This is a genomic window from Stenotrophomonas sp. Steno-C15 (assembly GCF_056393265.1).
This window is the reverse complement of sequence record NZ_JBWJPF010000014.1, coordinates 55,613-110,667: the sequence shown is the minus strand read 5'-3', so window position 1 is coordinate 110,667 and position 55,055 is coordinate 55,613. Positions and strand designations below refer to the sequence as shown.

Genomic DNA, 55,055 nt, shown 5'->3' with positions numbered 1-55,055 from the left:
TCGGCCACCACCAGCCAGCTGTTGAACGGTGTGCGCCCGTGCAGCGGCCGTGGTGCGGCGACGCGCAATCCCGCTTCGCTCAGTGTCGCCAGCAGGGTCTTCGGCTGGGGATAGTGCCGCGGGCGGGTACCCATCCAGCCCACCAGCCAGGCAAGGCGGTCCGCGACCCGCGTGGTGCGGTCCCGGCCATCACCGGTCGCCAGCGGCGTGCGCAGCAGCAGCCGTCCTCCGGGGGACACCCGCGCGCTTGCGGCACGCAGCAGCGTCTGCTGCGGTCCGGCATCCAGGTACTGCACTACGTCCAGCAGCAGTACATGACCGACGTGCGACGGCAGCGCAGCCTGCACATCCAGGCATTCGAAGCGCACGGCCGGCAGGCCTTCACCGGCTTGCCGCGCCCGCTCGATCTTGGCGGCGTCCACGTCCACCCCGAGATAGGGCTGGCCGCGCCCGCGCTGGCGCAGCACATGCGCGAACAGGCCCAGTCCGCAACCCAGGTCCAGCACCGGCTGGCCATCCTCGGGCAGCTGTTGCAGCACGCCGTCGTACAACGGATCGCTGCCGAGCTTGCCGCGGGTGTAGTAATAGTCGCGGCGGCTGCCCCAGGCCTGTGCAGGTCGGAACGCCTCGGCGATCGCGCGGGCCTGCGGGGAGGTCAGCGGGGAGCAGGGCAGGGGCGTGCCATTCCGTGGCGTGCCGTCCATCGGGTCAGCCGGCGTCGCCGAGCCGGCGCAGGGCGACCGGCAAGGCGCGCTCGCTCCACAATGCATACATGCGCGCGGAGGGGTGCAGACCGTCTTCGGCGATCATCGCCGGGTCGTGACCGTGGACGCGGCTGATGTCGGTGATGTCGACGAAGTCGACGCCGAGGCCACTGCAGACCTGCTCCGCAGCCGCGTTGAACGCGTCGGTTTCGATGCCGATGCGGCCACGGTGTCGGCCGCTGCTGGCGCCGAACGGCGTCACGCCCCAATCGGGAAACGACAGCACCAGCACCCGATCGGTACGGCCGCCGGCAAAACCGATCGCGCGCTGCAGCAGGGCCTGGAACTGCGTGCGGTATTCGTCGAGCGGGCGGCCGCGGTACTGGTTGTTGACCCCGATCAGCAGGCTGACGAAGTCGAACGGCCCCTGCGGGGCGGCCTCGTCGATGCCGGCATCGAGCTCGTCCGTGGTCCAGCCGGTGGTGGCGATGGTCTGCGGATCGGCCAGCGCGACGCCCTGTGCGCGCATCGCGGCGGCCAGCTGATGGGGCCAGCGGCCTTCGACCGCGACGGCCTCACCGATGGTGTAGGAGTCGCCCAGCGCCAGATAGGACAAGCCCACGACTCAGGCCACCGAACGGCGTGGCTTGATCGGTACGACCTTGGTTGCATCCTCGGCGCGGCGGGCCAGCACGCGGTCGATGCGGGCGAACACATCGCGCATCACCGAGGCCTCCGGCAGCAGGGTTACGCGGAAGTGGTTGCGGTAGGGCACGTTGAAGCTGGAACCGGGCACCACCAGCACGCCCTCGTTGTCCATCAGCTCCAGGGCGAAGGTGTGATCGTCGAAGCCCTTGGCGGCAGCGCCGACCACCGCCGGGAAGGCATACAGCGCGCCGGCGGGGGCCACCAGCGACAGATGCTCGCTGGCCTCGCATGCTTCGATCACCGCGCGGCGGGTTTCGTACAGGCGCCCGCCCGGGGCACACAGTGCCGAAATGGTGTCGGGCCCGTTCACCGCAGCCTCGATGGCGTACTGGCCGGGCACATTGGCGCACAGGCGCAGCGCGCTGAGCAGGTCCATCGCCGCGCGGAAGTCGCCCAGGCGTGCGTCATCGCCGCTGAGGTGCGCCCAACCCACGCGCCAGCCGCAGGCGCGATGCACCTTGCTCAGCCCGCTGAAGGTCAGGCACGGATGGTCGCCCGCCAGCGGTGCGACCGGCTGGAACACCGCCTCGTCATACAGGATCTGATCGTAGATCTCGTCGACCAGCAGCAGCAGGTTGTGCCGGCGCGCGATGTCCACCACGCGTTCAAGCAGTTCGCGCGGGTAGCTGGCGCCACTGGGATTGTTCGGATTGATCAGCACGATCGCGCGGGTGCGCGAGGACACCAGGGTCTCGATCTCGCTCGGGTCCGGCTGGAAGCCGTTCTCGGCGGCGCAACGGTAGTACACCGGCCGGCCGTCGTTGAGGATGGTGGAGGCCGACCACAACGGGTAGTCCGGGGACGGCACCAGCACTTCATCGCCGGGGTTGAGCAGCGCACGCAGCGACAGGTCGATCAGTTCGCTGACGCCGTTGCCGACGAACACACGGTCCGGGTGCGCGTCGGGAGCGCCGCGACGGGTGTAATAGGCAGCGATCGCCTCGCGCGCCACCGGCAGGCCCTGCTGGTGGGTATAGGGATCGGTGCGACCCATGTCGTCGGCGATCGCGCGCTGCAGGTGTTCCGGGGCGCGGAAGCCGAAATTGCCGGGGTTGCCGATGTTGAGCTTGATCAGCTTGCGGCCCTGCGCCTCCAGCTCCCGGGCTCGCCGGGCCAGTTCTCCGCGGATTTCGTAGCGCACTTCGGAAAGGCGCTCGCGGGTGGCCAGGGGCTTGGGCGCGGAGGTTGACATGGTCGGTGAGCCGTCGGATGGCATGGAGGTTCCATGGTAGCGGAATTGCTGCACTGCATGGCAAGGCCCCCAGGGCCCGCCGCTGCTGGGCTGGAGCGGCGTTGGCACGGGTAGAATGGAGGCGATGACCCAGACCCCCGATTTCACCGCCCTGCAGACCATCGGCTGGCCCTGGCCGGGCCCGGCGCAGCAGGCCGACTGGCAGGCCATGATGGCCGAGCACCCGCAGGCCCGCCCGGCCCGGGTGATCGAGCAGCACCGTACGCACTATGTCGTGGCCGACGCCCCGGACGCTGCGATCAAGGCCGAATCGCTGCCGGAATGGCAGCGGCCACGCTTTCCCAGCCATGAGCGGCCGGCGGTCGGCGACTGGGTGCTGCTCGACGGCATCCGCATCGTGGCGCTGCTGCCACGTCGCACCGCGATCAAGCGCGGTGCCGCCGGCGAGCATTATCACCAGCAGGTGATCGCGGCCAACATCGATACGGTGTTCATCGTCTGCGGGCTGGATGCGGACTTCAATCCACGCCGTATCGAGCGCTACCTGCTGCTGGTGGGCGGCGGCGGTGCCGAACCGGTGGTGGTGCTGACCAAGGCCGACCAGACCGAATACAGCGAAGATGCGCTGGCGGTGCTGGAAGAACTGGAAATGCAGGGGATCGCCCTGCATGCCATCAATGGCCTGGATGCTGGCAGCGTGGCTGTGCTGCAGCCATGGTTGGGGCCGGGCCGCACCGTGGTGCTGGTGGGCTCCTCCGGCGCCGGCAAATCCACGCTGACCAACACGCTGCTTGGCGAGCAGCGGATGAAGACCAATGCGGTGCGCGCCAACGACTCACGCGGGCGTCATACCACCACCCATCGTGCGCTGATGCCGTTGCCGACCGGCGCCTGCCTGATCGACACGCCCGGCATGCGCGAGCTCAAGCCGACCGGCGAGGAGACGCTGGCCGAAGGGGGCTTCGCCGATATCGAAGCACTGGCCGAACAGTGCCGCTTCCGCGACTGCTCGCATCACCAGGAGCCCGGTTGTGCGGTACGGGCGGCCATCGACGCGGGTGAGATCGAGGAAAGCCGGCTGCTGAACTACTTCAAGTTGAAGGAAGAAGTGGCGGCCGCCGCCGCCAAGCTGGCCGTGCGCCAGGCCGAGACCGCGCAGGAACGTGGTGGCAGGAAAGGCAAGGGCCAGCAGTTCCGTCCGGCAGGAAAGCCGCGACGTCGTTGATGAGGCAGCCGGCCACGGGCGCGGCTGCATGGAGATTCATCCCGGGTTGCCGGGGTAACGCCCCCGCTGATGCCGGGGCCCGCGGTGGACAGCGCACGGCCTGGCAGGGCGCTATAGTCCGCGCATGGAAACGACCGCCGTGCTGGATCGCGAGGTGGCCCACCATGCGGCGCTCGACGCGCGGCTGGTCGAGGCCGTGGGTGGCATCCGCCTGCTGGGCCTGACCAGCTGGCCGGCGACGGTGCAGGCACCGTTCCTGGACAGCGTCGCGCGCGGGCAACCGCAGTTGCCGAAGGTGGACTACCCGAAGCTGGATTTCAGCGAGGAACGCCGCACCTTGGCAGCCATCGCCGCCGACTGCGACGCGGGGCATCCCTTGGGTCACTACGTGCAGCAGTCCGCGCACAGCTGGGACCTGGCCGCACGCCTGCTGGAGGGCCTGGGTACCACAGCGGTGGACACCTGTTCGGTGCAGCTGTTCGGCGCCCCCGAACAGCCTTTGCCGGGCAATGGCCCGAGCACGCGCGATGCAGCGCGCCATTTCATCCAGATCGCGGCCGAGCTGGACCATGAACTGCTGGCGCCGGAAGAACAGGTGCCGGTGTCTGCGATCGCGCTGCAACTGCAGCTGCAGAACGATCTGGATGCCTTCTTCGAATCGCGGATCATCCAGGTGCAGCTGGACCCGGAACTGGTGTCCAAGGCGGCCGCCGGACCGACGCGGATCCGCCTGCGTACCAGTGCGCGCTTCAGCGCCTACGATCGTGCACAGCTGTTCCATCACGAAGCGCTGGTGCATTCGCTGACCGCGTTGAATGGCCGGGAGCAACCGGTGCTGCCCAGCCTGGCCTTGTCCTCACCGCGGGTGACGGCTACCCAGGAAGGGTTGGCCACGTTTGCCGAGCAGATCACCGGCAGCATCGACATCGAGCGCCTGAAGCGGATCAGCCTGCGTACCGAAGCCATCGCGATGGCCCGCGAGGGCGCCGACTTCATCGAGGTGTTCCGCTACTTCTGCGATGCCGGGCAGAACCCGGAAGAGAGCTTCGCATCGGCCCAGCGCGTGTTCCGCGGGGTGCCCCCCGGCGGCGGGCTGGCCTTCACCAAGGACACCGTGTACCTGCGCGGGCTGGTATCGGTGCACACCTTCTTCCGCCACATGCTGGCCGAGGATCGCCTGCAGGTCTGCCGGTGGCTGTTCGCGGGCAAGATGAGCCTGCAGGACGCCATCGCGTTCGCGCCGTTGTTCCAGGCCGGGGTGTTGAAGCCACCACGCTGGCTGCCGCACTGGGTCAGCCGGGCCAATGGCCTGGCCGGCATGCTGGCGTTTTCCCTGTTTGCCAACCGGATACGGATGGACCAGCTGGCGCCGGAGTGACATGCGTTGGCGGATCCTGCATGGGCCTGCCTGCCCGCGCCATGCAGGAACACTCGATGCGCCGCAGCGCCCGCTTCTGACTTAGAACTCCGCCGCCACCGTCATGAACACCTGCCGCGGCGCGCTGGCGTGGATCGCGTAGCGCTTGCCTTCCGGATCGGTCGGCGCGAACGAGCTCAGCTGGCCGGCGTAGCGCTTGTTGGTCAGGTTGGTCGCGTTCAACGAGACCCGCACGTTGCGCAGTCCCAGCCCAGGGCCGAAGTCATAGCCGGCACCCGCATCGAAGGTGGTCACGCCCGGCACCGACTGATCGTTGGTGTAGGTGTAATAACGCTTGCCGGTGTACTTGGCACGCAGGCTGGCGAAGAAGCCATCGCGGTTCCAGCTGATTTCGCTGGCGGCCATGCGCTGCGGCGTGTCCACCGTGATCTTGCCGGCCACCGGCACCACCGCGCCGCCGGAGATGTAGTCATCTTCGTAGGTGGTCTTGTTCCAGGACAGCGCGTTGTACCACTGCAGGCCATCGACCGGCTTGAGGATGAAGGTCAGTTCCGCGCCGTGGCTCTTCACCGAGCCGACGTTGATGAAGCGTGTCACGCACTCCGGTCGGGTGCCCACTTCGATGCTGGAGCACGGGTTCAGTGACAGCAGGCGGTTGTCGAACGTGACGTTGTAGGCGGCGATCGAGGCCTGGTACTTCTCGCCGAACGTGCGGAAACCGGCCTCCAGGCTCTTCGACTTTTCCGGTTCCAGGTCGGCGCTGGCAGCGAACGATTCCGGTGCCACCTGTAACGGGCCGCCACTGCCACCACCGACGAAGGCGGCGATGTTCTCGGCGTACGAGGCGAACAGCTCGTTGTTGACGTTGAGCTTGAAGCCCACGCCCAGCTGCGGCAGCACCGACTCCTTGGCCGTCAGCGTGCCGGATGCCAGGCGGGTTTCCACGCCCGGGCGGGCCGTGGCACGCATGCGGGTGTTCGGACTCTTGATGCCGACATCAACGGTCAGGCGCTGGTCGAGGAAGCGCATGCGGTCCTGCACGTAGAACTGCTGCGTGCGGATGTCGTAGTCCTGGTTGAACAGCAGGCGGTCCGGATTCTTCAGGTACAGGTCGTCCAGGAACGGACCGCTGATGTAGTAGAAATTGCGCGACACGTTGTGGTCGTTCTGCTCGTACCACAGGCCGGCTTCCAGCTCGTGGATGCCAGCCGTCCATGACAGCGCTGCGGTCACGCCGTCGCGGTTGATCGTGTAGTTGGTGCTGCGGATGGAGATCGGCAGCATCCGGTCGGTGCCGGGGTAGGACGGCTGGCCCGGCGCCCACCAGTGACCCTGGCCGCGGTTGTCATGGTGGTAGGCCAGCAGTTTCAGGCGGCCCTGCTCGCCCAGGCGAAGGTCGGCATCGATCGAGTACAGGTTGTCATCGCGCAGCGCACGGCTCTGGTAGTACGCATCGTCGATGCTGGTCACGCCGCCGCTGTAGGCACATCGCGCCGGATCACGCGTAGCCGGCGCGCAGTAGGCGGCGGCCACCGCGCGGTCCCAGTCCGGCGCATAGATGTTCCAGTCCCAGCCCAGGCCCCGGGCCAGCATGTCCTTGGACAGGTAGGCGTAGTTGGCCTGGCTGGCACGCGAGGTCGCCACGAACGCACCAAAACGATGGTCGCCCACGTTCCACACGGCCTTGGCATTGAACTGGCGGGTGGTCTGGTTCTGATGCGGCGCGGCCCACATGTCCTGGTCCTGGTGAACGCCGGAGACATACGCAGAGAAGCCGTTGAGGTCGCCCGTATCCACGCGCAGGTAACCACGGCGCTGATTGTCGTCGCCGACGGTGACGCTGGCACGGCCGCCGAACTCGGTGGACGGATCGGCCGAGAAGTACTGGATGGTGCCGCCGAGGTTGCTGGTCGAGGCCACGCCGAGTGAACCGATGCCCTGCGACAGCTCGGCGCCGGCCAGGTTTTCGGCGATCAGCGCACGGGCGATGCTCAGGCCGTTGTAGTTGCCGTAGCTGTTGTCGCCCAGCGGAATGCCATCGAGGGTATAGCCCAGCCGGCTCTTGTCGAATCCGCGCAGGCTGATGGTCTGCGATTCCTCGTTGGCGCCGAACGCATCGTTGGACTGCACCGACACGCCCGGCAGCCGATCGAGGATCTTCTGGCCGCTGGTGCCTGGCGGAAGCACCTGCTTGTCGACGCTGGTAATGCGCTGCACCTGGCGGGTCTCGCCCTGGCCGATCACCGAGATGGTATCCAGCGTCTGCGCGCTGGGCGCGGCATCGGTGCCGGTATCGGCGGCAGATGCGGAAGCAGCGCTGGCAGCGGCGGAAAGCGCGATCGCTACGGCGATCGTCAGGTGTCGAGTCTGCATGGTGGTCCGTTGCATGGGGGATGGGCACCGGCGTGCGTGCGCGATGCCGCCCCACTATGCGAACGGAACATGAAAGCTTCTTTACGGAACACCCATGCGGGTACGCGCCGCCACGTTGGCGGCGCACCCAGGGCGGCTCATTAGCCCATGTACAGCCCACCATTGACCGGATAATCGGCGCCGGTCACATACGACGCCTCGTCCGAGGCCAGCCAGGCGCACAGGCCGGCGACTTCTTCCGGACGGCCCAGGCGCCGTACCGGCACCGATGCGGCCAGGCGGTCCAGGACATCCGGGGGGAAACTGCTGATGGCCTGGCTGGCGATGTAGCCCGGCGAGAGCGTGTTGACCGTCACTCCGCGTGACGCCACTTCGGCCGCAAGCGCCCGGCTGAAGCCATGCATGGCGGCCTTGGCGGTGGCGTAGTTCACCTGGCCGATCTGCCCCTTGTGGGCGCTGACCGAGCCGATGTTGATGATGCGTCCCCAGCCCCGCGTGGCCATGCCATCGACCACCTGCTTGGTCAGGTTGAAGAGCGCGTTGAGGTTGGAGGCGATCACCGCATTCCAGTCCTCCACCGTCATCTGCCGGAACAGCAGGTCGCGGCTGCCGCCGGAGTTGTTGACCAGCACGTCCACTTCACCCACTTCCGCGCGCACTTTGGCGAAGGCGGCGCTGGTCGAGGCCCAGTCGGTGGCATTGCCCTCGGAGGCGATGAAGTCAAAGCCCTGCTCGCGCTGCTCGCGCAGCCAGTTGGCCTTGCGCGGCGAATTCGGCGCACAGCCGGCAACAACGGTATGGCCGGCGCGGGCCAGGCTCTGGCAGATGGCAGTGCCGACACTGCCCATGCCGCTGGTGACGTAAGCGATGCGAAGAGTCATTGCGGAACGCTCCTTGGTAACGGGATCAGGCGGCGAGGGGATACAGGCCGAACAGCAGGCTGCCGACCATCAGCAGCAGCGAGATGGCGATGGCCCATTTCAGGGTGAATTTCTGGTGGTCGGCGAACTCGACCTTGGCCAGGCCCACCAGCAGGTAGGTGGAGGGCACCAGTGGGCTGAGCAGATGCACCGGCTGGCCGGCCAGCGAGGCGCGGGCCATTTCCACCGGCGTGATGCCGTAGTTGCCAGCGGCTTCGGACAGGATCGGCAACACGCCGAAGTAGAACGCGTCGTTGGACATGAAGAAGGTGAACGGCATCGAGGCCACGGCAGTGATCACCGCCAGATAGGGGCCCCACGAATCCGGAATCACCGCCAGGAAGCTGTGCGACATCGCCTCGACCATGCCGGTGTTGTTGAGGATGCCGGTGAAGATGCCCGCCGCGAAGATCAGCGACACCACCGACAGCACGTTGCCGGCGTGGTTGACCACGCGACGGCGCTGCTCGGCCAGGTTCGGGTAGTTGATCACCAGGGCAATGGCGAAGCCGACCATGAACAGCACCGGCATCGGCAGCACGCCGACGATCAGCGCGGTCATCAGGACCAGGGTCAGCACCAGGTTCACCCACAGCAGCTTGGGCCGCTTGATGTCCTCGGCATCCTCGACCGTCGGCAGCGCATTGCTGTCGTCGGACACGCTGCTGTCCATCCAGCTGCCGCCCTTGGGCAGCGTCACCACGCCCAGCCGGCGGCGTTCCTTCAGGCCCAGGTACCACGCCAGCAGCAGCACGCCCGCGCAGGCGATCACCATCGACGGGATCAGCGGCACGAACACATCAGCAGGATCAACGTGCAGTGCGGTGGCGGCGCGTGCGGTCGGGCCGCCCCACGGAGTCAGGTTCATCACGCCACCGGCGAGGATGGTCACGCAGGTCATGTTCAGCGCGTTCATGCCCAGCCGCTGATACAGCGGCAGCATTGCCGAGACCGTGATCATGTACGTGGTCGAGCCATCGCCATCGAGCGAGATCAGCATCGCCAGCACGGCGGTGCCGAGCACGATCTTCATCGGATCGCCCTTGACGAAGCGCAGGATCACCCGCACCAGCGGATCGAACAGTCCCGCGTCGATCATCACGCCGAAGTAGAGGATGGCGAACATCAGCATCACGCCGGTCGGCGCGATCTTCTTGATGCCTTCCAGCATCATTTCGTCGATGCCTGCGCCAAAGCCACCGATCAGCGCGAACAGGATCGGGATGGTGATCAGGGCCACCAGCGGTGACAGCCGCTTGCTCATGATCAAATACATGAATGTAATGACCATGCCAAAGCCGAGGATGCTCAGCATCATCTGCGGACTCCTTGAGAAAACAGGACGTGGGAAAGGGAGGGGCGGGTGCGGAGGGGCGCGCGGAACAGGCTCAGAAGTCGTACTGCAGGCGGCCGGTCACGGCGCGCGTGCGGTCCACCGTGATCCCGGCCAGGCGGTCATGGTTGCGGCTTTCGATGACGTTGAGCATGAATCGCAGGTTGTCGCGCAGGTACCAGTTGCCGCCGAGCGTCCAGGCTTCGGTACTGCCGCGGCGCAGGTCGGGAGCGCCGTCGAGGTGCTGCGCGCCCCACATCCGGTCGTAGCGCAGCGCCACTTCGAAGGCACCGGCCTTGTGGCGGATGTCCTTCACCCTGGCGAAGCGGCCGGTCTTGCGGTCGTAGGCGCGGCTCTCGCCGGTAACGAACCAGCTGAGCATGCCGTAGCCGGCCATGACGTCGCCGCGCTGGGCGCCGTCATCGAAGGTCGCGCCGCTGAACTCGCCCTGCCATGACAACGGGCCACGGACCTGGGCGTACTCCAGCGACCACTTGTTGACGTCGGTATCGCGGCCTGCGGAGAAATCGACCAGGGTCAGGCGGCTCTCATCGGACAGATGGCCGGCGGGGCGCGGGCGGATGCGCAGAGCCGGCACACCGTTGGCGCCAGGGTTGTCGTACGCCTCACGCGCCAGCGACAGGCCCAGGTGCAGTACATCGCCGTCGCTGGGCGAGGGCGCCCAGGTCACGCGGCCGCCGGCGGCGCGCCCCTTCACCTGCCAGGCATCGATGCTCTCCAGGCTGTAGACGCTGGCGGCCCAGGTGAAGTCACCCGGATTGGCCTGCCACGAGGCACCCAGCCGGTACAGCGGCGCCAGCGTGGTACCGGCATTGCCGCGCTCCAGGAAGCTGCCGTAGTTGGAGCTGGTGCGGTCATCCAGCGAGAAGTACTGCTTGAACTGGCCGACCGTCAGCTTGCCGGCCTTGCCGAAGCTGCGTGCCAGGTAGACGTCCTTGGCTTCTACACGGTCGCCGGAGAAGTCGGCTTCCATCTTGTAGTCAACCACGAAGAACCTGCCGGAGACATCCAGCCAGGCGCGGCGGATCTCGGTGTCATCCTTGTTCGGCGTACCGCGGTTGTCATTGTCGAACGTGGCGAAGTCCAGGTGCAGGCGACCGCCCAGCGTGGCGGTGACCGGCCGCTCGTCATCAGCGGCAAAGGCCGGCGCGGCCAACGCAGCCAGGGCCATCATGGCGGCGGAGCGCGGCCAGGCAAACGTGAATTCCACAAACCCTCCCAGGTGCGCGCCAGGCGCGCGGCAATCGTGGGCACCGGATGGTGCGCGGCCGCAGTCTGGGTCGCGCAAGCTGTCATCCGCCTGTCAGCGGTTTGTGCGTTGCAGCGTAAAAGCGGCCGCTGCGCTCGCCGGGCATGGCCCGGCGCTACCCCCGTGCAGGCTCCCCGATCGCGCCGGTCCATCCATCCCCCCCGCGACGCCCGGGTAGCGCCAGGCCATGCCCGGCGGGCAGGCCGGGCGGCATGCGGTAGCATTCGCTTCCCCTCCCACGCTTGTCCCCATGCGCCTGCTGCTGGTTGAAGACAACCCGGATCTGGCCGATGCGATCATCCGTCGCATGCGCCGCAGTGGGCACGCGGTGGATTGGCAGGCCGATGGCCTGGCCGCCGCAAGCGTGCTGCGCTACCAGAGTTTCGATCTGGTGGTGCTGGATATCGGCCTGCCCAAGCTTGATGGGCTACGCGTGCTGGCCGGCATGCGCGAGCGCGGCGACAGCACGCCGGTGCTGATGCTGACCGCGCGCGACGGCATCGAGGACCGCGTGCAGGCGCTGGACGTGGGTGCCGATGATTATCTCGGCAAGCCCTTCGACTTCCGCGAGTTCGAGGCGCGTTGCCGCGTGCTGCTGCGGCGGGCCCGCGGTCAGGCCAGTGAGGTGGTGCAGGTGGGCGGCTTCCAGTTCGACAATGCTGCGCATCGGGTCACCCTGGATGGCGAGCCCATCGAGCTGCCCAACCGCGAGTACCGTCTGCTGGAAATCCTGGTCGGCCGGTTGGGCCACGTGGTCGGCAAGGATGAGATCGGCAACGGCCTGTTCGGCTTCGATGACGAGGCTGGGCCGAACGCGATCGAGCTCTATGTCGGCCGCCTGCGCAGGAAGCTCGCCGACGCGCCGCTGCGCATCACGACCGTGCGCGGCGTCGGTTACCTGCTCGAGGCCCGCGACGAAGGCGTGGACAGCGATGGCTGACGCGCGCCCGGCAGCGGCCGCGCCGGGTTCGCTGCGGCGGACCCTGCTGCTGTATCTGGGTGCGCTGCTGGCGGTGTTCGCAGTCGCCCTGCTGTTTGCCGCACGCGACTACGGCCAGCGTGCGGCCAATCGCTCCTACGATCACCTGCTGGCGTCCTCTGCACTGTCCATCGCCGATTCGGTGGCGCTGGCCGATGGCCAATGGCAGGTCGACCTGCCGTACGCGGCGCTCGACCTGCTGGCGATGGCGCCGGAGGACCGGGTGTTCTACCGCGTCGCGGACAGTCGCGGCACGCTGATCACTGGCTACGGCGACCTGCCGGTGCCACCCCGGCGCCCGGGAAGCCAACCGCAGTTCTTCGATGCGCGCTACAGCGGTGAGACCGTGCGCTTCGTGGTGGTGGGCCGCAGCTTCGCTGCTGCGTCCGCGCAGGGCGAGGTGCTGGTGCAGGTCGGCCAGACCCGGCGCGCGCGCGAGGCGGTGGCGCAGGACATGGTCAACCGGTCGCTGCTGGCGATCGGTGTGCTGTCCGGTCTGCTGCTGGCGCTGGTCGCCTTCGGTGTACACCGTGCATTCCGGCCACTGGTGAGGGTGGAACGCGAACTCTCGCGCCGTGAACCGTCGGACCTGAAGCCGCTGGATGCACGTGTGCCCCGTGAGATGGACCAGATGGTGGCGGCGCTGAACCGCTTCATGGAGCGGCTGTCGAGCAGCAACGAGACCCTGCGCGCGTTCATGGCGGAAGCCGCGCACCAGATGCGTACCCCGCTGGCCGCCCTGCGCGCGCAGGCGCAGCTGGCGCTGGATGATGACGACCCGCAGGACATGCGGCGCAGCCTGCAGGCCATCGAGCGCAATGCCACGCACATGAGCCGGCTGCTCAACCAGCTGCTCAGCGATGCCAGCGTGATCCACCGTTCGCATCTGCAGCGGTTCGCGCCGGTGGATCTGGCAGAAACCGTGCACCAGGCATTGCACGATGCGTTGCCGCAGGCCGGTCCCGCGCCGCGCGTGCAGCTGGCCGTCACTTCCGAGCAGGTGCATGTGCACGGCGATGCGCTGCTGCTGCGCGAGGCGATCAAGAACCTGGTCGACAATGCGTTGAAGTATGGCGGCGATGGTCCGCTGCAGATCGCACTGACGGTCGAGGGCGGCCAGGCGGTGCTGACCATTGCCGACCACGGCCCGGGCATCGCCGCGGCCGACGCCGAACGGGTGTTCGAGCGATTCGCCCGTGGCGAAGGCGTGCCATCCGGTGGCGCCGGCCTGGGGCTGGCCATCGTCAAACGCGTGATCGACAGCCATGCAGGCCATATCGACCTCAGCAACCGCCCGCAGTGGGGGCTGATCGCCACCATCCGCCTGCCCCGGAGCAACCCATGATCCGCCTGTTTGCCGCCGTCATCGCGCTGCTGCTGGCTCTGCCTGCGCAGGCTGCACCCGGCGATGTGCGCCGTTTCCCCGCACGTGAGACCGCCACTGCCCAGCTGCGCATCCACGGCACCACCGACATCGAGGTGTTCGCCGTGGTGATCGCCGATTACCAGCGGCTGCATCCCGGCACGGAAGTGGTGTACGAGGACATCATCACCCAGGATCTGTACGCGCGTTACCTGCAGGACCGCACCAGCCCGGCGTCGCCGGATCTGCTGATCTCCAGCGGCATGGACCTGCAGACCAAGCTGGTCAATGACGGTCATGCCCTGCCACACCGCTCGGCGCAGACCGCGGCGCTGCCGGCCTGGGCACAGTGGCGGGGCGAGGCATTCGGAATCAGCTACGAGCCGGTGGTGATGGTCCACAACACGCGCACATTGCCCGCTGCCAAGGTGCCGCATACACGCCGGCAGCTGCTGGACCTGCTGCGCGCGGAAGGCGCGCCCCTGCGCGGACGGGTGGGCACCTACGACATCGAACGCAGCAGTGTGGGTTACCTGCTGGCCACGCAGGATGCGCAGCGTGGCAGCATTGCCGGTGCGCTGCTCGGGGCGCTCGGCGACAACGAGGTGGTTCGCGAGGAGCGCACCGGGGTACTGCTGGACAAGGTCGCCAGCGGCCAGCTGTCGCTGGTCTACAATGTGCTCGGCTCGTACGCGCAGGCGCGCATCGATGCCGGCGCGCCACTGGCCATCATCGAGCCGGAGGACTACACGCTGGTGGTGCTGCGCACGGCCGTGATCCCGCGCACCGGTCCGCATCCGGAGGAGGCGCGGCGTTTCCTCGATTACCTGCTGTCGCCGCGCGGCCAGCAGGTGCTGTCGCGCGAGGCGCGGCTGATGCCGATCGTGCGCAGCGATGCCCGGCGCGATGATGCGCCCGGTCGCAGCCGGCGCCCGATCCAGCTCGGGCCGGGACTGCTGGTCTACCTGGACGCGCTCAAGCGGCGCCAGTTCCTCGATGCCTGGCGCAGCAGCGTGGAGCCGGCGGGGCGCTGATGCCCTGGTAGCGCCGGGCCATGCCCGGCGGATGCAGTGCGCTGCCCGTACAATGGCCGCATGAGCGAATACACCATCCTGATCGCCGATGACCACCCGTTGCTGCGTTCGGCGGTGGTGCAGTCATTGCGGCAGAGCCTGCCGCTTGCCCAGGTGCGCGAGGTGGCCAGTGCCGAAGCGCTCGCCGAGGCGCTGGATGCGCATCCTGACGTGGACCTGGTGCTGCTCGACCTGACCATGCCCGGTGCCCACGGTTTCTCCGCGCTGCTGCACGTGCGCGGCTCGCATCCGGACATTCCGGTGGTGATCCTGTCGTCCAACGATCATCCACGGGTGATCCGGCGCGCGCAGCAGTTCGGCGCAGCTGGTTTCATCCCGAAGTCGGCGCCCGCCGAGACCATTGGCGAGGCGGTGACGGCGGTGCTGGAGGGTGGCTTGTGGTTCCCGGCGATGGCGGCCGAGCGTTCTGAGGCCGATGCACTGCTGGCCAGCCGCCTGGCGCAGCTGACACCGCAGCAGTTCCGGGTGCTGCTGTGCCTGGCCGATGGCCTGCTCAACAAGCAGATTGCCTACACGCTGGGGTTGGCCGAAAACACGGTGAAGGTGCATGTCACCGCGATCCTGAAGAAGCTCGAATGCCACAGCCGCACGCAGGCCGCGGTGCTGGTGAAGGCGCTTGAGCCGGAAGGTGATGCGGGAGCGCCGTGAATCCGTCCCTGGAGGCTTGGCTGCCGCATCCATGCGGCGGACGCCCCCGCGAACCCAACCCGGCCGATCTCTGACAGATTTCGGTGGCCTGCCACCCACGGAAAAGGGAAAAGATCAAAAGCAAAAGCAGCCTGTCCGGCCGCCTTCTGTGGAGCCGAGCATGGGCTCGGCTCTACACGGGCAAGCGCGGCGTCGCGACCCGCTTTTGATCTTCTTTTTCTTCGCCGTGAGCGGACGAACAAGGAGCGTGTCCGACCTCAACCATGAACTGCGTTACATGTCACCCGCGATGGCGGATCAGCAACTGGCTCATCAGCGCCCGCAGCGCCGGCGGCTTCACCGGCTTGGCCATCATGCCCCAGCCTCGTTCGGCCGCCATTTCGCGCAGTCCTGCGTCGCGCTCGGCGGTCACCAGCACCACCGGCGGCCGTGCTTGCCAGTGCTCGGCCAGCACTTCGTACAGCACCGGCCCGTGATGGTCGCCCATGCGAACGTCCAGCAGCACCAGTTCCGGCACGGATTCCACGCTGGCCAGCTGCAGCGCGGCCTGGGGGCCATCGGCCAGGACCACCTCGCATCCCCAGCGCTCCAGCAGGGCACGGCTGGCTGCGCAGACATGCGGATCATCATCGATCACCCACACGCGGCGGCCGCGCAGCGGATTGTCTGCCGCCGGTTCCTGTGCCTGCGCCGGTGCCTGCGCAACAGCGGGAATCGCGTTGGCATCGCCAAGAGGTACGCCCACTGCGAACACGCTGCCTCGCCCCAGTTGCGAGCGCAGGCGGATCGGATGGCCGAGCAGGCGGCCGATACGGTCGACGATTGCCAGGCCCAGGCCGGCGCCGCGCTGGTGACCATCGTGCAGACGGCGGAATTCCTCGAAGATTTCACCCTGCAGCGCATCAGGAATGCCGGGGCCCTGGTCATGCACTTCAATCCACAACTGGTCTCCGCGCCGGCGGCAGCCGAGCAGCACCCGGCCACGCTCGCTGTAGCGCAGTGCGTTGGACAGGAAATTCTGCAGGATGCGGCGCAGCAGTGCTTCGTCGCTGACCACCACCGCGCGGGTATCCACCCAGTCCACGACCAGCCCGCGTGTCTGCGCGGCGATGCCGAACTCGCGTGCCAGCGTCTGCAGCAGCGGGCCCAGCCGGAACGCATGCACGCGCGTGGGCAGGCTGCCTGACTCCAGTCGCGCGATGTCGAGCAGGCTGTTGAGGATGGCATCCTGCGCGGCCAGTGCGGCATCGATGTGGTCGGTGGTCTGCTGTTGCGCCGGGTCGGTCAGCTTGCCGCGCAGGACGGAGACGAACATGCGCGCGGCGTTCAAAGGCTGCAGCAGGTCGTGCACCGCTGATGCGACGAAACGGGTCTTGTAGCGGTTGGCCTGTTCGGCTTCGCGGCGGGCCTCGTCGAGGTCATGGGTGCGCTCGGCCACGCGGTGTTCCAGCGCATCGGCCAGTGACCGCAGTTCGCGTGCAGCGTTCTTGTAGCTGGTGATGTCGGCGTAGCTGGTGACGAAGCCGCCATCAGGCAGCGGATTGCCACGGATCTCCAGAACGGTGCCATCGTCCTTTTCGCTCTCGCGCATGTGCGGGCGGCCACTGCGCAGGTGATTCAGGCGACGCTCGATGGCCTCGTCGATCGGCCCCGGCCCGAGCAGGCCGCGGCGTGCGTTGTAGCGGAACAGTTCTTCGATGGGCCGGCCGACACGGACCAGCCCCGGCGGGAAGCGGAACAGTTCCAGATAGCGCGAATTCCAGGCGACCAGGCGCTGTTCGCGATCAATGATCACCACGCCCTGCGGCAGGTGCTCCAGGCTGCGGCTCAGGCCGCTGTCGGCATCGGTGGCAGCCTGCAGCAATCCGTCCTGGGCGGTGCGCAGTTCCTGTGCATGCTGCTTGAGCAGGGTTTCCAGTTCGCTGCGGCTGCGCTGGCGGTGCCGGGCCAGGCGCCGGCGCTGCTGCACGAACAGCAGCAGGAACCCCAGTGCCAGCCACGCAGCGGCGCCGGCCAGGGCGGCACCGCGTCCGGCGCTGGTGGCGGCACTGGCATCGTGCAGCAGATGCAGGTTCCAGTGTTCGTCGGGCAGCGCCAGGCTCTGCCACAGCATCGCCTGCGGCAGCACCGGGTCGAGCAGGCGCACCATGCGGCCACCATCGGCCAGCACATCCTCGGTACGCACCCGCAGGGGCTGCAACGAGCGGTCGGCATACTGGCGGGCATCAAGCATCTCGCGGCGCTCGTCCGCGCCCAGCGGCCGCAGCAGGCGGTAGCGCCAGGCATCGCGGTTGGACAGGAACACCACGTCATGGTTGTCGCTGGCCAGCACCACGTCAGGGCTGTTCAGCCACTCCTGTTCCAGCGCCGACAGCTCGATCTTGATCACGATCACGCCGATGCGCTGGCCGCGGTCGTCGACGATCGCCTCGGACATGAAATAGCCGGGCACGCCGGTGGTCATGCCGATACCGTAGAAGCGGCCGCGGCCGTGGGCCAGGGCCTGCTGGTAGTAGGGCCGGTAGCTGTAGTCCTCGCCGACGTTGGTGGTCGGCTGGTCCCAGTTGCTGGCCGCGACCGCGACGCCATCGCGGCCGACCAGGGTCAGGGTGGAGGTTCGGGTGACCTGGTTGGCGCGCTGCAGTTTCAGGTTCAGCTGCTGGCGCTCGGCGGGCGAGGGCGGCGTGCGCAGTACGCGCAGCAGGTCCGGGTCCAGTGCCATCACCTGCGGCAGGGTGCCGAAGCGGTCGATACGCTGCTGCAGGCCCTGGCCGTACAGCTGCAGCTGGCGCTGGACCTGCGTGCTCTCGGCAGCCAGGGCGCTGCGCCACGCGTAGTGGCCCGCCGCGATCGCGCACAGCACGGTGCCTCCGGCCAGCGCGAGGAGGGTCAGCAGCAGCATCCGGTGGCGGCCGAGCCAGTACATGGCGGCAGTCTACGCAGTGAGGGCGGGCATGACGTGCATGCCCGCCGGATTCCGCACCGTGGCGCGGATCAGAAGTGCATCTGTGCGCGCAGTTCGAAGATCTCCGGGGTGCTGTGCACACCGCGGCGGCTGGCATCGACCTTGACGTAGTTGGCCTGGAACTTGAAATGGCTGGTCAGGTACCAGTTGGCGCCCAGGGTCAGGTCGTGCTGACGCCCCCCCAGGATGCTGCCGTCGTCCAGATCCAGGCGGCTGTAGCGTGCCACCAGCTCGACCGCGCCGTAGTCGTGGGCGGGCTTGATGTTGGCCACGGCGCCGGCGTTGTACGGACGGGATTCGCCGGTCAGCACCCAGCTGGCCATCGCGTACTGGCCGTGGCCGGTGTAGTCGGGCTTGCCGTCGTTGCGGGTGACAGTGGCCTGCAGCGCTTCGGCCTGCAGCGAGAAGGGGCCACGGATCCAGATGCCTTCCAGGCCGGTGCGGCGGATCTGGTCGGCGGTCACCAGCGCGCCGGAATCCACGTAGCGGATGTCGGTCAGGCCGGCTTCCGGGCGCGCGCGCAACCGTGCGCTGGCCTCGTGATGGACGTCACGGCCATCGCGGTAGCCGCGCGGGTTTTCCTGCGAGTAGGCCAGGCCCAGGTGGATCACATCGCCAGGCGCCTTCACCGGCGTCCACACCGCACGTACCGCCTGCGTGGTGCCGGGGTTGTCGCCCTGCAGGTCCTTGCCGCCGTAGGCACCGGCCTGCAGCAGGTACTGCGGGCGCTCCAGCACCCATTCCACACCGGTGCGGCGGCCGGCGTAGAACGCCTGCACCGGCAGCGCGGTCTCCAGGAAGCTACCGGCGCGCGAGGAGGTGTTGGCATCCAGGCCGACCGGCGTCTTCATGTAGCCGAAGCGGAAGCGGCCGATGTCGCGGCCCACGAAGGCCTTGCTCTCCAGGCGCAGGAACACGTCCAGCCAGGTGTCGGCCTGGAAGTCGTAGTACACCATCGCGTCGTACACGCCCTTCTTCTTCAGCGTGGCGCCGAATTCCTTGCGGCGCACGGCGTCGTCATCGTCCAGGCCACTGCCGGAGGAGAAATCGTTGTAGTCGTAGGCGATGTTGGCGGTGGCCGCCAGCTCGGTGCCGTCGCCGAACGCGTACTTGGTCGGCCAGTTGTCGAAATCGGCAGCGGACGCGAAGGCGGGCAGGGCGGCCAGCGACAGGGCCAGCAGGGTGGGAATGGGGCGCATGTTGGGTGCGGCTCTCTCGGATTGCGTAGGGTCAGGACAACAACGGCCGCCAGGGCCGGAACTTGGGCAGGGACGCCACGGGCCGTTCAGCCCGCGCCACCGGCCTCCCGGCGCGGTGCGATGCCGGGCCAGTGTAGGCATCCCGGCCACCTGAACCGGGGGGCTAGTACCAATAGGTTATCTGCGTTGGCGTGCCCGGCGCGTACAAAGGCGTCCATTGGTCGCCACCCTGCGCGTGGAGCGAGGGGGCGGTGACCAGCTTCCACGGTATCGGCTCCCATGCAGTTCCGGGGCCATACGTGCCTGAAAACGCCCTTCCCCGGAGTCCGCCATGCACATCCCGACCGCTGCCCCGGCGCCTGCAAAGCCGTTGCCGATCTACCGCCAGCTATACTTCCAGGTGATCGTGGCGATCGTCCTGGGCGCCATCCTCGGCCATTACGAACCCCTGATCGGCGAGAAGATGAAGCCGCTCGGCGATGCCTTCATCAACCTGGTGAAGATGATCATCGCGCCGGTGATCTTCCTGACCATCGTCACCGGCATTGCCGGCATGACCCATCTGCGCACGGTCGGCCGCGTGTTCGCCAAGGCCATGGCCTACTTCCTGTTCTTCTCCACGCTGGCGCTGGTGGTGGGCATGATCGTGGCCCACGTGGTACAGCCTGGCGCGGGCATGAACATCAACCCGGCCGAGCTGGACCAGACCGCGGTGCACAGCTACGTCGAGAAGTCGCATGACCTGACCCTGGTCGGCTTCCTGATGGATGTCATCCCGAAGACGCTGATCAGCGCCTTCGTGGACGGCAACATCCTGCAGGTGCTGTTCGTGGCCGTGCTGTTCGGCATCGCGCTGGCGTCGGTCGGCGAGAAGGGCAAGCCGATCCAGAACTTCCTCGAAGCGCTGGTGGCTCCGGTGTTCAAGCTGGTGCACATGCTGATGAAGGCTGCTCCGATCGGTGCCTTCGGCGCGATCGCCTTCACCATCGGCAAGTACGGCGTGGGGTCGTTGATCAACCTGGCCTGGCTGGTCGGTTCGTTCTACATCACCGCCTTCCTGTTCGTGGCGGTCATCCTGGGCGTGGTCTGCCGCCTGTGCGGGTTCTCGGTGTTTAAGCTGGCCCGCTACCTGAAGGCCGAACTGCTGCTGGTGCTGGGTACCTCTTCGTCCGAGTCGGCGCTGCCGTCGCTGATGGAGAAGATGGAGCGGGCCGGCTGCAGCAAGTCGGTGGTGGGCCTGGTGGTTCCCACCGGCTACTCGTTCAACCTGGACGGCACCAACATCTACATGACCCTGGCGGCGCTGTTCATCGCCCAGGCCACCAACACCGAACTGACCCTGGGCCACCAGATCGCGCTGCTGCTGGTCGCCATGCTCAGCTCCAAGGGCGCGGCCGGCGTCACCGGTGCCGGCTTCATCACCCTGGCGGCCACCCTGGCCGTGGTGCCGGAAGTGCCCGTGGCCGGCATGGCGCTGATCCTCGGCGTGGACCGCTTCATGAGCGAATGCCGCTCGCTGACCAACTTCATCGGCAATGCCGTGGCCACGGTGGTGGTCTCGCGCTGGGAAGGCGCACTGGACCGTGACCGCCTGAAGCTGGCGCTGGATGGTCGCGAAAGCGAACTGCCGCCGCCGGTCGATGCCGTGCCGGAGGCACTGCCCGCCAAGGGCTGATCCAGGTGTGTGGTACCGCGGGGCCGGTCACGTGAGTGGTGCGGCCCCGCGGCGTTTCAAGGCGTCCCATGGCTGTCATGGGCAGCGCCGAAGCTGGAAGCTGGTGGCTCCAGGTTGTCGCATACTCCAGGGAATTGTGCGGTCGCAGCATGCCTGCGACAGGATAGCGACAGGTCCGGGCGCCCCAACGGGGGTATGATCCCCTGTCCCTCTTGCCCATTCATGTATCCAACGTCGATGTCCAACGAAGATTTCAAACAGGCCGCCCTCGATTACCACCGGATGTCCCCGCCGGGCAAGATCAAGGTCTCCGCGACCAAGCCGATGCTGACCCAGCGCGACCTGTCGCTGGCGTACTCGCCGGGCGTGGCGTACGCCTGTGAAGCAATCAAGGCCGACCCGCAGCAGGCCAGCGAGCTGACCGCCCGCGGCAACCTGGTGGCGGTGATCTCCAACGGCACCGCGGTGCTGGGCCTGGGCAACATCGGCGCACTGGCCGGCAAGCCGGTGATGGAAGGCAAGGGCGTGCTGTTCCAGAAGTTCGCCGGCATCGATGTGTTCGACATCGAAGTGGACGAAACCGATCCGGACAAGCTGGTCGACATCATCGCCTCGCTGGAGCCGACCTTCGGCGGCATCAACCTGGAAGACATCAAGGCGCCGGAATGCTTCGTGGTCGAGCGCAAGCTGCGCGAGCGCATGAAGATCCCGGTGTTCCATGACGACCAGCACGGTACGGCGATCATCGTCGGCGCGGCGGTGCTGAACGCCATGGCGATCACCGGCAAGAAGATCGAGGAGGTGAAGCTGGCGACCACGGGCATGGGCGCGGCGGGCGTTTCCTGCGTCAACATGCTGGTGCAGCTGGGCCTGAAGCCGGAGAACATCCTGGCGTTCGACCGCGAGGGCGTGATCCACACCGGTCGTACCGATCTGGACCCGGAAAAGCAGCGTTACGCACGCGACACCGACAAGCGCACCCTGGCCGAGATCGTCGACGGCGCGGATATCTTCCTGGGCCTGTCGGCGCCCGGCATCCTCACCGCCGAAATGGTCAAGACCATGGCGCCGGACCCGGTGATCTTCGCACTGGCCAATCCGACCCCGGAAATCATGCCGGAAGTGGCGCGTGCGGCGCGTCCGGACGCGATCATCGGCACCGGCCGTTCGGATTACCCGAACCAGGTCAACAACGTGCTGTGCTTCCCGTACCTGTTCCGCGGTGCGCTGGACGTGGGCGCCACCGCGATCAACGAGGAAATGAAGATCGCCTGCGTGCGCGCCATCGCCGCGCTGGCACGCCGCGCTGCGACCGACATGGGCTCGGCCTACGGCGGTGAAACCCCGAGCTTCGGCCGCGAGTACCTGATCCCGCGGCCGTTCGACCGCCGCCTGCTGGTGGAGCTGTCCGCTGCCGTGGCCCAGGCCGCGATGGACTCGGGCGTGGCCGCCCGGCCGATCGCCGACATGGGCGCCTACCGTGACAAGCTGGCCCAGTTCGTCTACCGCACCAGCCTGATGATGAAGCCGGTGTACGACCGTGCACGCACCGACAAGCAGCGCGTGGTCTACGCCGAAGGCGAAGAGGAAGTGGTGCTGCAGGCGGTGCAGAACGTGGTCGATGAAGGGCTCGCACATCCGATCCTGATCGGCCGGCCTGACGTGATCGAAGCGCGCATCGAGCGCCTGGGCCTGCGCCTGAAGGCCGGTGAGCACTTCGAGATCACCAACATCAATGACGATCCGCGCTTCAACGAATACTGGCAGTACTACCACGGGCTGACCGGTCGTCGCGGCGTCACCGTGGCGGCGGCGAAGAACCTGATGCGTTCGCGGCCGACCCTGATCGCCGCGGTGATGGTTGCGCGTGGCGAGGCCGATGCAATGCTGACCGGCATCGTCGGCCGTTTCCACAAGAAGCTGGGTTATGTCCGCAGCGTGCTGCCGCTGGAGCCGAAGGTCACCTCGACCTCGGCGATGACCGGCGTCATCAACCAGCAGGGCGTGTTCTTCTTCGTCGACACGCACGTGCAGGAAGATCCCAGTGCCGAGCAGATCTGCGAGGCGACCCTGCAGGCCGCGTACCGCATGAAGCTGTTCGGCATCGAACCGAAGGTGGCGCTGCTGTCGCACTCCAATTTCGGCAGCCACGATTCCAAGGACGCGCTGAAGATGCGCCAGGTCCGCGAGCTGCTGCTCAAGCGCAATCCGCGCCTGAACGTGGACGGCGAGATGCAGGGCGATACCGCCTGGGACGAGGCGCTGCGCCAGAAACTGCTGCCGGGTTCCACCCTGCAGGGTCGCGCCAACCTGTTCGTGCTGCCCAACCTGGAAGCGGCCAACATCGCCTACAACCTGGTGCGTGTGTTCACCGATGGCGTGGCGATCGGCCCGATCCTGATGGGCGTGAACAAGCCGGTGCACATCCTGACCACCAGCGCGACCTCGCGCCGCATCCTGAACATGACCGCCATTGCTGCGGTCGATGCGCAGATCCGCAAACAGCTGGAAGCGGAAAAGAAGGCGTAATCCTTCGTCACCGCGATCGGTAGCGCCGGGCCATGCCCGGCGAGCGCGCAGCGCGGCAAATCAGGCATTCCGCCGGGCATGGCCCGGCGCAACCGCTCAGCGCTTGCCGCCTCGTGCCGGTGCCGGCGGCGGGGCATCCGAACGCGGCTTGGCGTACTCGGCCCATAGCGCCGGCAGGCCCTTGCCGGTGTGCTGCTGCCACAGCGCCAGGGTGTACTGGCCGTTGCGCAGGGCCTTGTCCAGCGCCAGCACCAGGCCGGGGTGTCCAGCTTCGGCCCATTTCAGGAAGGCCCCGGTTACCCGGTAGCCGCTTTCCACGCTCTGGGCGTTGCCCACTTTGTCCGGCAGCGCCCAGCCCGCTGCGGCATTGTCCGTGCCGTAGCGGTCGCGGGCGTAGTCGGCGATGCCTTCCACCAGCCAGCCCGGTACCCGCGTGTCGCCGTAGCTCGGGTAGCCCTGCACGATGTGCATCGCCTCGTGGGTCACCAGGTCGATGTCATCGGGGTGCTTCACCAGCCAGCCCGGGTTGATGGTGATGGTGCTCGCCTTGTCCTTCTCGCCGACGTAGGCGACGCCGTCGTAGGCCGGATCGATCACGATGTGCACCTCGGCCGGTGCCGCCGGGTGGAAGTCCGCCCGTTCGCGCAGGTAGGCGGAATAGAACGTATCGACGATGCGCTGGCGTGCCGGTGCGGCCAGCGCACCGGTCGCATCCTGGTAGTGCAACGTGATGCCTTCGCGGGTGAACTGGCCATCGAAGGCCCGGCTCTGCGACGGCTGGGCCAGCGCAATGCCGGGCAGGGTGAATGCAGCAAGTGCAAGGGGCAGCAGGCGAATGCGCATGGGGTCACCGTACAGTGGAGGGGGACAGCAGTTCGATCTCAGCCAGCTGCAGGCGTCCCGGCGCAGTTACGCGCAGGCGGTACTCGGCATAGCGTGAGGGCGAGGCGATGCGGAACGGACGGGTCTGCCGCGCAGCACTGAAGTCTTCGCCACGCCGCTGGTCCAGCGTGGTCCAGCGGCCGTCGCCGTTACGGGCTTCCAGCGTCCATCCAGCCCCCCGGATCGGCCCTTCGCCGCTGGTCAGCGTATACATCGTCGGCGCGCCATCACCCACGGCGCTCAGCATGAGGGTGGCACCCGCGCCCAGCGGAACGGCCGTGGTCGCATCGTCGTCCAACAGCGCGGGCACGGCGCGGCCATCGGCCAGCGCAGCGCGCGTGCTGCTGCCCAGCAGATCGTGCAGCATCTGCGGTCGCTGGCCCGGTGCGGTCAGCGAACGGGGCACGTCGTCGGCGCCTGTGCCCCAGCGCGAAGGCTGCGGGCCCATCTCGAAGTCCAGCGTCGCGCCCTTGGCGATCACCTCGTGCGGTACCCAGGTCCGGGTCCATGGCGTGCCGTTGATCTTCAGCGACTGGACGTAGACGTTCTCCGCGGAGTTCTGCGGCGCGTTGACGGTCAGCACCGCGCCACCCTGCAGTTCCACCCGGGCGTGCCTGAATGCCGGGGAGCCGATCACGTATTCCGGCGCGCCCATCCGCAGTGGATACAGGCCCAGCGAAGCCAGCACGTACCATGCGGAGGTCTCGCCATTGTCCTCATCGCCCGGATAGCCCTGGCCGATCTCGCTGCCCACGTACAGCCGCGACAGGATCTCGCGCACGTGCTGCTGGGTCTTCCAGGGCTGCCCGGCGTACAGATACATCCATGGGATATGGTGCGCCGGCTGGTTGCTGTGCGCGTACATGCCCATGCGCACGTCGCGCGCTTCGGTCATCTCATGGATGATGCCGCCGTAGGAGCCTGCAAACGCGGCATCGGCGGTCTCCGGCGTAGCAAAGAAGGCATCGAGCTTGGCGGCCAGCCTGTCGCGGCCACCGTACAGCGCGGCCAGGCCCTCGCCATCGTGCGCGGCGGTGAAGGCGAACGTCCAGCCGTTGGATTCGGTGTAGTCGTGGCCCCACACGCGCGGATCGTAGTCCTTGGCGTCCACGCGCCAGCTGCCGTCGGCCTTGCGGCCCTGGAAGAAGCCGGCGGCAGGGTCGAACAGGGTCGCGTAGCCGGCAGCGCGGTAGCGGAAGTAGTCGGCTTCGGTGCTGTAGCGCTCGCGCTGCGCGGCGGTGGTCGCGCGCTTGGCCAGTGCCTCGGCCATGTTGGCGATGCCGAAGTCGTTCAGCGCGCCTTCCATCGTCCATGACATGCCTTCATGCACGTCGGCACTGGCATAGCCGCGGAACGTCGAGCGATCCATGCCCTTGCGCCCTACATGGCGATCGGGCGGTACCACGGTGGCATTCTTCAGCGCCGCGGCATAGGCCTCGGCGGGATCGAAACCGCCGACGCCCTTCAGCCATGCGTCGGCGAAGGCCACGTCGGAACTGGTGCCGACCATCAGGTCCGCGTAGCCCGGCGATGACCAGCGGGCGATCCAGCCGCCCGCGCGGTACTGCTCGATGAAACCCTGCACGAGCTGGCCGGCGTCCTCCGGCGTGAACAGTGCGTACGCCGGCCACGTCGTGCGGAACGTATCCCAGAAGCCATTGTTGACGAACACCCGGCCATCGCGCACGCCACTGAAGGTGCGGCTGTCACTGCCATCGGTGTTGTTCTCGCTGGCGCTGGCCTGGTTGGCGTAACGCCACTCGGGGGCGGCAGCGCTGCCCACGTTTTCGTGGCCGGAGTTGGGATACAGGTACAACCGGTAGAGGCTGGAGTACAGCGTGGTTTTCTGGTCGTCCGTGGCATCGCCGATATCGAAGCGGGCCAGGCGCGCATCCCAGGCATCCTGGGCGCGGCCGGCCACGCTTTCCAGCGTATCCGTGGCGGAAATCTCCAGAGCAAGGTTGTGCCGCGCCTGTTCGAGCGAGATCAGCGAGGTGGCAATGCGCATGGTGACGCGGCGATCGCTGCCGGCATCGAACTTGATGTAGCCGGTCGGGCGGCCGCTGTCGATGCGTCCGCTGCTGCGCCAGGGCCGGTCGAAGCGGGCCACCACGAACATGCGGCCGGCACCGTTGGACAGGCCGCTGCGCGTGTCGGTGTAGCCGGACAGTGTCTGCGTGGCCGCATCCAGTGTCAGCCCGCCGCGTGCGTCCACATTGTCGAACAGCAGGTTGGCATCACCTTCCGCAGGGAAATCGAAGCGGAAGACCGCGGCGTGGTCGGTCGGCGCGATGGAGGCGGCGATGCCGTTGTCGAAGCGCACGTCGTAGCGGTAGGGGCGCGCGTTCTCGTGCGAGCGGTCGAAGGACAGCGCACGCTTGCTGCGGTCGGCCTCGGGCACACCGCGGCTGGCCGATGGCATCACCTGGAAGGTCTGGCGGTCGCCCATCCAGGGACTGGGCTGGTGACTCAGCGCGAGCGCCTGCAGCTGCGGGCGGTTGTTCGCATCGTTCTGCTCGTTCCAGCGGTACAGCCAGTTCAGTGCACCGGCATCGGTCACCGGGGTCCAGAAGTTGAAGCCGTGCGGCACCGCCGTGGCCGGGAAATTGTTGCCGCGCGAGAACGTGCCGTTGGCCTGCGTACCGCGGGTGGTCAGCACCCAGTCCGAGACCCGCTGCGGCACCTGCCGCGGCTGCGCATCCAGGCGCACGTCATCGATCCAGCCGGACACCGGCGCACCGTCGGCGCTGGCCACTTCCAGCTCGATGGCGACCACCCGGCGGCCGCGCAGCGCAGGCACATCGCCCAGGCGTACGGCCTTGCGCGCCCACTGCTGCGGATACAGCGTTTTCGAATCGCCCTGCGCACGCGCGCCCACGGCGATGCCGTGCTGATCACGCGCGGAGCTGGCCGATACGCGGCTGCCATCGTCCAGGCGCAGGTCCAGCGAGACGTAGGTGGAGGCCACCGTGTCCTTGTCGACGATCTCCGGCAGCACCAGCCAGGACAGGGTGGTGTCGGCGTCGATGGTCAGGTCCGTGCTGAACAGGTCGCGCCGCGCCGCGCCACCGTCGGCCTGGTAGTGCAGCGCGCGCAGGCCGCTGTAGCCGGCGTTGCGCTTGGCCGCATACGGCGCCGCCGGACCGGTGCCGATCTGCACCTGCAGCGCGCCGCCGGCCTTGGCCGGTGCGGGCTCACCTGCCTCGAACGAGGTCTGCAGGCCCTGTGCCACTGCGGGCAGGGCGGGCGTGGCGCAGGCCAGGGCCAGGGCGAGCGGAAGCAGGGCGCGGCGCGGATCGGACAGGGTCATGCAGGGTCTCCCGGAAGGGCAGGCGGCAGGCAGGACCCGCATCGGCACGTACCACGGCCAGCATCGCGCCCGCCGCCCAGGGGCGGTGGAAAGGAGCGATGCCGGTCCGGTGGGGGCGGGCCATGCGATCGGGTCGTCGGAGTGGTCCCGATCCTGCCTCAGTGCGTTGCCCCCTGACAAGTGCAATTAGTTCGATCCAAATCCGGGGAAAACGTTTCATTTCAAATTATTGACAGAGGGGATTGGATCGATTTAAAAGTGGCCGGGGTCCAGGCCCGGGAAGGCGGCGTCCTTCCCGTCCCGATCCCAACCCTTCCATCTGTCCCGGAACACCCTGCATGCCCTGATCCGGGCGGGCGGCCTGCGCTTGCTACTGCTGCCCGTCACCACCGTCCATCCACGACCCTCCCGTCCGTCCCCCACCGGCAGGACCGTCATCCGTCTCTGGAGAGCGCTTGATGAAACCCAGGTTGCTGTCGTTGTTGATGTCTTCGCTGCTGCTGTCGCCGCTGGCCGTGCAGGCCCAGTCCTCCAACGCAGGGGAGGGCGCCGATCCGCCGCGTACGCGCGACCTGGATGCGGTCACGGTGACCGGGTCGCTCATTCCGCGCGCGCAGGTGGAGGGCCCCTCACCGGTGACGACCATCACCGCCGAGCAGATCCAGGCGCAGGGTTTCACCACGGTGTTCGATGCGCTGCGCTCGCTGCCGGTCTCCAATGGGTCGGTGCAGGATTCCCAGGGAACCGGCTTCTACACTCCGGGCGCCAAGACCATCAGCCTGTTCGGTCTGGACCCCAGCTACACCCTTACCCTCATCAACGGGCGGCCGATCAACAGCTATCCGCTGGCCTACAACGGCAACACCAGCATCGCCGACATTGCCAACATCCCGCTGGGCATGGTCGAACGCATCGATGTGCTCACCGGTGGCCAGTCCTCGGTGTATGGCTCGTCGGCCGTGGCCGGCGTAGTCAACATCGTGCTGAAAGACCGCGTGGAAGGCACCCATCTGCGCTACCGCGTCGGTGGTTACAGCCAGGGCGGCGGTTCCAGCCAGCGCTTCAGCGCCAGCAGTGGACAGACCTTCGGCAACCTCGATATCAGCTACGGGCTGGAATACATCAACCAGAAGGCGATCTACGCCTTCGACCGCAGCCGCATCGACAGCGTCAACGACAACCCGACCGGGCCGCAGGATCCGTCGCGCAGCTTCCTGCGTATGCGCCAGGGGCCCAACGCCTACATCGACCCGGGCGCGGCCACCTGCGCGCCGCTGTCGAATCTGTTCGGTGGCAGCACCGTGTACGCGCACCGCGACATTTCCGGCGGTGGCTACTACTGCGGCACCCCCGACAACGTCGGCACCGCGTCGCTGTACAACGCCAGCCAGGACGTCAACGCGACCACCTTCCTGCGTTATCACCTCAGCCCGGATACCGAGTTGTACTCGGACATCCTGTTCGGCTTCAGCCGGCCGACCTACAGCGGTGGCAGCCCGTTCTGGAACAAGACCTTCTACAACCGCACCAGCGGCCAGTACGAGCAGTGGCAGCGCATCTACGCGCCCGAGGAAGTCGGCCTGGATGCCAAGGACCAGCGCGTCTACACGCGATCGCTGAACGTCACCGCCGGCGTGCGTGGCGTGCTGGGCAGCTTCGACTACGACGTTTACGTCAACCGTTCCAGCACCGATGTCACCCGCAAATCCACCGACTTCCTCGCCCGGAACGGCGTGGACGATTACTACCTGGGGCCGATGCTGGGCATGCAGGATGGCTACGAGGTCTACGCCCCGGACCTGTCGCGCCTGTACCAGCCGATCACCCGCGACCAGTACGACAGCTTCAGCGGCCTCAACCGTGCTGCATCCAGCGCGTCGCGCACAGCAGTGACGGCACTGCTGACCCATCGTTCGCTGTTCACCCTGCCGGCCGGCGACGTCGGTTTCGCGCTGATCGCCCAGGGCCAGCGCGAGAAGTTCTTCAACCAGTCGGCCGATCCCGATGCCGGTGTGCTGTTCCGCGGGCAGACCGCCGGCACCTCGGCGCAGGGCCAGCGGGACCTGTACGCGCTGGGTGCGGAACTGCAGGTGCCGATCATCGATACCTTCAGCGCCAATCTGTCCGGCCGCTACGACAAGTACGCCCTGCAGGGCGGTGGCGGCAACGGCAAGGCGACCTGGAAGCTTGGCCTGGAGTACCGGCCGATCGAATCGCTGCTGCTGCGTGGCAGCTACGCCACTGCGTTCCGTTCGCCGGACATGTTCTACCTGTTTTCCCGCGAGAGCAGCGGCTATACCACCAACACCGACCTCTACCAGTGCCGCCAGGCCGGTTACACCTCCGACAACTTCGATGACTGCGAGCAGTCCGGATTGGCGGTGTTGTCTTCCAGTACCGGCAACCGCGATCTGAAGGACATCACTGCACGCACGTTCACCTATGGTGCGGTGTGGTCGACACTGGACAACGCGCTGACGTTGTCGGTGGACTACAACTCGGTGGTGATCGAGAACGAAGTACGCATCCTCGGTACCGACAGCATCCTCGACACCGAGGCCAACTGCCGGCTGGGCGTATCGGAGAACGGGCAGACCCGCTTCGACATCACCTCGCCCACCTGCCAGCAGGTCCTGGGCCAGGTGCAGCGCAAGCCGGCCACCGATCCGCTCAACCCCAACGGTGTGGACAAGGTGTTCTCCTACCCGATCAACATCGCCAGCCAACGCCAGACCGGTGTGCAGGCAGCGCTGGACTATCGCTGGGGTACCTCCTCGGTGGGAGATTTCACGGTCAACGCGGGCTACTATCGCCCGCTCAAGCACACCACCCAGGACAAGGAAGGCGATCCGGTCTACGACCAGTTGTGCTGCGGCAATTCCAATGAACTGCAGTACCGGGCCACGCTGGGCGTGAACTGGAAGCGCGGGCCGTTCAGCGCCAGTGCGTTCGGCGTGCGCAACGCGCCCACCTGGGACAGCCGTGGCGAGCAGCGCAACATCGGCCCGTGGACCACCTGGAACGCCACGGTCGGCTACCGCATCAATGACCTGGCCAGCCTGCTGCTGACGGTCAACAACCTGACCGACGAGATGCCGCCGATCGACCGCAGCAACGGCAACTGGCCGTACTACGATCAGGGCATCTACAACGCCTACGGCCGCTCGGCCTTCCTGGAGCTGTCGCTGGACTTCCAGTAGGCCGGGCGCTGGCAGGTCCCGGCTGTCAGGGGGCGGGGGCCAGGAAAGGACAGGGGCGGCCGGGTCGCCGCCCCAGGTGCTAGAATCGCAGGCCTCGCAATCCGTTCATCGACATCCGCCATGAGCCATACCGCCACCGCGCCCGCCAACGCCGAGAAGCGCTACACCGTGCACCGCAGCGACCTGCCGCTGAGCTGCCCGACCCCGGAGATGGCGCTGTGGAACTCGCATCCGCGGGTCTACCTGGCGATCGAAGACGAACCCAACGGTGAAGCGCAGTGCCCGTACTGCGGTTCCGTGTTCGTACTGGCTGACTGAACGGCCTTCACCGATGCGTCGACTGACCGTGGTGCAGTTGCTGCCGGCGCTGCACTCCGGCGGCGTCGAGCGCTCGACCCTGGAAATCGCGTCGGCACTGGTGGCAGCCGGCCATCGCGCGCTGGTGGTGTCTGCCGGTGGCCGCCTCGTTGAACCGCTGCTGGCCAGCGGTGCCGAGCATCTCACCCTCGATATCGGCCGCAAGTCGCTGCTGACCCTGCGTCATCTGCCGACCCTGCGTCGCCTGTTCGCCGAGGTCGGCGCCGATATCGTGCACGCCCGCTCGCGCCTGCCCGCGTGGCTGGGGCTGTATGCGATCCGGGCGATGCCGCAGGCGCAGCGGCCGCACTGGGTAACCACCGTGCACGGGCTGAACTCGCCCAGCCGCTACAGCGCGGTGATGACCAGCGGCGAGCGCGTGATCTGTGTCTCCAACAGCGTGCGCGAATACGTGCAGCGCCACTATCCGACCGTGCCGGAGGACCACCTGCGGGTGATCCCGCGTGGTGTCGATGTCAGTCAGTTCCCGCGGGTGGCGCGCGGTGATCGCCGGCCGCGCCTGTCGCTGGTGGCGGACTACCCGTGGCTGGCCGGGGTGGACGGGCCGCTGCTGCTGCTGCCGGGCCGTGGCACGCGCCTGAAGGGGCACGCGCATGCGCTGCAGCTGCTGGCCGACGTCCGCGCTGCCGGCGTGCCGGCGCAGCTGTGGATGCTGGGCACCGACGAGCCGGGGCGCGAAGCCTATGTGGCCGACCTGCGCCGCCAGGCCGCCACGCTCGGCATCGCAGACGCGGTCCACATCAGCACGCCGACCGCCCGCATTGCCCAGGCCTATGCCGCCAGCGATCTGGTGCTGCAGCTGTCCGACAAGCCCGAAGCCTTCGGCCGTACCGTGGTGGAAGCACTGTCGGTGGGCCGACCGGTGCTCGGCTGGAACCACGGTGGGGTGGGCGAACTGCTGCAGCAGCTCCAGCCCACCGGTGCGGTGCCGCTGGGAGATGCGCAGGCACTGGGTGAACGTGCGCTGGCCCTTCTGGCGCAGCCGCCATCGTTGCCGGGCCGTATCCCGTTTACCCTGCAGGCCATGCAGCGCGATACCCTCCGTCTCTATGCCGACCTCGCAGGCTGACACCGCAGCCGTCCTGCGCGATGAACGCGCCGGGCGCTGGGCGCCCTGGTGGGTGCTTGCCTACGTGGCGTTGTGGCCGCTGCCAGGCATCGCCGAGACCGTCCTGGGCCTGGGTGCAATCTATGCCGCAGTGCGCATGGTCATCCGCCGCCTGCAGCGCCGGCCGCATCTGCTGAGCCCGGCGGCCTGGGCGCTGACCTCGATCCTGTTCCTCGGCTACTGGTTGCCGCAGGCATTTTCCGCATTCGATGCGATCGACCCGTCGGCCTCGTGGACCAAGGCGGCAGCAGGCCTGCGCTACCTGCCCTTCATGTGGCTGGTAGCGATCGCAGTGGCCACGCCGGAGCGGCGCAGACTCACCCTGGGTGGACTGGCGGTGATCACCGGCGCCTGGACGCTGGATGCGCTGGTACAGGCGGTGGCCGGCACCAGCCCATGGTTCTGGTCGCTGGAGCAGCTCAAACTGGCAATCAGCGGGCGTGCGCTGTGCCCGGCCGATGAAGCGGCGTTGGCCGACCGGCTCAGTGGCGTACTGGGCCCGTGCAACCTGAAATTCGGCCAGGTGCTGGCCAGCCTGTCGCCGTTCCTGCTGCTGCCGCTGGCGCGCCGCTTCGGTGCTGCCGGCTGGCTGCTGGCCGCTGCGGCCCTCGGCAGTGTGTTGCTGCTGGCCGGCTCACGCGCCTCGTGGATCACCTTCGCGCTCGTGCTGGCCTACAGCGGCATGCGCCAGTTCGGCTGGAAGCGGCTGGCGCTGTTGGCGATGGTCGGGGTCCTGGGGGCCGGGGTCCTGGTTGCCAGCGTGCCGCAGCTGCGCGAGCGCGTGCTGCGCACGACGATGGCCTGGGAGGGGGACGAGACGGGCGTCGACCAGGCGCTGTCCGGGCGTGCGCGGATCTGGAGCGCAGCGGCCTGCATGATCGAAGCACATCCGATCAACGGTGTCGGCGCGCGTGGCTTCCGCGATGCGTATCCCGCCTGTGTCGCAGGGGAGGGAACCGCGGTGTGGGGCGCGGAACCGGCCCTGCACGCGCACCAGATCGTGCTGGAGATCCTGGCCGAGACCGGCGTGCTGGGCCTGCTGTTGTGGCTGGCCGCCGTGGCACAGGCCTGGCGGGCGTGGCGCTTCGCACCGACCGCGGCCCGCGAGCGGGCGCGGCCGGCGATGCTGGCGCTGGCAGTCACCGTGTTCCCGCTCAACACCCACCTGGCGTTCTACTCTGCGTTCTGGGGTGGGCTGACCGTGCTGCTGGCGGCGCTGTTCGCCGGCAGCCTGCTGGCGCGTGACGCGGATGACTCACCACGCGTCGGCTGATCGCAGATCCATGACCGTTTGACTGTTTCAGTTCAAGGTGCAAACGTCGCTGCGACGACCCCTGAAGTTGCTGCCCTTGTTGTAGTACCGAGTGCAGGCGTCTAATGCCAATCTTCACCCCTCCCAGCAGTTGGGCGGGGGGCACAGAACAGGAGTCTTGAGATGAAGATCGCTTATGTGGCGACTGCTGCAGCACTCTATATCGCCATACTCTCCATCATCGTGTTCAAGGCAGCCCTGGATCAGGGCAATGTCGTAAACATGATCTTCTCGGCGTCGTCCTTCACGATCCTTCTTTCACTGATCAAGGTGATTGTGGATGACGTGCGACTCCATCGGTCGTCTGGCTATCCCGGGCAGCGCTGATAAAGTTCCTGTGCTGTCTCGGGTCGCCATTCTGTTCCACGGTTATTTGTAGAAGTCGCTGCGCCCGCCGGGCTGGCGCTTGAAGCGGCGATGGATCCACAGGTACTGGTCAGGGGCTTCGCGCACCATCTCTTCGATCGCCTGGTTGACGCGCGCGGTATCGGCTTCCACATCCTCGCTCGGGAAGTTCTCCAGCGGCGCGCCGATCTTCAGGAAGTACTTCCCGCCTTCGCGGCGGTGGAAGTACGGAATGACCGCGCAACCGGTCATCCGCGCCAGCTGGTGGGTGGCGGTGATGGTGGCGGCGGTGTGGCCGAAGAACGGAACGAACACGGTGTCCTTGCCACGCATGTCCTGGTCGGGGGCATACCAGAGGAAGCCGCCCTTCTTCAGGTGGCGCACGGTGGCGCGGATGTCCTCGTTGGCGAACATCGCCTTGGCATAGCGCAGGCGGCCGAACTTCACCGCCCACTCGTACACTGGATTCTTATGTTTACGGTACATGCCGGACAGGTCGACGTAGTCGCACAGCAGGCGGCCGCACATCTCCAGGGTCATGAAGTGCCCGGACACCAGCAGCACGCCGCGACCCTCGGCCTGCATCTGCCGCAGGTGCTCCAGCCCTTCGATCTGCACCTGCGGGCGGATGCTGTCGATGCTGCCCCACCAGGCACGGATGCACTCGAACACGCCCACGCCCAGGGCATCGAAGCTGTCGCGAACCAACCGCTTGCGCCAGGCATCGTCCTTTTCCGGGAAACACAGTGCGAGATTGACCTCGGCTGCACGGCGACGGCTTCCGGCCAGGCGCCAGGCGATCGACCCCACCCCGCGACCGAGGGCGCGCTGCAGCATCCACGGCAGGCGGGCGATGGCGAAAGCGCCGTACATGGCGGCGAACATCGGCCAGTTGCGGGGATCGCGCAGTGACGGGCGGACGGCAGTGGAGGCATCGGACATGGCGCCATTCTAGCAATCCGGCTGCGTGTCTTTCCCGGGGGTGTCCCGTATCCTTGCCGCATGCGCAAAGACCCTGTCGAATGGATCCTGCGCGGCCTGTATTCGGTCGTGCTCTACATCCTGCTGCCGATCACCGTGTACCACCTGGTCTGGCGCGGCTTCCGGGTCCGTGAGTATTTCCGCCGCTGGGACGAGCGCTACGCCTCCTATCCCCAGCCCAGCGGCCAGCCACGGGTCTGGCTGCATGCGGTCTCGGTGGGCGAGGTCAACGCCGCCGCGCCGCTGGTCAACGCCCTGCGCCAGCAGCGCCCGGATATCCGCTGGGTCATCACCACCATCACTCCCACCGGCTCCGAGCGCGTGCGCGCGCTGTGGGGCGATGCGCTGGACCACGTCTACCTGCCGTATGACGTGCCCGGCAGCGTCAACCGTTTCCTCGGCCACTTCCAGCCCAGCCTGGCGCTGATCCTGGAAACCGAGCTGTGGCCGAACATGCTGTTCGGCTGCCGTGACCGCGACATTCCGGTCTATATCCTCAATGCCCGCCTGTCGGCCCGCTCGCTGCGTGGCTACCGGCTGCTGGCCGCGCTGATCCGCCGCGCGCTGCGCACGGTGACATGCGTGGCGGCCCAGTCGCAGGACGACGCAGAGCGCTTCGTGCAGCTGGGGGCGGCGCCTGACCAGGTGCAGGCACTGGGCAACCTCAAGTTCGACATCGCCACGCCGGACGTGCAGGCCTTCATCGAACACTTCCACGCACGGGTGCCGGCCACGCGACCGGTCTGGATCGCGGCCAGTACCCATGATGGCGAAGAGCAGGCGGTGATCGATCTGCACCGGCGCCTGCGCCAGCACCATCCGGACCTGCTGCTGCTGTGGGCACCCCGGCATCCCGAGCGCTTCCCGAAGGTGGAGGCGCTGGCGCGCGAGCAGGGCTGGAACGTGGCGACCCGCCGTGCGCAGCAGTGGCCGTCCGCCGATACCGATGCCTTCATCATCGACACCCTGGGCGAACTGATGCCGTTCTATGGCTGTGCGCAGGTTGCCTTCGTCGGCGGCAGCCTGCAGCCGATCGGTGGCCACAACCTGCTGGAACCGGCGGCGATGGGCACTGCCGCGGTGACCGGTCCGCACCTGCACAATTTCTCGGAGATCTCGCGGCGCATGCGCGAGGCCGGTGCGCTGTTGATCGGCGAAGACGTGCAGGCGGTCGGCGGTCTGCTGCAGCACCTGCTCGAGGATCCGCAGGCCCGCGAGGACATGGCGCACGCCGGATGCACGCTGGTCAGCAATGGGCGCGGCGCGCTGCAGCGGACGCTGGCGCTGGTGGCCCCGCACCTGCCACCGCCCCGCGGCTGAGCCGCACGCGGCGCGCTCGCCGCCGTACTGTCGCGATCAACTGGATTAAGCTTGCTTGACGGCCATCGTTCTGTCGCCGCAGGACCGATTGCCGACGCCGCAACGTGCCTCGGATCACACCTCGCGGCATGCAGATGCAAATTGACTATCGATTGCCAACACAGGCTGCCAGCCTGATGTCGACCGTGCTTGGACGGCATCAAGGGAGCTTGAGATGAGCGGCAGCGATGGCCATCGGCTTGGAATGGATCATCTGGGCGTGATCCTGATGACGTTGCTGCTCGGTGGCAGTGTCATCGCACGGGTCGGTCAGTACACGGCGGCGCAGGCGGGGCCGGCCGTCGTTCTCAGTCTGCTGCTCGCAGCCCTCGGTGCGGCGCTGGTGCTGGCATGCCTGTACAGGGTGGTGACGCAGGCGGATATGGCCGATGGCCTGCATGGCCTGCTGGTGGCCGGCTGGGGGCGGTCGATTGCCCGCGTACTGTGCCTGGCGTTGTTGCTGGAGTGCACGGCGACGCTGGCGGGTGCGGCGCAGTCCGGGGCTGGCCATCTGCATGCGGCACTGGCGGCGGCGGGCGCATCCAGCGCCGGTACGCTGCCGGTGCAGGTGACGGCCGCTGCAGGCCTGCTGCTGTTGGGAGCCACCACGCTGATGCGACCGGCGCGGACGGTGCTGCTGGTGTGCGCGCTGTTGACCGTGAAGATCGGCATCGGCGTGCTGCTGCTGGCGCTGGCGGCCCGGTATGTGCACTACGCGCACTGGATCCCATGGGTTCCCCCCGCCACTGCACCGTATCGCTTCGGCCTGGGAGGCGTGCTCGCTGCGGCTGTGCCGCTGCTGGGCATCTTTGCCAGCGCCGGCCTGGCACTGGGTGTTCCCGGGTTGCCTGTTGGCGGGCTGGCGCGACGCCCACTGACGATGCTCATGGTGCTCGTCGCGGCGACGCTGATGCTGATCGCGCTGGCCGCACTGCAGGCGGGCCTGGTCGACTATCCAGCGCTGGCCAGCAGCCGGCCCTTGATGGTTGCGCTGCGAAGCCATCCCCAGTTGTCCTGGATGTTGCCGTGGCTGCCGCTGGCAGGCTATGCAGGGTTGGCGGCGCTGCAGCTGGTGCTGCTGATGCTGGCGACGCGGCTGGCGCTGCCGCTGTGGCCGCTTGGAAACGAGGGCGACCCACCGGCGGCGTGCGTGGCGACCGTGGCGATCATCCTGTTGGCGACCCTGCTGGCGCTGTGGCTGCCGGCCGGCGTCTTGCCGACGATGCCGGGGCCGGTGGGACTGCTGGTGGTGGCCGCCTTGTGCCTGGGAGGACTTCAGCGGCGCAGGGAGGTGACGCGCTCGCCTGCCGACGCCGTGCTGGGCATGGCGGCAGCAGCGTTGTGCCTGCTGCCGCTCCTGCGCTAGATCACATCGCCGCGGCACAAACAGAAAAGCCACCCGGTCGGGTGGCTTTCCGTCAACGCGGGTGACGACTTACTGCGTGGTCGTGGCGGGATTGCCCGCGTCCTGGGTCAGCAGGCGATTGATGTCCTGCAGTTCGGCCACGTCCAGCGCGCCCAGCGACTGGCTCAGCAGCAGGCGGTTCTGCAGGAAGGTGTAGCGGGCCTGCGCGTAGTCCAGCTGTGCCGAGAACAGGATGCGCTGGTTCTGGATCACGTCCAGCACCGTGCGGGTACCCACTTCCAGGCCGACCTGCGAGGCGTCGTACGCGCTCTGTGCCGAGACGACGGCCAGGCGGCGTGCTTCCACCTCGCTGATGCCCTGCACCAGGGTCTGGTAGGCATTGCGGGTGTTGCGATCCAGCGCGCGCTTCTGCTGTTCGTAGCCATCCTGGGCGATGTCACGCTGGGCCAGCGCCTGGCGCACGCCGGACTGGGTGGCGCCGCCGGCGAAGATCGGCACGCTGAGGGTCAGGCCGATGCTGTTGGTGCGCGCATCCGGGGACAGCGAACCCGAACCGGTGCTGTCGCCCCAGGTCGCGGTCTTGCCCCAGCTGCCGCCCAGCGACAGCGTCGGGTAGTGGGCGCCACGGGCGGCCTGCACGCCGGCCTCGGCCGCGCTGACCTTCAGCTCCTGCGCCTTCAGCGACGGGTTCTGGCTGGTCGCCTGCTGCACCAGTTCATCGATGTTGCCGCGGTTGGCCGGCACTTCGGGACGGAAGTCGGCCGGCAGCCCCTTGAGGTTCAGCACCGGCTGGCCGGTAAGTTCGGTCAGCGCCTGGTAGTTATCGGCCAGGGTGTTCTGCGCGACGATGGTGTTGGCGCGCGCCTGGTCATACTGCGCGCGCGCTTCGTGCACGTCGGTGATCGGCGCCAGGCCCACTTCCAGGCGCTTGTCGGCGAAGTCGAACTGCTTCTTCGCGGCCGCTTCGTTGGTCTGTGCGGCATTCAGCGATTCGATCGCCACCAGCACGTTGAAGTAGGCCGCCGAGGTGCGGACGATCAGGCTGTCGTTGGCCGAATCCAGGGTGAAGTCAGCCGCCTTGCTCAGTTCGCGCTGCGAGCGCAGGTTGTTGATCTGCGTCCAGTTGAACAGGGTCTGCGAACCGTCGATCGTGTAGTTGCGGCGCTTGCTGCTGACCGTGCCGGTATTGGCATCGGCGTTGGCTTCGCTGCGTGTGCGGTTCAGCGTGGCCTGGCCGTTGATCTGCGGAAGCAGGGCAGCGCGCGCCTGCACGGCGCCTTCCTTGTCGTACAGCCGGGTGGATTCGGCGGCCGACAGCTGCGGATCGCCGTTGCGCGCCATCTCGTAGACCTGCAACAGGTCAGCGGCATGGGCAGACAACGGCAGCAGGGCAGTGGCCAGCGCAACAGCGAGGGATCGGCGGATCATTGCGGCTTCCTTGGACTCAGAGGTGGAACTGGGGTGCCGGGGCGGCACCGCGCAGGTAATCGATATCGGTCTCGAACAGGGATTCGGTGCTGCCATCGGCCTTGATCAGAAGCGCTTCCATCGCCGGCGAACGGCCCTGGATCACGAACAGGCGACCACCCGGACGCAGCCACGAGGCGAACTGTGACGGCACCACGTTGACAGCACCAGTGACACAGATCACGTCAAAGCGACGTTCGGTCTGCCACGCCAGCGCGTCAGCCACTTCCACCCGGACGTTGGTACCCAGGCCGGAGGCATCCAGCCGCGCGCGCGCGGCGGTCGCCAGTTCCGGGTCGATCTCCAGGCTCAGCACGTCGCGCGCCAGCGCGCCGATGCAGGCGGCCAGGAAGCCGCTGCCCGTGCCGATCTCCAGCACTTCGTCACCCGGTTGCAGGTCCAGCGCCTGCAGGGTACGGCCCTCGATGACGGGCTTCATCATCTTCTGGCCATTGCCGATCGGCAGTTCAACATCGGCGTAGGCCAGTGCCCGGTGCGCGTCGGCGACAAAGGCCTCGCGCGGCAGGCGGGCCAGGACGTCGAGCACCTTGATGTCCAGCACGTCCCAGGGACGGATCTGCTGTTCCACCATCAGTTCGCGGGCGTGGGCGTAATCAATCGTCATGAGGTTCAAATCCAGCGCAGTGGGCCGGCCATTTTACCGGTGCCGGAGGCCGGCGGCGCGCCCAGAGCATCCGCTGCCGGGGGGCCGGGGTCGCAGTGCCGGAAGTCATCGCGACCACCGGTTCGTTCAGCTTTGCCGTTTCAGCCGGTTCCGGCTCCTCCGGGCGCATAGGCGCGCAGGAAGAAGTCGACGCTGGCCGCCACGTGGGTGACAGGATCGATCTCCACCGATGACAGTGGCATGCCGCACATCATATGCATGTGCACTTCACCCTTGACCAGGGTCAGGAACTGCTGCCCGGCCAGGTGATGGTCGGGAATCTGCAGCTCGCCCCGCTCGCTGCGCGAGCGCAGGAAGTCGGCCAGCGCCTCGCAGGTGCGCTCGGGCCCGGCCTGCCAGAACAGCTCACGCAGGCGTTCGTCGGTCTCCGGGGCCATCATCACCCGTTGGATCGAGATCGCCGCGTCGGAGGTGATCAGCTTGAAGAAGGCCAGGCCGATCCCGATCAGCTGGTCTCGCAGTGGCCCTTCGGCGTCGGCCACGAACAGCGCATCCGGCAGCATCTCGATGCATTTGGACTGCACCGCCTCGGAGAACAGGGTCTCCTTGTCGCCGAAATGGCTGTACACCGTCAGCTTCGACACGCCCGCCTGGGCAGCGATGCTGTCCATGCTCACACCGGTATAGCCCTGTTCGATGAACAGGGTCTTGGCCGCCTCGAGGATCGCCGCGCGCTTGCCAAGATCCTTGGGACGCCCGGGTCCGGCGGCCTTGGCAGCAGGCTTGGCCGACGGCTTGCGGGAAGTGGAAGAACTCATTGCGGTAATACTAGACCAAGCGGTTCGATATTTATACTATACCGGCCAGTTTACTAAATTGGGCCGGACGTTGCGGCTCCCCTGCTGAACTCAGTGTTGTCAGGACGTTGACCGATGAAGATCGTGCGCTGGATGGGCGGTATCGTGTGGGTGGCTGCGCTGGCAGCCTGTTCGGGACAGGAGCAGGCGCCACCGGCGGCCGTGCCGGTGCTGGTGGTGCATCCCGGCGAGCAGGTCGGGCAGGCGCCGGCGGCGTTTCCCGGTACGGTCCGGGCACGCCAGGAGAGCCCGCTGTCGTTCCGCGTCGGCGGCAACCTGGTCAAGCGCCATGTGGACGCCGGCCAACGGGTGAAGAAGGGCGATGTGCTGGCCGAGCTGGATGTCGCCGACTTCGCCCTGCAGGCGCGCGCCTCGCAGGCGCAGCTGGCCGCGGCCGAAGCCGATCTGGTACGCGCCCGCGACGATCTCAAGCGCTACCAGGTGCTGGCCGACCAGCAGCTGGTCAGCCGCTCGCAGCTGGATCAGCAATCTGCCGCGTTCAAGGCCGCGCAGGGCCAGGCCAACGCGGCCCGGGCCAACCTGGACGTGCTGCGCAACCAGGCCGGCTACGCCCAGCTGCGTGCGCCGGCCGATGGTGTGATCGCCAGCCGTGAGGCGGAAGCCGGGCAGGTGGTGGCCGCGGGCCAGACCATCTTCAACCTGGCCGCAGACGGTGGCCGCGAAGTGCTGATCGACCTGCCGGAAGCCACCATCCGCGACTACGCGGTAGGCCAGCCGGTGGAAGTGGAGTTGTGGAACCGCCCGGGGCAGCGCCTGCCCGGCACGATCCGCGAGATCGCCGCCGCCGCCGATCCGCAGGCGCGGACCTACGCAACCCGGGTCAGCCTGCCCGCCGATGTACTGGCCGATGTCGAGCTGGGGCAGAGCGCGCGCGTGTTCAGCAGCGCCGGCCGCCACGGCACCCTGCAGCTGCCGATGGCCGCTCTCCAGCGCGGTGCAGGTGGCGCAACCAGTGTGTGGGTGGTGGACCCGGCCAGCAGCACGTTGAAATCGGTCACCGTCAGCACGGGCGCCTATGGCATCGACGCCGTGCCGGTGCTGTCCGGAGTGGACGCCGACGACTGGGTGGTGGCTGCGGGCGGCCATCTGCTGCGATCCGGCCAGCAGGTCGTGGCGGTGGACCGGCAGAATCGCCCGGTGCTGAAGCCCGCAGCGCCGGCTGCCGCACCGAAGGCGAAGGAGTAAGCCTGTGCGCCGTTTCAATCTATCCGAATGGGCGCTGGGCAACCGCGCGCTGGTGCTGTTCGCCATGCTCGCCTTCGCCCTCATCGGCGCCTGGTCGTACAAGCATCTGGGCCAGTCCGAGGATCCGCCGTTCACCTTCAAGGTGATGGTGGTACGCACGATGTGGCCGGGCGCGACCGCCGAGCAGGTCTCGCGCCAGGTGACCGAGCCGATCGAGAAGGCGCTGCTCAACACCGGGCAGTACGAGTTCATCCGCTCCTACTCGCGCCCGGGCGAGTCGCAGGTGATCTTCGCGGCCAAGGACAGCCTGCGCTCCAAGGCCATTCCGGACCTGTGGTACCAGGTGCGCAAACGCGTGGGCGACATCAAGCCGAACCTGCCGCGCGAAATCGTCGGTCCGTTCTTCAACGATGAGTTCGGCGACACCTTCGGCAACATCTACGCGCTGACCGGGCAGGGCTTTGACTACGCCGTGATGCGTGACTACGCCGATCGCATCCAGCTGGAACTGCAGCGGGTGCCGGACGTGGGCAAGATCGAGCTGCAGGGCCTGCAGGACGAGAAGGTCTGGATCGAGCTGTCCAACACCAAGCTGGCCACGCTGGGCGTGTCGCTGCAGCAGGTGCAGCAGGCGCTGGCCGACCAGAACGCGATCAGCGCCACCAGCTTCTTCGAGACCCCGACCGATCGCGTGCAGCTGCGCGTGACCGGCCAGTTCCAGAGCATCGATGACATCCGGCGCTTCCCGATCCAGGCCGGCGACCGCACCGTGCACCTGGGCGATATCGCCGAGATCAAGCGCGGCTTCGCCGATCCGGCGTCGCCGAAGATGCGCTTCATGGGTGAGGATGCGATCGGCATTGCGGTCGCGATGAAGGACGGTGGCGACATCCTGAAGCTGGGCTCCACGCTGGATGCCGAGTTCGAGCGCCTGCAGAAGACGCTGCCGGCGGGCATGCACCTGCGCAAGGTCTCCGACCAGCCGCATGCGGTGGAAGAGTCGGTGGGTGAGTTCGTGCAGGTGCTGACCGAAGCGGTGGTGATCGTGCTGCTGGTGAGCTTCTTCTCGCTGGGCCTGCGCACGGGCCTGGTGGTGGGCGTGACCATTCCGCTGGTGCTGGCGATGACCTTCTTCGTCATGCACTACTTCGATATCGGCCTGCACAAGATCTCGCTGGGCGCGCTGGTGCTGGCGCTGGGCCTGCTGGTGGACGATGCGATCATCGCGGTGGAGATGATGGCCACCAAGATGGAACAGGGCTACGACCGCCTGCGCGCGGCCAGCTTCGCCTGGGAATCCACGGCGTTCCCGATGCTCACCGGTACGCTGATCACGGCGGCAGGTTTCCTGCCGATCGCCACAGCGGCGTCAAGCACCGGTGAGTACACCCGTTCGCTGTTCCAGGTGGTGACCATCGCACTGGTGGTGTCATGGATTGCGGCGGTGCTGTTCATTCCATACCTGGGTGACAAGATGCTGCCGGATCTGTTCAATCCGCAGCTGCCCAAGCCGGACAGCCTGGCCGGTCGCTGGCGTGCGAAGCGCCTGGCCTGGGCCGATCGCCATCCGGCGCTGCTGCGCTGGGTCGCACCGAAGGAGCATGCACACGACCACGATCCGTACCAGCGGCCGTTCTACACGCGTTTCCGCCGTTTCCTGGACATGTGCCTGCGCCACCGCTGGTGGGTAATCGCAGCAACGGTGGCCCTGTTCGTGTTCTCGTTGCTGATGTTCCGCTTCGTGCCGCAGCAGTTCTTCCCGGATTCGACCCGCCCGGAACTGATGGTGGATATAGAACTGGCTGAAGGCGCGTCGCTGCAGGCCACGCAGGCGCAGGCCAGCAAGCTGGAAAAGCTGCTGAAGGGCCGTGAGGGCATCGCCAACTACGTGGCCTATGTGGGTACCGGTTCGCCGCGCTTCTACCTGCCGCTGGACCAGCAGCTGCCGGCGACCAACTTCTCGCAGTTCGTGGTGCTCACCGAAGACGCCAAGGCGCGCGAGGCCACGCGCGACTGGCTGCTGAAGGACGTGATCCCGCAGTTCCCGGATGTGCAGATGCGCGTGACGCGGCTGGAGAACGGTCCGCCGGTGGGCTACCCGGTGCAGCTGCGGATCTCCGGCGAGCACATCGAGCAGGTGCAGGCGATCGCACGCCAGGTACAGGACAAGGTGCGGGAGAACCCGCATGTGATGAACGTGAACCTGGACTGGAGCGAGCCGAGCAAGGTCGTGCGGCTGGTGCTGGACCAGGACCGTGCGCGCGCGCTGGGCGTGAGCAGTGCGCAGGTGAGCCAGCTGCTGGGCACTTCGCTGTCGGGCATGAGCGTGAGCACCTATCGCGAGGGCAACCGCCTGATCGAGATGCTGCTGCGGGGTCCGGAGAACGAGCGCGTGCAGCTGGGCATGCTGGGCAGCCTGGCCATTCCCACAGCCAATGGCACGTCGGTGACGCTCTCGCAGGTGGCGCGCCTGGAGTACGTGTTCGAGGACGGCATCATCTGGCATCGCAACCGCCTGCCGACCGTGACCGTGCGTGCCGATATCAGCGACGGCAGCCAGGCGCTGGACGTGGTGCAGCAGATCCTGCCGACGCTGGATGGCATCCGCGCTGCACTGCCGAGCGGTTACCTGCTGGAAACCGGCGGAACGGTGGAGGATTCGGCACGTGGCCAGGACTCGATCAAGGCAGGCATGCCGTTGTTCCTGATCGTGGTCGCAACGCTGCTGATGCTGCAGCTGCGCAGCTTCTCGCGTGCCGCGATGGTGCTGGTGACGGCACCGCTGGGCATCATCGGCGCGACCTTGTTCCTGCTGCTGTTCCGTGCACCGTTCGGGTTCGTGGCGCTGCTGGGCACGATCGCGCTGGCCGGCATGATCATGCGCAACTCGGTGATCCTGATCGACCAGATCCAGCAGGACATCGATGCCGGGCATGATCGCTGGCATGCGATCATCGACGCGACGGTACGGCGTTTCCGCCCGATCGTGCTGACCGCCCTGGCGGCGGTGCTGGCGATGATTCCGCTGTCGCGCAGCGCGTTCTATGGCTCGATGGCGATTTCGATCATGGGCGGGTTGATCGTGGGTACCGTGCTGACCCTGGTGTTCCTGCCGGCGCTGTATGCGGCGTGGTTCCGGGTGAAGCCGGATGAATCCGGGGCGTAATGCCCCCGGGTTCCAGGACCACCGCCTCTGGCAGGTGCCAACCCTGGTTGGCACGGCTCTGCTCGCGGGATCTGCTTTCTGTAGAGCCGAGCCATGCTCGGCTGCTCTTTGCGCGATGATGGGATGAGTCGAGCATGGCTCGACTCTACAGAAGCATCCACGCATGGCGTGGATCTACTGCAGTTGCAGGCCGCTCCGCAGCAGTGGCACCAGCCACTCCAGGAATACGTGCACGCGCTGTGCCCGATGCTGCCGATGCGGTTGCAGCAGGGTCACCGGCAACGGTTGTGCGACGTGCCGTGGCATCACTTCCACCAACGTGCCGGACTGCAGCTCGTCCTGCACGTCATAGCGCGGAATCTGCAGCAGTCCCAGTCCGGCCACGCAGCAGGCGATCGAGGCTTCGGCGCTGTTCACCCGCACCCAACCCTGCATGGGCAGCGTGCGCAGCTGGGTTCCGTCCTGCCATTCCCACGGTTCCACCCGCGCGGTCGTCGGCGAGGCGTAGTTCACCGCCCGGTGCTGCTGCAGGTCCGTCGGTTGCTGCGGGACGCCGTACGCGCGCAGGTAGGACGGCGCGGCCACGTTGACGAAGTCCAGCGTGCCCAGCGTGCGCGAAACCAGGCTGGAATCGCCCAGCTGGCCGACCCTCAACACCGCATCGCAGCCTTCCTCGATCAGGTTCACTGCGCGGTCGGTCATGCCCAGATCCACCTCCACCTGCGGGTAACGGGCGAAGAAGTCAGGCAGCGCCGGCGCCACGATGCGCCTGCCGATGCGGCTGGGTACGTCGATCCTCAGCAGGCCGACCGGCTGCGCGTCCTCCTGGCGGAACAGCGATTCGGCATCTTCGACCTCGGCGATCAGGCGCAGGCAGCGGGCGTGGAACACATCGCCATCGTGGGTGGTGGAGACGCGTCGCGTCGAGCGTTGCAACAGGCGCGTACCCAGCCGCTGCTCCAGTTCGGCGACCGCCGCCGATACCGTGGAACGGGGCAGTCCGAGCTGGTCGGCGGCGCGGGTGAAGCTGGCGCACTCCACCACCCGGCTGAAGATGCGGAAGCGGTCGATCCGATCCATTGTTCGCTCGATCTGGAAAGTTAAGTCAATGTTGCGGGCTTTATCCGCATTTTCCGCACGATATCGTCATTGGGGCAGGGTTGCCATCCCGGACAGCCCCACTCCGAGACCGAAGCCATGACCGACCACTCCCTCAAGGGCAAGACCGTGCTGATCGCAGGCGGTGCCAAGAACCTCGGTGGCCTGCTCGCCCGCGATTTCGCCGCCCACGGCGCCGGGGCCATCGTCATCCATTACAACAGCGACGCCAGCCAGGCCGACGCCGAAGCGACCGTCGCGGCGGTCCAGGCTGCGGGCAGCAAGGCCGTGGCCCTGCAGGGCGACCTGACCTCCGCTGCCGCCATGGAGCGCCTGTTCGCCGACGCTGTCGCAGCCGTCGGCCGTCCCGATGTCGCCATCAATACCGTCGGCAAGGTCCTGAAGAAGCCGCTGCTGGAGATCAGCGAAGCGGAGTACGACGAGATGAGCGCGGTGAATGCCAAGGCGGCGTTCTTCTTCCTCAAGGAGGCCGGCCGTCACGTCAATGATGGTGGCCGCATCTGCACCCTGGTGACGTCGCTGCTGGGCGCCTACACGCCGTTCTACTCCAGCTATGCAGGTACCAAGGCGCCGGTGGAGCACTTCACCCGCGCGGCATCGAAGGAGTTCGGCGAGCGGGGCATCTCGGTGACCGCGATCGGTCCCGGGCCGATGGACACGCCGTTCTTCTATCCTGCCGAGAGTGCCGATGCGCAGGCGTATCACAAGACCGCGGCGGCGCTGTCCGCGTTCACCCGCACCGGTCTGACCGACATTGCCGATATCGTGCCGTGGATCCGTTTTCTGGTCACCGACGGCTGGTGGATGACCGGGCAGACGGTGCTGGTCAACGGTGGCTACACCACCAAATAACCGGGCCACGCCGGGCGCGGCTCCACCGCACTGCACCTGTGGCGCCGGGCCATGCCCGGCTCATGCAACAGCCATCGGGCATGGCTCGACGCTACAGGTGCCGCCCGGCGGGTCAGCCCAGCTTCGCCAGCACGGCGTCGGTCGCCGCCGCCGTGCTCACGGCCTGGCCCTTTGCAGCCAGATCAGCAGTGAACACGCCATCATCCAGCACCGCGTGCACGGCCGCCTCCACAGCCGCCGCTTCGGCATCCAGGCCCAGCGAGTGGCGCAGCAGCATGGCCGCGCTGAGGATCGTCGCGTAGGGGTTGGCGATGCCCTTGCCGGCGATGTCCGGTGCCGAACCGTGGATCGGCTCGTAGATGCCGACCGCACCCGGTTCTCCCAGTGATGCCGACGGCAGCAGGCCCAGTGAGCCGGCCAGCATCGAGGCCTCGTCGGTGAGGATGTCGCCGAACATGTTTTCGGTCACGATCACGTCGTATTCGCGTGGCTTGGCCAGCAGGTGCATCGCCATCGAATCGACCAGCTGGTGTTCCAGCGCGACGTCCGGGAACTCCTCGCGGCCGATGCGGGCGGCGACGTCGCGCCACAGGCGGGACGTCTCCAGCACGTTGGCCTTGTCCACCGAGGTCACCTTGCCTCGGCGCTGCTGTGCCAGGCGGAACGCGCTGCGCAGCACGCGCTCGATTTCGGCCACGGTGTAGCGGCAGAGGTCGCTGGCGCTGTCGGCATCGCGGGTCTTGTCGCCGAAGTAGATGCCGCCGGTCAGTTCGCGTACCACCACGAAGTCCACGCCCTTGAGCAGTTCGGCCTTGATCGGCGATGCCCCCAGGGCGGCATCATGGGTACGCACCGGCCGCAGGTTGGCGTACAGGCCCAGCGCCTTGCGGATCGCCAGCAGGCCCTGCTCGGGGCGCACCTTGGCGTTCGGGTCGGACCACTTCGGTCCACCCACTGCACCCAGCAGCACGGCATTCGCGGCCTGGCATGCGGCGAGGGTGGCGGCGGGCAGGGGCTCGCCATGGCGATCGATGGCGATGCCACCGATATCGTGCTCGCTGAACGTGAAGGTGTGGTTGAAGCGTTCGCCGATGGCTTTCAGGACCGCAACCGCAGCGGCGGCCACTTCCGGGCCGATGCCATCACCGGGGAGTACAACGATCTCAGCGTGCATGCTCACTCTCGTAACGTTCGATGTCAGGGACGCGGCCCAGCAGATAACCCAGTTGATCGACGCCTTCCAGCAGACAGGTCTGCGAGAAGCCATCCAGCGGGAAGGAGTAGACCCGGCCATCCGGCGTACGCAGCTCGCGTGCCGCCACGTCGATGGTCAGTTCGTCGTCGGGGCGCTGCATCAGCGCCTGAACGTCGGCTTCGTCCAGGACAATCGGCAGCAGGCCGTTCTTCAGTGAGTTGCCACGGAAGATGTCGGCGATCTCGCTGCTGACGATGGCGCGCAGGCCCAGGTCGGTCAGCGCCCACGGCGCGTGCTCGCGCGAGGAACCACAGCCGAAGTTGCGGCCCGCCAGCAGGATGCTGCGGCCGGCGTTGTGCGGCTGGTTGAAGGCGAAATCGGCCACCGGCGAACCGTCGGACTGCCAGCGCCAGTCATTGAACGCGTTGCGGCCCAGTCCGGCACGCTCGGTGGTGGACAGGAACCGGGCCGGAATGATCTGGTCGGTGTCGATGTTGGTCTGGCGCAGCACGACGCTGGACGAGGTCAAGGTGCGGAAACCGGCCATTACGCCACCTCCTGCGCGAACAGTTCGCGGGTATCGGCCACGTGGCCCTTCACCGCCGCCCAGGCGGCGCTCATCGGCGAGGCCAGCAGTGTGCGCGAGCCCGGCCCCTGGCGGCCCTCGAAATTGCGGTTGCTGGTACTCACTGCCAGTTGGCCGGGGGCGACCAGATCACCATTCATGGCGATGCACATCGAGCAGCCCGGCTCGCGCCATTCGGCACCGGCTGCACGCACGATCTCATCGATGCCCTCCGCTTCGGCCTGGCGCTTGACGATCTCCGAGCCCGGTACCACCAGCATGCGCACGCGCTCGGCGACGCGGCGGCCACGCAGCACCTGTGCCACTTCGCGCATGTCGCTGAGGCGGCCGTTGGTGCACGAACCGACGAACACGACATCGACCGGCGTGCCGGCCAGTGCCTGGCCGGCCTGGAAGTGCATGTAGTCCAGGCCCTTCTGCGCGGCGGCGTCGTTGGCCGCAGGAATCGGCACATCGACCGCGATGGCGGTGCCGGGATGCGTGCCCCAGGTCAAGGTCGGACGGATGTCGGCTGCATCGATGTGGACTTCGCTGTCGAAGCGCGCGCCTTCATCGCTGCGCAGTTCCTGCCAACGGGCCACGGCCGCCTCGAAATCGGCGCCCTTGGGGCCGCGTGGCGTGTTGGCGACGAAATCGAAGGTGACCTGGTCCGGTGCCACCATGCCCGCGCGCGCGCCGGCCTCGATGGACATGTTGCACAAGGTCATGCGCTGCTCCATGTCCATCGCTTCGATGGTGCTGCCACGGAACTCGATCACATGGCCGGTGCCGCCGTTGACGCCGATCACACCGATGATGTGCAGGACCACGTCCTTCGCGCCGACGCCCGGCGCCAGGGGACCGTCGACCGTGATTGCCAGCGTCTTCGCCTTCCGCTGCAGCAGGCACTGTGTTGCCAGCACATGACCCACTTCGCTGGTGCCGATGCCGAAGGCCAGCGAGCCGAACGCACCATGGGTGGAGGTATGGCTGTCGCCGCAGACGATGGTCATGCCGGGCTGGGTGAAACCCTGCTCGGGCGCGATGACATGGACGATGCCCCGGTTGTCCGAGCTCATGTCGAACAGTTCGATGCCGTGCTCGCTGCAGTTGCGCGCAAGCGTGGCGACCTGCGCCTCGGAGGCGGCGCTGGCGTACGGCAGCCGGCCGTCGGCGGTGGCCGGCAGGGTCGGCGTGGAATGATCCATCGTCGCCTTGGTGCGGTCCGGCCGGCGTGGGCGGAGACCGCGTTCGCGCAGCTCGGTGAACGCCTGCGGCGAGGTCACCTCGTGGATCAGGTGCAGGTCGATGTACAGCACCGCAGGGGCGCTGTCGGATTCGGGAACGACCACGTGGGCGTCCCACAGTTTGTCGTACAGGGTGCGGGGTGCGGAGGTCATGCGGTTGCCTGGCAGAAGTACGATTGAACGAACATCGGGAAATAACGGGAAAGGGTCAAGTCAACGGCGGCGCGCGAGTACGCGCAGGCGCACGTAGTCAGCCAGCGGCTGGCCCGCCGCGTTGCGGGGCAGGTCGGCCAGCAGGGCCGCGGCGGCCTCGCGAACGGTGGCACGGGCCTCGACCGGCAGGTCGTCCAGCAGCGGGGCGGCGAACACCCGCAGCCATCCTGCCACGCCGGTCGGCAGTGCGGTGGGGCGCGGCAGGCATTCGATCAGCTGCACCTGGAAGCCGTGCTGGCGCAGGCGGTCGGCATAGGCGTCGGCGGTCGGGAAATACCACTGGAAACCGCTGGCGCCATGGCCATGCGCAGCACGTGCGGCCTGCACCGCGGCGATGATGGTCGCCACGTTGCCATGGCCACCGAACTCGGCCACGAAGCGGCCGCCGGGACGCAGTGCACGGCGCACGCCTTCCAGCACGGCGTCGGGGTGGCGCATCCAATGCAGCGCGGCGTTGCTGAACACCGCGTCGAACGCGCTGTCGAAGGACAGGGCATGGCCGTCCATCACCTGCGCATCGACGCCGCGCGCGCGCGCGGCGATCACCAGTTCCGGCGACGCGTCCACGCCGTGGATGCGTGCACCGCTCAACGCCAATTCACTGCTGAGCACCCCATCGCCACAGCCCAGATCGAGGATGTGCTCACCGGCGCGCGGGTCGAGCAGGCGCGACACCGCGCCGCCGAGCAGCGGCACGAAGCCGGCATCGATCGCATAGTCCTGGGCGTTCCACTGCTGGCCCGCCGTAGCGGACGTGGTCGTGTCGAAGGCGCTCATGTCAGGTTTCTCAGGCGGTGGCAGGGGTGGCGGTTTCGCTGACGCTGCTGGCAGCAGCCTGGCGTTGGCGCAGCAGCCGGTTGGCAACGTCCAGCCAGGCCAGCGCGGAGGCTTCGATGATGTCCTTGCTGGTGCCGGTGCCGTCGTATTCGATGCCGTCGTGGCGCACGCTCAGGTTGGCCTCGCCGCGTGCATCGGCACCGATGCCGACGCTGTGCACGTGATAGCTGTCGAGCATCAGCTGCACGCCGGTGGCGGCCGACAACGCGCCGAACAGCGCATCCACCGGGCCATCGCCCTGCGCGGTCTCGGCCACGCGGTTGCCGTCCGGGTCGGACAGCTCGACCAGTGCATTGGCGCGACTGCCGACATCGCTGATGGTCATCGAGGCCAGGCGATAGCCCTGTGCATTGGCGCCGCCCTGCATCAAGGTCTGCAGATCGGCATCGGTGACCACCCGCTGCTGCTCGCACAGGCCCTTGAACTGTTCGAACACCAGCTTCAGCTCTTCTTCGTCCAGCCAGAAGCCCAGTGCACGCAGGCGCGCTTCGACGGCGGCACGGCCACTGTGGCGGCCCAGCACCATCTGCGAATCCTCCCAGCCCACGTCTTCCGGGCGCATGATTTCGTAGGTGCCGCGATGGCGCAGCATGCCATGCTGGTGGATGCCCGATTCATGGGCAAAGGCATTGGCGCCGACGATGGCCTTGTTGCGCTGCACCGGCATGCCGACCAGGCGCTGCAGCAGCTGCGAGGTGCCGACGATGCGCGGGGTGTTGATCGCGGTGTCCTGCTCGTAGAAGGCCTGGCGCACCTTCAGCGCCATCGCGATTTCTTCCAGTGAGCAGTTGCCGGCGCGTTCACCGATGCCGTTGACGGTGCACTCGACCTGGCGGGCGCCGCCCTCGATGGCGGCCAGGGAGTTGGCCACAGCCAGTCCCAGGTCGTTGTGGCAGTGCGCGCTGAAGATCACGTTGGCGGCATTGGGCACGTCGGCCACGCCGGCAATGACCTGCTGGAACATCGCGCGGATTTCCTCCGGCGTGGTGAAGCCGACGGTGTCGGGCAGGTTGATGGTGGTGGCGCCGGCGGCGATGGCCACGCGCGAGACCTCGATCAGGTAGTCCAGCTCGGTGCGGGTGGCATCTTCGGCCGAGAATTCGACATCGTCGATGTAGGAACGGGCCAGCGATACATGCTTGCGTACCGACTCCAGCACCTGCTCGCGGGTCATCCGCAGCTTGTGCTCGCGGTGCAGCGGGCTGGTCGACAGGAACACGTGCAGGCGCGGGTTGGCCGCGGCTTCCAGGGCACGTGCCGAGGTCTCGATATCGGTCTGCAGGCAGCGCGACAGCACGGCCAGGCTCAGGCCCGAACGGCGCAGTTCGCGGCCGATCAGGGCCATCGCTTCGCGGTCGGACTGCGAGCTGGCCGGGAAGCCGGTCTCGATGATGTCCACGCCCAGTTCGTCCAGCGCACGCGCCATCACCAGCTTCTGCGGTGGGCTCATGCTGCAGCCGGGGGACTGCTCGCCGTCACGCAGGGTGGTGTCGAAGATGCGGATGCGCGGGGTGGTAATTCGTTCGATGGTGGTCACAGGGAGATCTCCTCGACAACAGGTGCAACGGCGTGCAGGGGGGAAGGGGGGGCAGCGGTGGTGGGCGTGACGCCGGTCCGTGCCGGCGGGCGGGGCGTCTCGGCGCGACGCCGGCGCGGCTTGCGCGGCGGGCGTGGGCGGATGTCGGTCAGCAGGCCGGCCAGCACGCCGGCATCGATGTTGCCGCCGGAGACCACGGCGCACTTGCGGCGCCCGGCGATGCGTCGACCAGCAGCCAGTGCCAGCGCGCCCGCGCCTTCGGCGATGATGTGTTCTTCCAGTGCCAGCCGCACCAGCGTTTCACGCAGTTCGGCCTCGCGCACGATCACCACGTCGTCCAGCAGCGAACTGCACAGGCGACGGGTCAGGAAGCCGGGGATCTTCACCCGCACGCCATCGGCCAGCGATGCCACCGGGGCGATCTCGCGGACATCGCCGTGGATCGCACGGGCCATCGAGTCCACGCCTTCCACCTGCGCACCAATCACGCGCACGCCCTGCGACTTGAGCGCCAGGGCGACGCCGGCGGCCAGGCCGCCACCGCCGATCGGTACGATCACCACGTCCGGCGCGTGCGCGGCCAGCTCGATGCCGACCGTCCCCTGGCCGGCGATCACGTCGGCGTCGTCGAAGGCGGACAGGAAGCGATAGCCATGACGCTGCGCCAGTTCGACGGCGAAGGCGCAGGCCTCGTCATAACTGTTGCCGTGCTGGCGTACGGTGGCACCCCAATGGGCGACACCGGCGATCTTGGTTGCCGGTGCACCGTGCGGCATCACGGTGATCGCGGGGACATCCAGCCGGTAGGCGGCCCAGGCAACGCCCTGGGCGTGATTGCCTGCCGAGGCGCAGATCACCGGGCGGCTGTCACCGCGCTCGCGGCCGGCCAGCAGGGCGTTCAACGCTCCGCGCACCTTGTAGGAGCCGGTCCGCTGCAGATTCTCCAGCTTCAGCCAGGTGCCGAAGCGTTCGGCATGGTGCAGTGGCGTGGGCGGCAGGAAGCGGCGCAGGCGCGCCTGCGCGGCCAGGACATCGGCGACGCTTACGTCGCCGACATCACTTTCCTTGCTGGTATCAGCGGCCGGCATGGGCCACCGGTGCGGTGTGCGCGACCACCGCATGCGGGTACGGGCGGCGAAGAAGACGCCTCCGTACCGGCACCGTGGTCACAACGGTACGGGTGTTCATTGCGATACTCCTTCGATGCTGCTGTCTACCGGCGTCAGCTCCACCGATACGCAGTCGTAGATCTTTTCGATCTGCCGGCACAGCGTCTCCGCCGGTCGCTGGCCGTCCACGACCAGCTGCAGGTGCCAGCGTCCGTCATCGGCGGCGTCCGGAGCACCGCTGATCGAACGCGGCGCGAAGCCACGGCGCTCGGCCATGCCGATCACGCGCAGCAGCGCGCCTTCGGCCGGCTGCAGCACCAGGTCAAGCCGGTATTGCATTGGGAGTCTCCTGGCGGGCATGGGCTGGATTGCTTTCCAGCATGGTGCTGTTGGCGGTGTTCGGCGGCACCAGCGGCCACACGTTGGCGCGGGCGTCGATGGCCACGTGCAGCAGCGCCGGGCCCGGCTCGGCCAGCAGCGCGGCCAGGCCACCTTCGACGTCATCGCGCGAATCGATGCGGCTGGCGGCGATGCCGAACACCTGGGCCAGGGCGACGAAATCCGGGTTGTCGGACAGATCGATCTCGCTGTAGCGCTCGGCGAAGAACAGCTCCTGCCACTGCCGGACCATGCCCAGCGAGCTGTTGTCCAGCAGCACGATCTTCACCGGCAGGCGGCACCGGGCGATGGTCGCCAGCTCCTGCACGTTCATCATGAAGCTGCCATCGCCGGACACCAGCACCACGGTGCGCTCCGGGCAGGCAAACTGCGCGCCCATCGCCGCCGGCAGGCCGAAGCCCATCGTGCCCAGCGCGCCGCTGGTCAGATGGTTGCGCGGATGATTGAAGCGACAATGCTGGGCCACCCACATCTGGTGCTGGCCGACGTCGCAGGCAATCACCGTGTCGGCGGGTGCCAGTTCGCTCAGGCGCTTCAGCAGCGCCGGTGCGTAGATGTGCTGCCCTGGCGCGTCGTAGCGGGCGGCGAAGCGGTCGCGATGCTGCGCACAGCGGCTGCGCCATGCGTCCTGATGGGCCCTGGGGGAGGGGAAGGCCGCATGCAGGGCACGGATGGCGTGGCCGACATTGCCGGGCACGGCGACGTCGGCGCTGCGCAGCTTGGAGATCTCGTACGCATCGGCATCGATATGGACCACGCGCGCGAACGGAGCGAACTCCGCCAGCTTGCCGGTGGCGCGATCATCGAACCGTGCGCCCAGCACCAGCAGCAGATCGCTTTCCTGCACCGCCATGTTGGCAGCGCG

The 55,055-nt window shown here is 67.5% G+C and carries 42 protein-coding genes (1 of these 42 cut by a window edge); 18 read left to right on the top strand and 24 right to left on the bottom strand.

Going from position 1 to position 55,055, the window contains the following annotated elements:
* From AC06FB_RS12345 to AC06FB_RS12335, 3 genes are all read right to left on the bottom strand, one after another.
* The coding region (locus AC06FB_RS12345) for a class I SAM-dependent methyltransferase (protein WP_478053743.1) at window positions 1–704 on the bottom strand (704 nt) is incomplete at its 3' end.
* 4 nt (window positions 705–708) lie between these two features.
* Complete coding sequence (locus tag AC06FB_RS12340) at window positions 709–1,326, bottom strand: SGNH/GDSL hydrolase family protein (RefSeq protein WP_065175127.1); 618 nt, start codon at window positions 1,324–1,326, stop codon at window positions 709–711.
* 3 nt (window positions 1,327–1,329) lie between these two features.
* Window positions 1,330–2,604, bottom strand: coding sequence for a pyridoxal phosphate-dependent aminotransferase (locus tag AC06FB_RS12335; protein ID WP_111186223.1), 1,275 nt, complete (start codon window positions 2,602–2,604; stop codon window positions 1,330–1,332).
* Window positions 2,605–2,719: 115 nt separating this feature from the next.
* On the opposite strand from AC06FB_RS12335, the gene rsgA reads away from it, so the two are divergent.
* Both rsgA and AC06FB_RS12325 read left to right on the top strand, forming a co-directional pair.
* The gene (gene rsgA, locus AC06FB_RS12330; RefSeq protein ID WP_065175126.1) at window positions 2,720–3,829 is read left to right on the top strand and encodes a ribosome small subunit-dependent GTPase A; all 1,110 of its coding nucleotides are present in this window, start codon (window positions 2,720–2,722) and stop codon (window positions 3,827–3,829) included.
* A 124-nt stretch (window positions 3,830–3,953) separates the two neighbouring features.
* Window positions 3,954–5,207: a flavohemoglobin expression-modulating QEGLA motif protein gene (locus AC06FB_RS12325; RefSeq protein ID WP_478053742.1), complete on the top strand. Its 1,254-nt coding sequence runs from the start codon at window positions 3,954–3,956 to the stop codon at window positions 5,205–5,207.
* An 81-nt stretch (window positions 5,208–5,288) separates the two neighbouring features.
* Here the strand turns inward: AC06FB_RS12325 and AC06FB_RS12320 are convergent, their stop codons facing one another.
* The 4 genes from AC06FB_RS12320 to AC06FB_RS12305 all read right to left on the bottom strand — a co-directional run bounded on the left by AC06FB_RS12320 (window position 5,289) and on the right by AC06FB_RS12305 (window position 11,028).
* A complete protein-coding gene (locus tag AC06FB_RS12320) occupies window positions 5,289–7,580 on the bottom strand; it encodes a TonB-dependent receptor (protein WP_478053741.1) in 2,292 nt (763 codons plus the stop codon).
* A 140-nt stretch (window positions 7,581–7,720) separates the two neighbouring features.
* The gene (gene phbB, locus AC06FB_RS12315) at window positions 7,721–8,461 is read right to left on the bottom strand and encodes an acetoacetyl-CoA reductase (RefSeq protein ID WP_053517420.1); all 741 of its coding nucleotides are present in this window, start codon (window positions 8,459–8,461) and stop codon (window positions 7,721–7,723) included.
* A 25-nt stretch (window positions 8,462–8,486) separates the two neighbouring features.
* Window positions 8,487–9,815, bottom strand: coding sequence for a CitMHS family transporter (locus AC06FB_RS12310; RefSeq protein ID WP_053517450.1), 1,329 nt, complete (start codon window positions 9,813–9,815; stop codon window positions 8,487–8,489).
* A 73-nt stretch (window positions 9,816–9,888) separates the two neighbouring features.
* Window positions 9,889–11,028, bottom strand: coding sequence for an OprO/OprP family phosphate-selective porin (locus AC06FB_RS12305; RefSeq protein WP_478053744.1), 1,140 nt, complete (start codon window positions 11,026–11,028; stop codon window positions 9,889–9,891).
* A gap of 325 nt (window positions 11,029–11,353) precedes the next feature.
* On the opposite strand from AC06FB_RS12305, the gene AC06FB_RS12300 reads away from it, so the two are divergent.
* Genes AC06FB_RS12300 through AC06FB_RS12285 form a run of 4 tightly spaced genes read left to right on the top strand, consistent with a single transcriptional unit; the run spans window position 11,354 to window position 15,187 of the window.
* A complete protein-coding gene (locus AC06FB_RS12300) occupies window positions 11,354–12,043 on the top strand; it encodes a response regulator transcription factor (protein WP_053517418.1) in 690 nt (229 codons plus the stop codon).
* Window positions 12,036–13,427 carry a sensor histidine kinase N-terminal domain-containing protein gene (locus AC06FB_RS12295; RefSeq protein WP_478053740.1) on the top strand — a complete coding sequence of 464 codons (1,392 nt, stop codon included), beginning with the start codon at window positions 12,036–12,038 and terminating at the stop codon, window positions 13,425–13,427. The genes AC06FB_RS12300 and AC06FB_RS12295 overlap by 8 nt, the downstream gene beginning before the upstream one ends.
* Window positions 13,424–14,479 (top strand): ABC transporter substrate-binding protein, encoded by a 1,056-nt coding sequence (locus AC06FB_RS12290; protein ID WP_065175121.1) that lies wholly within the window; start codon window positions 13,424–13,426, stop codon window positions 14,477–14,479. Before AC06FB_RS12295 ends, AC06FB_RS12290 begins: the two co-directional genes overlap by 4 nt.
* 60 nt (window positions 14,480–14,539) lie before the next feature.
* Window positions 14,540–15,187 carry a response regulator gene (locus AC06FB_RS12285; protein ID WP_053517414.1) on the top strand — a complete coding sequence of 216 codons (648 nt, stop codon included), beginning with the start codon at window positions 14,540–14,542 and terminating at the stop codon, window positions 15,185–15,187.
* A gap of 280 nt (window positions 15,188–15,467) precedes the next feature.
* Here AC06FB_RS12285 and AC06FB_RS12280 read toward each other — a convergent pair whose 3' ends face one another.
* Together AC06FB_RS12280 and AC06FB_RS12275 are read right to left on the bottom strand one after the other, a co-directional pair.
* Complete coding sequence (locus AC06FB_RS12280; RefSeq protein WP_340044940.1) at window positions 15,468–18,113, bottom strand: hybrid sensor histidine kinase/response regulator; 2,646 nt, start codon at window positions 18,111–18,113, stop codon at window positions 15,468–15,470.
* A 68-nt stretch (window positions 18,114–18,181) separates the two neighbouring features.
* Window positions 18,182–19,351, bottom strand: a complete 1,170-nt coding sequence (locus AC06FB_RS12275) for an OprO/OprP family phosphate-selective porin (protein WP_053517412.1) — start codon at window positions 19,349–19,351, stop codon at window positions 18,182–18,184.
* 331 nt (window positions 19,352–19,682) lie between these two features.
* On the opposite strand from AC06FB_RS12275, the gene AC06FB_RS12270 reads away from it, so the two are divergent.
* Together AC06FB_RS12270 and AC06FB_RS12265 are read left to right on the top strand one after the other, a co-directional pair.
* A complete protein-coding gene (locus tag AC06FB_RS12270; RefSeq protein WP_053517411.1) occupies window positions 19,683–21,026 on the top strand; it encodes a dicarboxylate/amino acid:cation symporter in 1,344 nt (447 codons plus the stop codon).
* A 237-nt stretch (window positions 21,027–21,263) separates the two neighbouring features.
* A complete protein-coding gene (locus AC06FB_RS12265; RefSeq protein ID WP_065175119.1) occupies window positions 21,264–23,555 on the top strand; it encodes an NADP-dependent malic enzyme in 2,292 nt (763 codons plus the stop codon).
* A 96-nt stretch (window positions 23,556–23,651) separates the two neighbouring features.
* Here the strand turns inward: AC06FB_RS12265 and AC06FB_RS12260 are convergent, their stop codons facing one another.
* Together AC06FB_RS12260 and AC06FB_RS12255 are read right to left on the bottom strand one after the other, a co-directional pair.
* The gene (locus tag AC06FB_RS12260) at window positions 23,652–24,398 is read right to left on the bottom strand and encodes a basic secretory protein-like protein (RefSeq protein ID WP_478053739.1); all 747 of its coding nucleotides are present in this window, start codon (window positions 24,396–24,398) and stop codon (window positions 23,652–23,654) included.
* A gap of 4 nt (window positions 24,399–24,402) precedes the next feature.
* The gene (locus AC06FB_RS12255; RefSeq protein ID WP_478053738.1) at window positions 24,403–27,747 is read right to left on the bottom strand and encodes a GH92 family glycosyl hydrolase; all 3,345 of its coding nucleotides are present in this window, start codon (window positions 27,745–27,747) and stop codon (window positions 24,403–24,405) included.
* A gap of 458 nt (window positions 27,748–28,205) precedes the next feature.
* Here AC06FB_RS12255 and AC06FB_RS12250 point away from each other — a divergent pair, with 458 nt between their 5' ends.
* The 5 genes from AC06FB_RS12250 (at window position 28,206) to AC06FB_RS12230 (ending at window position 34,072) form a co-directional block, all read left to right on the top strand.
* Window positions 28,206–30,947 (top strand): TonB-dependent receptor plug domain-containing protein, encoded by a 2,742-nt coding sequence (locus tag AC06FB_RS12250; protein ID WP_081284377.1) that lies wholly within the window; start codon window positions 28,206–28,208, stop codon window positions 30,945–30,947.
* A 120-nt stretch (window positions 30,948–31,067) separates the two neighbouring features.
* A complete protein-coding gene (locus tag AC06FB_RS12245; RefSeq protein WP_053517405.1) occupies window positions 31,068–31,265 on the top strand; it encodes a zinc-finger domain-containing protein in 198 nt (65 codons plus the stop codon).
* A gap of 13 nt (window positions 31,266–31,278) precedes the next feature.
* The gene (locus AC06FB_RS12240; RefSeq protein ID WP_065181722.1) at window positions 31,279–32,394 is read left to right on the top strand and encodes a glycosyltransferase; all 1,116 of its coding nucleotides are present in this window, start codon (window positions 31,279–31,281) and stop codon (window positions 32,392–32,394) included.
* Window positions 32,375–33,706 (top strand): O-antigen ligase family protein, encoded by a 1,332-nt coding sequence (locus tag AC06FB_RS12235; protein ID WP_478053737.1) that lies wholly within the window; start codon window positions 32,375–32,377, stop codon window positions 33,704–33,706. The genes AC06FB_RS12240 and AC06FB_RS12235 overlap by 20 nt, the downstream gene beginning before the upstream one ends.
* A 162-nt stretch (window positions 33,707–33,868) precedes the next feature.
* Entirely contained in the window at window positions 33,869–34,072 is a 204-nt protein-coding gene (locus AC06FB_RS12230; protein WP_193396797.1) for a hypothetical protein, read from the top strand.
* A 42-nt stretch (window positions 34,073–34,114) separates the two neighbouring features.
* Here AC06FB_RS12230 and AC06FB_RS12225 read toward each other — a convergent pair whose 3' ends face one another.
* A complete protein-coding gene (locus AC06FB_RS12225) occupies window positions 34,115–35,032 on the bottom strand; it encodes an LpxL/LpxP family Kdo(2)-lipid IV(A) lauroyl/palmitoleoyl acyltransferase (protein WP_053517401.1) in 918 nt (305 codons plus the stop codon).
* A gap of 60 nt (window positions 35,033–35,092) precedes the next feature.
* Here AC06FB_RS12225 and waaA point away from each other — a divergent pair, with 60 nt between their 5' ends.
* Window positions 35,093–36,391 carry a lipid IV(A) 3-deoxy-D-manno-octulosonic acid transferase gene (gene waaA, locus AC06FB_RS12220; protein WP_478053736.1) on the top strand — a complete coding sequence of 433 codons (1,299 nt, stop codon included), beginning with the start codon at window positions 35,093–35,095 and terminating at the stop codon, window positions 36,389–36,391.
* Between the two features lie 214 nt (window positions 36,392–36,605).
* Entirely contained in the window at window positions 36,606–37,796 is a 1,191-nt protein-coding gene (locus AC06FB_RS12215) for an amino acid transporter (RefSeq protein WP_478053735.1), read from the top strand.
* Between the two features lie 69 nt (window positions 37,797–37,865).
* Here the strand turns inward: AC06FB_RS12215 and AC06FB_RS12210 are convergent, their stop codons facing one another.
* From AC06FB_RS12210 to AC06FB_RS12200, 3 genes are all read right to left on the bottom strand, one after another.
* Window positions 37,866–39,224 carry a TolC family outer membrane protein gene (locus AC06FB_RS12210; RefSeq protein WP_065175111.1) on the bottom strand — a complete coding sequence of 453 codons (1,359 nt, stop codon included), beginning with the start codon at window positions 39,222–39,224 and terminating at the stop codon, window positions 37,866–37,868.
* Between the two features lie 16 nt (window positions 39,225–39,240).
* Window positions 39,241–39,888, bottom strand: coding sequence for a protein-L-isoaspartate O-methyltransferase family protein (locus AC06FB_RS12205; protein WP_053520104.1), 648 nt, complete (start codon window positions 39,886–39,888; stop codon window positions 39,241–39,243).
* Between the two features lie 140 nt (window positions 39,889–40,028).
* Window positions 40,029–40,706 (bottom strand): TetR/AcrR family transcriptional regulator, encoded by a 678-nt coding sequence (locus tag AC06FB_RS12200; protein ID WP_065175109.1) that lies wholly within the window; start codon window positions 40,704–40,706, stop codon window positions 40,029–40,031.
* Between the two features lie 114 nt (window positions 40,707–40,820).
* Here AC06FB_RS12200 and AC06FB_RS12195 point away from each other — a divergent pair, with 114 nt between their 5' ends.
* Window positions 40,821–41,951, top strand: coding sequence for an efflux RND transporter periplasmic adaptor subunit (locus AC06FB_RS12195; RefSeq protein ID WP_478053734.1), 1,131 nt, complete (start codon window positions 40,821–40,823; stop codon window positions 41,949–41,951).
* Between the two features lie 4 nt (window positions 41,952–41,955).
* A complete protein-coding gene (locus AC06FB_RS12190; RefSeq protein WP_197571666.1) occupies window positions 41,956–45,117 on the top strand; it encodes an efflux RND transporter permease subunit in 3,162 nt (1,053 codons plus the stop codon).
* 174 nt (window positions 45,118–45,291) lie between these two features.
* On the opposite strand, the gene AC06FB_RS12185 is transcribed toward AC06FB_RS12190, so the two are convergent.
* Complete coding sequence (locus AC06FB_RS12185; protein WP_053520100.1) at window positions 45,292–46,197, bottom strand: LysR family transcriptional regulator; 906 nt, start codon at window positions 46,195–46,197, stop codon at window positions 45,292–45,294.
* Between the two features lie 117 nt (window positions 46,198–46,314).
* On the opposite strand from AC06FB_RS12185, the gene AC06FB_RS12180 reads away from it, so the two are divergent.
* On the top strand, window positions 46,315–47,088 hold the full coding sequence (locus AC06FB_RS12180; protein ID WP_053520099.1) for an SDR family oxidoreductase: 774 nt from the start codon (window positions 46,315–46,317) through the stop codon (window positions 47,086–47,088).
* A 112-nt stretch (window positions 47,089–47,200) separates the two neighbouring features.
* On the opposite strand, the gene leuB is transcribed toward AC06FB_RS12180, so the two are convergent.
* The 8 genes from leuB to ilvG form a co-directional block, all read right to left on the bottom strand.
* Window positions 47,201–48,262: a 3-isopropylmalate dehydrogenase gene (gene leuB, locus AC06FB_RS12175; protein ID WP_065175105.1), complete on the bottom strand. Its 1,062-nt coding sequence runs from the start codon at window positions 48,260–48,262 to the stop codon at window positions 47,201–47,203.
* A complete protein-coding gene (gene leuD / locus AC06FB_RS12170) occupies window positions 48,252–48,830 on the bottom strand; it encodes a 3-isopropylmalate dehydratase small subunit (RefSeq protein WP_053520097.1) in 579 nt (192 codons plus the stop codon). The genes leuB and leuD overlap by 11 nt, the downstream gene beginning before the upstream one ends.
* A complete protein-coding gene (leuC, locus tag AC06FB_RS12165) occupies window positions 48,830–50,248 on the bottom strand; it encodes a 3-isopropylmalate dehydratase large subunit (protein WP_065181714.1) in 1,419 nt (472 codons plus the stop codon). The genes leuD and leuC overlap by 1 nt, the downstream gene beginning before the upstream one ends.
* A gap of 60 nt (window positions 50,249–50,308) precedes the next feature.
* Window positions 50,309–51,085, bottom strand: coding sequence for a class I SAM-dependent methyltransferase (locus AC06FB_RS12160; protein WP_111186152.1), 777 nt, complete (start codon window positions 51,083–51,085; stop codon window positions 50,309–50,311).
* A gap of 10 nt (window positions 51,086–51,095) precedes the next feature.
* Window positions 51,096–52,682: a 2-isopropylmalate synthase gene (locus tag AC06FB_RS12155; RefSeq protein WP_346480374.1), complete on the bottom strand. Its 1,587-nt coding sequence runs from the start codon at window positions 52,680–52,682 to the stop codon at window positions 51,096–51,098.
* Window positions 52,679–53,770: a threonine dehydratase gene (locus tag AC06FB_RS12150; protein WP_053520293.1), complete on the bottom strand. Its 1,092-nt coding sequence runs from the start codon at window positions 53,768–53,770 to the stop codon at window positions 52,679–52,681. The genes AC06FB_RS12155 and AC06FB_RS12150 overlap by 4 nt, the downstream gene beginning before the upstream one ends.
* A 96-nt stretch (window positions 53,771–53,866) precedes the next feature.
* Window positions 53,867–54,130: an ACT domain-containing protein gene (locus tag AC06FB_RS12145; RefSeq protein ID WP_053520294.1), complete on the bottom strand. Its 264-nt coding sequence runs from the start codon at window positions 54,128–54,130 to the stop codon at window positions 53,867–53,869.
* Window positions 54,114–55,055, bottom strand: the 3' portion of a protein-coding gene (gene ilvG, locus AC06FB_RS12140) for an acetolactate synthase 2 catalytic subunit (protein WP_111186805.1). Its footprint extends 795 nt past the window's final position; the window shows 942 of its 1,737 coding nt (coding positions 796–1,737); the start codon falls outside the window, past its right edge — the gene reads right to left on this strand; the stop codon is at window positions 54,114–54,116. Before ilvG ends, AC06FB_RS12145 begins: the two co-directional genes overlap by 17 nt.

Coding starts and splice junctions, on each gene's coding strand:
- AC06FB_RS12335 (WP_111186223.1), bottom strand. CDS start 2,604: ATGTCAACCTCCGCGCCCAAGCCCCTGGCCACCCGCGAGCGCCTTTCC.
- rsgA (WP_065175126.1), top strand. CDS start 2,720: ATGGAGGCGATGACCCAGACCCCCGATTTCACCGCCCTGCAGACCATC.
- AC06FB_RS12325 (WP_478053742.1), top strand. CDS start 3,954: ATGGAAACGACCGCCGTGCTGGATCGCGAGGTGGCCCACCATGCGGCG.
- AC06FB_RS12320 (WP_478053741.1), bottom strand. CDS start 7,580: ATGCAGACTCGACACCTGACGATCGCCGTAGCGATCGCGCTTTCCGCC.
- phbB (WP_053517420.1), bottom strand. CDS start 8,461: ATGACTCTTCGCATCGCTTACGTCACCAGCGGCATGGGCAGTGTCGGC.
- AC06FB_RS12310 (WP_053517450.1), bottom strand. CDS start 9,815: ATGCTGAGCATCCTCGGCTTTGGCATGGTCATTACATTCATGTATTTG.
- AC06FB_RS12305 (WP_478053744.1), bottom strand. CDS start 11,028: ATGATGGCCCTGGCTGCGTTGGCCGCGCCGGCCTTTGCCGCTGATGAC.
- AC06FB_RS12300 (WP_053517418.1), top strand. CDS start 11,354: ATGCGCCTGCTGCTGGTTGAAGACAACCCGGATCTGGCCGATGCGATC.
- AC06FB_RS12295 (WP_478053740.1), top strand. CDS start 12,036: ATGGCTGACGCGCGCCCGGCAGCGGCCGCGCCGGGTTCGCTGCGGCGG.
- AC06FB_RS12290 (WP_065175121.1), top strand. CDS start 13,424: ATGATCCGCCTGTTTGCCGCCGTCATCGCGCTGCTGCTGGCTCTGCCT.
- AC06FB_RS12285 (WP_053517414.1), top strand. CDS start 14,540: ATGAGCGAATACACCATCCTGATCGCCGATGACCACCCGTTGCTGCGT.
- AC06FB_RS12280 (WP_340044940.1), bottom strand. CDS start 18,113: ATGTACTGGCTCGGCCGCCACCGGATGCTGCTGCTGACCCTCCTCGCG.
- AC06FB_RS12275 (WP_053517412.1), bottom strand. CDS start 19,351: ATGCGCCCCATTCCCACCCTGCTGGCCCTGTCGCTGGCCGCCCTGCCC.
- AC06FB_RS12270 (WP_053517411.1), top strand. CDS start 19,683: ATGCACATCCCGACCGCTGCCCCGGCGCCTGCAAAGCCGTTGCCGATC.
- AC06FB_RS12265 (WP_065175119.1), top strand. CDS start 21,264: ATGTCCAACGAAGATTTCAAACAGGCCGCCCTCGATTACCACCGGATG.
- AC06FB_RS12260 (WP_478053739.1), bottom strand. CDS start 24,398: ATGCGCATTCGCCTGCTGCCCCTTGCACTTGCTGCATTCACCCTGCCC.
- AC06FB_RS12255 (WP_478053738.1), bottom strand. CDS start 27,747: ATGACCCTGTCCGATCCGCGCCGCGCCCTGCTTCCGCTCGCCCTGGCC.
- AC06FB_RS12250 (WP_081284377.1), top strand. CDS start 28,206: ATGAAACCCAGGTTGCTGTCGTTGTTGATGTCTTCGCTGCTGCTGTCG.
- AC06FB_RS12245 (WP_053517405.1), top strand. CDS start 31,068: ATGAGCCATACCGCCACCGCGCCCGCCAACGCCGAGAAGCGCTACACC.
- AC06FB_RS12240 (WP_065181722.1), top strand. CDS start 31,279: ATGCGTCGACTGACCGTGGTGCAGTTGCTGCCGGCGCTGCACTCCGGC.
- AC06FB_RS12235 (WP_478053737.1), top strand. CDS start 32,375: ATGCCGACCTCGCAGGCTGACACCGCAGCCGTCCTGCGCGATGAACGC.
- AC06FB_RS12230 (WP_193396797.1), top strand. CDS start 33,869: ATGAAGATCGCTTATGTGGCGACTGCTGCAGCACTCTATATCGCCATA.
- AC06FB_RS12225 (WP_053517401.1), bottom strand. CDS start 35,032: ATGTCCGATGCCTCCACTGCCGTCCGCCCGTCACTGCGCGATCCCCGC.
- waaA (WP_478053736.1), top strand. CDS start 35,093: ATGCGCAAAGACCCTGTCGAATGGATCCTGCGCGGCCTGTATTCGGTC.
- AC06FB_RS12215 (WP_478053735.1), top strand. CDS start 36,606: ATGAGCGGCAGCGATGGCCATCGGCTTGGAATGGATCATCTGGGCGTG.
- AC06FB_RS12210 (WP_065175111.1), bottom strand. CDS start 39,224: ATGATCCGCCGATCCCTCGCTGTTGCGCTGGCCACTGCCCTGCTGCCG.
- AC06FB_RS12205 (WP_053520104.1), bottom strand. CDS start 39,888: ATGACGATTGATTACGCCCACGCCCGCGAACTGATGGTGGAACAGCAG.
- AC06FB_RS12200 (WP_065175109.1), bottom strand. CDS start 40,706: ATGAGTTCTTCCACTTCCCGCAAGCCGTCGGCCAAGCCTGCTGCCAAG.
- AC06FB_RS12195 (WP_478053734.1), top strand. CDS start 40,821: ATGAAGATCGTGCGCTGGATGGGCGGTATCGTGTGGGTGGCTGCGCTG.
- AC06FB_RS12185 (WP_053520100.1), bottom strand. CDS start 46,197: ATGGATCGGATCGACCGCTTCCGCATCTTCAGCCGGGTGGTGGAGTGC.
- AC06FB_RS12180 (WP_053520099.1), top strand. CDS start 46,315: ATGACCGACCACTCCCTCAAGGGCAAGACCGTGCTGATCGCAGGCGGT.
- leuB (WP_065175105.1), bottom strand. CDS start 48,262: ATGCACGCTGAGATCGTTGTACTCCCCGGTGATGGCATCGGCCCGGAA.
- leuD (WP_053520097.1), bottom strand. CDS start 48,830: ATGGCCGGTTTCCGCACCTTGACCTCGTCCAGCGTCGTGCTGCGCCAG.
- leuC (WP_065181714.1), bottom strand. CDS start 50,248: ATGACCTCCGCACCCCGCACCCTGTACGACAAACTGTGGGACGCCCAC.
- AC06FB_RS12160 (WP_111186152.1), bottom strand. CDS start 51,085: ATGAGCGCCTTCGACACGACCACGTCCGCTACGGCGGGCCAGCAGTGG.
- AC06FB_RS12150 (WP_053520293.1), bottom strand. CDS start 53,770: ATGCCGGCCGCTGATACCAGCAAGGAAAGTGATGTCGGCGACGTAAGC.
- AC06FB_RS12145 (WP_053520294.1), bottom strand. CDS start 54,130: ATGCAATACCGGCTTGACCTGGTGCTGCAGCCGGCCGAAGGCGCGCTG.